Source organism: Mycobacterium venezuelense, from assembly GCF_054919535.1.
On sequence record NZ_JBONDW010000002.1, the window covers coordinates 450,287 to 496,766 of the forward strand.

Genomic DNA, 46,480 nt, shown 5'->3' on the forward strand with positions numbered 1-46,480 from the left:
GCACCGCTACCTGGCCGAGGCATGAGGAGTCGACGACCGATATGAGCGAAGTGTGTGTTCGCGACGAACTACGGACGCTGTTCCTGTTCGAGCATCTCTCCGACGAGCAACTCGACACACTGTGCGAGGCCGGCAGCATCGAGACCTTCCCGGCAGGCCCGATCGTCACCGAGGGAGATCCGGCCACCTGCTTCTACGTGATGCTCGAGGGCGAGCTCATCATGTCGAAGCGGTCGGGCGGCGTCGACCTCCAGACCAACCGCACCTCACAGCGCGGCGTCTACTTCGGTGCCTGGTCGGCCTACATCCCGGGTGAGGAGCACATCTACGAGGCGTCGGTCCGGCTGACGAAGCCATCGCGGGTGTTCGTGTTGGACGCCAACGCGTTCGCGGCGTTCATGCAGTCGCAGTTCCCGATGGCCGTGCATCTGCTCGAAGGGCACAAGGTCGGCGGCAGGCGGCAGAGCCAGATCATCGGTCAGCGCGAGAAGCTGCTGGCCCTCGGCACCATCACCGCGGGTCTGACCCATCAGCTGAACAATCCCGCCGCGGCCACCGCGCGGGCCGTGGCCGACCTCCGCGAGGGCGTCGGCAAGATGCGCCACAAGCTCGCGATGCTCGCCGACGGCAAGTTCACCCCGGAAGCGCTGCGCGTGCTTGTCACCATTCAGGACGAGGTGGCCGAGCAGGTCGCGAAGAGCAAGGGGCTCGAGCTCACCGCGCTGGAGACCTCGGACCGCGAGGACCAGATCGGCGACTGGCTCGAGGACCACGGCATCTCGAGTGCGTGGGACTACGCGCCGACGTTCGTCGAGGCGGGTCTCGACATCGACTGGCTCGAGCGCATCGAGGCGTCGGTCGACGATGTCGACGCGTCGGCGTCGCTGCAGGGCGCGATCGGGTGGCTGAAGTACACGATCGACACCGAACTGCGCATGAACGAGATCGCCGAGGCGAGCAAGCGCATCTCGGCGCTGCTGGCAGGCGCCAAGCAGTACTCGCAGATGGACCGTGGCTCCTACCAGAGCGCCGACGTCCACGAACTGCTGCGCAGCACGCTCATGATGTTCGGCGGCAAGATCGGCAAGGACCAGCCGATCACCCTCGTCAAGGACATGGACAAGTCACTGCCCGAACTACAGTGTTATCCGGGCGATCTCAACCAGGTGTGGACCAACATCATCGACAACGCCATTCAGGCGATGGACGGGCACGGCACACTGACCATCCGTACCGCGCGCGAGAACGACGAGATGATCCGCGTCGAGATCTGCGACGACGGCCCTGGCATCCCCGAGGACATCATCGGCCGGATCTTCACCCCGTTCTTCACCACGAAACCGTTCGGTGAGGGCACCGGGCTCGGCCTCGACCTGGCCTGGCGCATCGTCGTGGAGAAGCACAACGGCGATCTGCGGGTCCACTCCGAACCGGGTAACACGCGGTTCGTCGTGCTCCTGCCGCTGCAGGCGCCTGCGCCTCTTTCGGCGGCCGTCGAATCCGCCGAGTAGTCACTCCGTCAGCGCGACGACCGCGACGATCACGGGCACGGCCAGGATCGTGCTGATGAGTGTCGCGTCGCGAGCCAGGGTCTCCCCGCGCTTGTACAGCGCGGCGTAGGTGTTGATGTTCTGCGCGGAGGGCAGTGCGGCCAGCACGGTGACGATCTCGAGCTGGTGATGGTCGGCGCCGAGCGCCCAGGCCACCCCGTAGGCCACGGCGGGCATCAGCAAGATCTTGAACGCGACCGCAAGCGCGAGCTCGCCGCGGTGCGGGTGCCCATCGCCGCGCGACCGTGCGCTCAGGGATATGCCGAAGGCGAGCAGCACCGTCGGGACGGCCAGCGCGGCGAGCAGTTCCAGCGGATCGCGCAGTACCTGCGGAAGCTCGACATCGGTCTCGGCGAGGATCAATCCGACGGCGCTCGCCGCGATGATCGGGTTGGTGAACAGGCTCAGCACGCGTTGGGCGACCGGCTTGTGCCTGGCGTTCTCCGCGTCGAGCAGGCCCAGGCTGATGGGCGCGAGCACCAGGATCTGGAACAGGATGATCGCCGACACCTCGGTCGTGCTGCCCAGCACGTAGGCGCTGACCGGGATGCCGAGATTGCCCGCGTTGACGTAGGAGGCCAGCATCGAGCCGACGACGGTCTCGCCGCGCGGGCGGCGCATCAGCTTGGCGATCCCGAAATACAACGCGTACACCGCGAGCGCGGCGACGGCCGACGCCACTAGCAAGCGCGAAAACACTTGGGAGAGTTGAGCATCGGCAAGCCCGATCAGCATCAATGCCGGAACGCCGATGTGGAACGCCGCGCGGTTGAGCACCATTCTCGCGTTCTCACCGAGTACGTCGTAGCGCCCCACGATGATTCCGACGACGATGACGATCGCGATGACGGCGAAGGCTTGCAAAACAGCCAGCACCTACCGGGCCTTCCGTCTGATGGGGTCGTCTCCTCGCGCGATCCGTTTACTTCACTCGCGGAGAATTATCCCGCACCGGGTTCGCGCGTCAGAATCGGCGTGATTCGTCCGGAATAGCCACGCCGCGGTGCCGGGTTGACCGAACCATGACGCAGACCACAGCTCAGCCCGCAAAACCAGATCTCGGCAAGTACGGTTCGTTCGGCCGCGGTGTGACACCCGCGCAGGCCAAGGACATCGAGGCGCTCGGCTACGGCGCGGTCTGGGTCGGCGGCTCGCCGCCCGCCGAGCTGGAGTGGGTCGAGCCGATCCTGGAGGCCACCACGACGCTGCAGGTCGCCACCGGCATCGTCAACATCTGGACGGCGGACGCGGGTCCGGTCTCGGAGTCGTTCCATCGCATCGAGTCGGCCTATCCCGGGCGCTTCCTGCTCGGCATCGGTGTCGGGCACCGCGAAGCCATCGGCGAATACCGCAAGCCACTCGACGCGCTCACAGACTATCTGAACAAACTCGACGAGTACGGCGTGCCCAAGCACCGCCGCGTGGTCGCCGCACTCGGACCGAAGGTGCTGCAGCTGTCGGCCGACCGTTCGGCAGGCGCGCACCCCTACCTCACCACGCCCGAACACACCGCCCAGGCCCGCAAGGTGATCGGGCCCGACGCGTTCCTCGCACCCGAACACAAGGCGATCCTCACCACCGATGCGGACAAGGCGCGGGCCGTCGGCCGCAAGGCACTCGACGTCTACCTCGGCCTGACCAACTACCTCAACAACTTCAAGCGGCTCGGGTTCACCGACGAGGATCTGGCCAAGCCAGGCAGTGACCGGTTCATCGACGCCGTCGTGGCGTATGGCACCGTTGAAGCCGTCGCCGCGCGCCTCAAGGAGCATGTGGACGCCGGCGCCGACCACGTACCCGTGCAGGTGCTGACCTCACCGGAGAAACTGGTGCCGGCACTGGCCGAACTCGCCGGGCCGCTGGGCCTGGCCTGAGGAGGAGCACACCATGACTGACTCTCTTTCACTCAAGCCCGATCTCGGCCGCTACGGCGTGTGGGCGTTCGGCGCGGTCAACCCCGAGCAGGCCGCCGAGATCGAGAAGCTCGGCTACGGCGCCGTGTGGATCGGCGGCTCTCCCGCGGCCGACCTCGCATCCGTGGAGCCGATCCTTGACAACACCGAGAACCTGCAGGTGGCCACGGGCATCGTCAACATCTGGACGGCCGACGCCAACCGGGTCGCGGAGTCCTACCATCGCATCGAGGCCGCCCATCCCGGCCGGTTCCTGCTGGGTGTCGGTGTGGGCCACCCCGAGCACACCGACGAATACCGCAAGCCCTACGACGCCCTTGTCGAGTACCTCGACGTGCTCGACGCCGCCAAGGTGCCGACGAGCCGCCTGGTGCTCGCGGCGCTCGGCGACAAGGTGCTCAAGCTGTCGGCACGGCGCAGCGCCGGTGCCCATCCCTACCTCACCACGCCCGAGCACACCGAGCACGCCCGCGACGTCCTGGGCGAAACGGTGTTCCTCGCACCGGAGCATAAGGTGGTGCTGACCACCGATGCGGCCGAGGCACGCAGGATCGGCCGCGAGACCGTCGACTTCTACCTCAACCTGAGCAATTATCTCAACAACTGGCGCCGGCTCGGGTTCACCGAGAAAGACATCGCCAAGCCAGGCAGCGACAAGTTGATCGACGCCGTCGTCGCGCATGGCACGGCAGGCGATATCGCCGCACGCCTGCGCCAGCACATCGCGGCAGGCGCCGATCACGTGACGATCCAGGTGCTCGGCGGTCCGGACAAGCTGATCCCGACGCTCACCGAGCTCGCGGGCCCCCTCGGACTGAAAGAGGACTGACGCCCTGCGCCGCTAACCCTGCACCGCGAGCGTGCGCGTCTGCTGCCCGCCACGCCGCGAAATACCGGCACAATGGGCACGCTCGTGCGGCGTGAGCGTGCGGAAATTCCCGCCCGTTAGGGTTGACGCATGCGGTTGCTCGTCACCGGCGGCGCGGGGTTCATCGGCGCGAACTTCGTGCATCTCGCGCTACACGAGGCGCTGACGACATCGGTGACGGTGCTCGACGCCCTCACGTATGCCGGAAGCCGGGAATCTCTTGCGCCGGTCGCCGACCGGATCCGGCTCGTGCAGGGCGACGTGACCGACGCGGAAGTCGTCGGAGACCTGGTACGCGAGGCCGACGCCGTCGTACATTTCGCTGCAGAAACCCACGTCGACAACGCGCTGGCCGATCCCGAACCGTTCCTGCGCGCCAATGTGATCGGCACGTTCACGGTGCTCGAGGCCGTGCGCAGGCACGCCGTGCGCCTGCACCATGTCTCGACCGACGAGGTGTACGGCGACCTCGAACTCGACGACCCCGCGCGGTTCACCGAGACCACGCCCTACAACCCGTCCAGCCCGTACTCGTCGACCAAGGCCGCCGCCGATCTGCTCGTGCGGGCGTGGGTGCGTTCCTACGGGGTGCGCGCCACGATCTCGAACTGCTCCAACAACTACGGCCCCTACCAGCACGTCGAGAAGTTCATCCCACGCCAGATCACCAATGTGCTGACCGGCAGGCGGCCCAAGCTCTACGGCACCGGCGCCAATGTGCGGGATTGGATCCACGTCGACGATCACAACAGCGCGGTGTGGCGGATCTTGGCCGACGGCCGGATCGGCCAGACATACCTGATCGGCGCCGAGTGTGAGCGCGACAATCTGACCGTCATGCGCACACTGCTGCGGTTGATGGACCGCGACCCCGACGACTTCGACCACGTGACCGACCGGGCCGGCCATGACCTGCGCTACGCGATCGATCCGTCGACGCTGCACGACGAGCTCGGCTGGGCGCCCAAGCACACCGACTTCGACGAGGGGCTGCGCGCCACCATCGACTGGTATCGCGACAACGAATCCTGGTGGGGCCCTTTGAAAGACGCCGTCGAAGCGGACTACCGGGAGCGCGGGCAGTGACCGCACGCGAACTGAAGATCCCCGGCGCCTGGGAGATCACGCCGAAACTGCACGGCGATTCGCGCGGACTGTTCTTCGAATGGTTCACCGACAGCGGGTTTCACGCATTCGCCGGACACCGCCTCGACATGCGTCAGGCCAATTGTTCGGTATCGGCGGCCGGCGTGCTGCGCGGTGTGCATTTCTCCGAGCTGCCGCCGAGCCAGGCCAAGTACGTGACCTGTGTGCGTGGCGCGGTGTTCGACGTCGTGGTCGACATCCGGCTTGGCTCACCGACTTTCGGGCAGTGGGATTCCGTGCTGCTCGACGACCGCGACCGGCGTTCGATCTACCTTTCCGAGGGGTTGGGTCACGCTTTCCTTGCGCTCGAAGATGATTCGACGGTCATGTACCTGTGCTCGACGCCGTACGCGCCGCAGCGCGAGCACACGATCCGGGCCACCAGCCTTGGGATCGACTGGCCCGACACCCACGAGCTCATCCTCTCCGAACGCGACGCGGCCGCGCCCACACTCGACGAGGTGCGGGCCGCGGGCCTGTTGCCGACGTGGGCGGACACCCGCGCGTTCGTCGAGGAGTTGCGCACGGTGGACGCCGTCACTCCCCCGCCGCGCTGACCTGCTGAGCCTTACCAGGTGGGCGAATCGCTGCGCCCACAAGAAGTCCCACGAACGGAACCGCGGCAAGGACCGTGCTCAGCGTCGCACTGCCGCCGGTCACCAAGGTGAAGTTGGTGAGCACGAGCCACAGGCTGGCCAGCAAGCCGAGGCACGCGAGCACCGGGGCGATCCGGGTCTGCCAGACCCGCCCGTTTGCATGCTCGCCGTTTCGGGCGAAGTAGACCAGCACGGCCACCGAGGTGGTGAGCATCAACACGACCATGCCGACCGTCGCCACGCCCGCCATCGACCCGAAGACGCCCACGAGCGGGTCGATCCCGAGGACCGCGAGGATCCCGACGATCACCGCGGCGGTGACGGTCTGCACCACAGAGGACTGCGCGGGCGAACCGTGCTGCGGATGCACACCGGCCAGCCTGTTGGGCAGCAATCCTTTTCGGGCCAGGGCAAACTGGTAGCGGGCGATCACGTTGTGGAATGACAGGACACACGCGAACAGACTCGTCAGCAGCAGCACGTTGACCACGTCGCGGCCGATGCGGCCGAGGTTGTCGTCGGTGGTGTCGAGCAGCATGTTGGCCTCGCCGTCGAGCGTGCGCTGGGCGACCTCGGTCACCTGGTCGGGCCCGATCGCGACGACGAACGCCCAGCAGGTCAGCGCGTAGAAGCCACCGATGATGAGCACCGCGGCGTAGGTTGCCCGCGGGATCGTGCGCTCGGGGTCCCTGGCCTCGTCGCGGAAAACCGCGGTCGCTTCGAATCCGATGAAACCGGTCAGCGCGAAGAGCACCGCGATGCCAAGCACGCCGTCGGTGAAAACGCTCGGCGAAAACGACGCGAGGCTCAACCCCTGCGGGCCCGGATCGGCGACGATCACGAGATCGAGCAGCACCACGATGCCGATCTCCAGCACGAGGGCAACGCCGAGCACCTTGGCGCTCAACTCGATGTGGCGGTAGCCGAGCAGTGCGACGACCGCCAGGACCGCGAATGAGTAGACGGGCCAAGGTATCTGCGGCCCACCGTAGAACCGCACGGTGTCGTCGATGGCCCAGCCGATGTAGCCGTAGATCCCCACCTGGATCGCGGTGTAGGCGATGAGCGCGACGGCGGCGATACCGCTGCCCATGCGCTTGCCGAGACCGAGCGTCACGTAGGAGAAGAAGGCGCCCGCTTCGGGCACGTACGGCGTCATCGCGACGAACCCGATGCTGAACACCAGCAAGACGAGCGCGGCGATCAGGAACCCGACGGGTGCGCCTGCGCCGTTGCCGAGTCCCATGGCCAGCGGCATGTTGCCACCGATCACGGTCAGCGGGGCGGCCGCGGCGACCACCATGAACACGACGCCGATCGGCCCGAGCTTTCCGTGCAGGCGGCTGCCGTTGTCGGCGACGGATTGGTTTGTCATCTCAGCCCTCCCAGTGCTGCATGGCCTGGCGAAACAGGTTGTGGTCGAGTGCATGTGCGGTGCGGCCGTCACGTCCGGTGAGGGTCTCGGCTGCGACGAGCACGTTGACGATGGCTTCCTCGGTAGCCTCGATGACGAGGTCGAACAGCCGCGTCATGAGCTGTGGGGCGACCATCCGCACCGGGATCTCGGGACGTTCGGTCTCGGTGTTCTCGTCCCAGGCGTACGGCGGTATGCCATGGTTGCCGGTCGAAAACGCCAGCATCAGGTCACCGCTGTACTGTTCTCCGGTGCCGCCGAGGGCACCGACCGCCAACGCCGACCGCTGAGCCAGTCGGGTGCACTGATGCGGCAGCAACGGCGCGTCGGTGGCGACGATGACGATGATCGATCCGGACCCCGGCTCGTAGGCGCGCGGCATCTCGGGCATCGGCACATGTTCAGGGCCGACGAGCTCTCCTATCGGAACCCCGTTGACCCGCAGCCGTTCTCGGCGTCCGTGATTGGCCTGAACCAGCACCCCGACGGTATAACGGCCCGCGGCGGTGTCGGTGACGCGCGACGCCGTGCCGATGCCGCCTTTGAAGCCGTGGCAGATCATCCCGGTGCCGCCGCCGACATTACCCTCGGCGACCGGGCCATCGGATGCGGAGTCCAGCGCCGCGCGGACGTGTTCGGCGTGCACGTGGTGGCCGTTGATGTCATTGAGCAACCCGTCATAGGTTTCCCCGACGACCGGCAGCGACCAGTACAGCCCTTCCCCACGGGCCTGCACCTGGGCGTCGACGAGCGCGTCGCGTACGACACCGACACTGTGGGTGTTCGTGAGCCCGATGGCCGAAGTCAGTTCGCCGGACTCCCGAACCCACTCCAGGCCGGTCATCTCGCCACTGCCGTTGAGGCGGTGCGCCCCGGCGAAGACCGGTTCGGTCCAGATACCGGAATGCGGGACGACGACGGTCACCCCGGTGTTCACGGCAGGTGCCTGCTGGATCGTGGTGTGCCCGACGCGTACGCCGGCCACGTCGGTGATCGCGTTGTAGGGGCCGGTGGAGTGTTCACCGACGACAACGCCGAGGTCACGGGCTCGCATTAATCTCCGAACGTTCACATCGAGTTTTTTTCACGTTTGGAAAATAATGCGCGTGACGGCCGCCATGTGCAAGAGGAACCGTGAAATCGGTAACTATGGAGGCGTGGGACGGCCCAACAGACAGGCAGAACGACGCGAGGAGATCCTCGACGCCGCGATCGCGCTGATCGAACGCCACGACCTGGCGACGCTGCGGATTGCCGACGTCGCCGCCGAGCTCGGGCTGACCGCCAACGCGGTGCGCTACTACTTCAAGGAGATGGACCACCTGCTCTCGCAGCTCGCGCAGCGCTCTGACACCCGGTTCTACGACGATCGGCTTGCCGTCGTCGAGCGCACCGACGACGTGTGCGAACAGCTCGCTCTGACCATCGCCGCGGGCCTGCCGACCGGGCCGGAGGACGCCGAGTGGCGGGCGATCTGGCGCGCGGTTTTGGCGGCCGGTTTCGAACTCGACCAGCGCCGCGATGTCCAGCACATCTATCACCGGCAGGTGAAGCTCTACACGCGGATTCTCGAATCAGGTGCGCAGAGCGGCGTGTTCCGGCTGGGCTCCCCCGCTCGCGATATCGCGATGACGCTGATGGCGATGGAGGACTACCTGGGCTACCGGATCGTGGCCCGCGATCCGGAGCTGAGCCGCGAGACAGCCCTGCGCCTTCAACGGGGCTACGCCGAACTGGCAACAGGGGCAACGCTTCCGGTGACGGTGTGACCGCGCGCGCCCCGGTCGGGGCCGCACTGTTGGTCGTCGTCGCCGCGGTGAGCCAGGAGGTCGGCGCTGCGCTTGCCGTGGGCTTGTTCGCCGCGGTCGGCACCGTGGGCGCGTTGTTCGCCCGGTTCGCGGTCGCGGGCGTCGTCCTGTGCACCGCGGTTCGTCCTTCGCTGCGGGGCCTGACGCGACGCGCCTGGGGTTCGGCGGGTGCGCTGGCAACCGCGCTGGCCGTGATGAACCTCTGCTTCTATTTCGCGATCGCGCGCATCCCGCTCGGCATCGCGGTGACCATCGAAGCCCTTGGACCACTGATTCTTTCGGTCGTGACGAGCACGCGCCGGGTCGCGTGGCTGTGGGCCGTGCTCGCGCTGGCGGGCGTCGCCATGTTGGGCTGGCCACGCGAGGGCGGAGGCCATTTCGACCCGACCGGTTTCGCATTCGCCGCCGTGGCGGGTATCGCATGGGCCTGCTACATCCTGGCTTCGGCACGCACTGCTGCCGAGTTCCGCCGACTCGACGGGCTGGCGATCGCCACCGCCGCGGGAGCACTCGCCGTCGCACCGTTCGCCATCGCATCGGTAGATGTCTCCGACGTACTGCGCTGGCACGTGGTCGGAGTGGGTGTGGCAGTCGGGGTGATGTCGTCGGTGATCCCCTACTCGCTGGAGCTGATCTCATTACGACGGCTTGCGCCTGCGGTTTTCGCCGTGCTGACCTGTCTTTCACCGGTGGTCGCCGCGCTGGCCGGGCTCGTTGTGCTCGGCCAGCAGATCGGCGTCCTTGGCTATCTGGGTGTCGTACTCGTGACGGCCGCCAGCATCGGTGCGGTCCGCTCGGCACACGCCCCGGCCGAGCCGCTCGGCTGACTTTCCCGCGCGAGCAGACGCGCGGGTACCCGGAATACGCGGATTGTGGGTACCTACATGTCTGTTCGCGGAGTGACGGTCAACTCGCCGTCGCGGACGCCCGCCCGTAACACCGACTGTCCCGCGAGGACCGCACGCGCGACCGGTTCGGTGACCTCGTGACGGATCGTCCGGCGCAGCCCTCGCGCCCCGTACACCGGGTCGAATCCGCGGCCCCGCACCAGTTCGACGACGCTGTCGTCGACCTCGAGTTCCACCCCGCGGCTCTTGAGCCTCTTCACGAGGTCGCCGATCTCCTTACGGGCCACCAGTTCTGCCGTGCCGTCGTCGAACGCGTCGAAGACGACGGTCTCGTCGATGCGGTTGAAGAACTCCGGGTCGAAGAACGACTCGACCGCCTCGCGCACCATGACGCGGTGCGCCGGCCGGCGCATCGGCCACCACCGCTTGCGCCGGGACCTTTGCGCCGCAGCGACTTCCAGCGATCCCAGATTGGACGTCAGGAATATGTAGCTGTTACGGAACGAGATCTTCTGCTGACCGTTCGCCAGCCGCAGTTCGCCGGTGTCGAGCACGTGCAGCAGGGCCCGCAGCACGGTCGCATCCGCTTTCTCGACCTCGTCGAACAGCACGACGCCCGGCATGTACGGCCCGCCCTCGATCTTCGCTTTGTCGAACAGCGTGAACGATTCCTTGCTGCCCGCATAGCCCGGCGGCGCACCCGAGAAGGATGCCGCGTAGTGCTCCTGCGCCAGCGCGCTCATGTCGATGCGGCACAGGTCGTCGGGGCCGGTGCGCAACGCCGCCGCGAGCTGACGGACCAACTCGGTTTTCCCGACGCCGGTCGGCCCCACCAGCAGCACACTGGACAGGGGCCGACCGGGATCGGCCACACCGATGTGGGCGATCGAAACCGCACGGACCACGGCCTCGACCGCGGCCTGTTGTCCGAGGATCGCCGCGTTCAACCGTCGCGAAAGCGCCTCCGGGTCAAAGCCTCCTGCCGATTCCGAGTTAGCGACGGGCTGGTCCGCGACCTTCGCCGAGTTGCGGTTCTGGTCGTGGTACATATCGGTGAGAAACGGCAACGCGTCGCCTCTCAGGCTTCGATGGTCTGCTCGACCGGAAGCGATCCCACGCGGCAGTCGGCCACGCCGACGGTGCTCCTGGTGATCGACTCCACGCGTTCCTGGGCTTTCTGCGCGTCGGTCACCCACAGCTTGTAGAACTCGAACGGGCAGTCGGCGACGCCCTTGTCGCCGTCGCCTGCCGCATGCACGCCGGAGTAGCCGCGGTGCAGCAGCTTGAACAGGTGGTTCTGCGACTGGTCGTTTTCGCGCGCATCGCGGATCGCGGCGAGCGACAGCTGTGCGTACTGGATGCCGTACTCCTCCTCGCCGGTTTCGCCGAGCGTGCGCCCGTCGAATCCGATGATCGACGAATGGCCGAAGTAGGAGTAGACGCCGTCGAATCCGGCGGCATTGGCCACCGCCACGTAGCAGTTGTTCGCCCACGCCATGGCTTTCGCCATCAGCACCTGTTGATCCTTCGCCGGATACATGTAGCCCTGGCACCGCACGATGAGTTCGGCGCCCTTCATCGCGCAGTCGCGCCAGATCTCCGGGTAGTTCCCGTCGTCGCAGATGATCAGCGAGATCTTGAGTCCCTTGGGACCGTCGCTGACGTAGGTGGTGTCGCCCGGGTACCAGCCCTCGATCGGGCACCACGGCAGGATCTTGCGGTACTTCTGCACGATGTCGCCCTTGTCGTCGATCAGCACCAACGTGTTGTAAGGCGGCTTGTTCGGGTGGTCCTCATGGCGCTCGCCGGTGATCGAGAAGACGCCCCATGTGCCGGCTTCGCGGCAGGCGGCCGAGAAGATCGCGGTCTCCTCGCCGGGAATGGTCGCGGCCGTGTCGTACATCTCCTGCTCGTCGTACATGATCCCCTGCGTCGAATACTCGGGGAACACAACGAGATCCATACCGGGCAGGCCGGATTTCATGCCGATCAGCATGTCGGCGATCTTGCGGGCGTTGTCGAGAACCTCGTCCTTGGTGTGCAGCCGCGGCATCTTGTAGTTGACGACGGCCACGCCGACGGTGTCGTTGCTCGAGGAGATGTCTCCGTGCCTCATGGGTGACTCCTTTTCCTGGAAGGGGTATTACGGTGATTCAGCTGTAGACGGGTTGACTTGCGGGAGTGCGGGATCGGTGCGAGCGCGGCGAACTGAGCAACCGCGCGGCGACCAACAACGACGCGAGTCCGATGGCCCAGATCACGGCGATACCAGGCGTTGTCCGGTAGTTGCCGCTGAGCATCAGGAACGCGGGCAGTGTGCAGGTCGGCTGGCTCAGCAGCACCACCGACCAGCCGGTGAAGCGGGTCAGCTGTTCGCGCCCGAGGCCGAGCACCAGGAAGAACAGCAGCCACAGCACGGCCCAGCTCAACCAGATGACACCGAACACCGGATCGTCGACCACGGTGAAGGACAGGCCGGCGTAGACGATGGCACCGCCCGCGACGAAGAGTGAAAACCAGCCTATGCCTTCGGGTTCCAGGCCGGCGAGGTTCACGATGCCGACGTAGAGGTAAGTGAATCCGAACAGGTAGAGACCCGATGCCGCGAGCGTTGCGGCGGCATCTCCGTCAGCCATGACGAGCATGACGGTGGGCAGTACGCACTGCAGCGCACCGACGAACAGGTTGAGCACCGCCGCCGAGCGTGCCGGCACGACGTTCAACAGCATCAGCCCGTTGACGAACAGCACCGCACCGACGTAAAGGAGACCGACGTTGCCCATCGGGGCACCTCCATTACTTCCAAATGGAATAGACTCAAATGAAAGTAAGTGACTGGCGCCACACTGTCAACAGGTGGTCGGTGTCAGTCGCACAGGTCCGAAGGCAGCGTGGTGACGATCTCGAAGTCGACGCCGGATGCGACGGCGAGGTGGACCGGCTGGCGGGTTCGGCGTTGCAAGAACTCGACCGTGCCGCGCGGGCTGTCATAGGCCGCGCCGTCGGCGACGGCTTCGATGTCGCGGTAGTCACCCGAGCGATGGATCATCTCAGCCAGGAAATGCGCTCCCTCGTAACATGATTCGGCCGCATTACCCAACGCGGGAGCATTGGATCCGTTGACGGTGAGGTATCGGTCGAGCAACTCCATCGAGTTCCGGCCGATCATCGAGCGGAAGTACGAAGCCGCGACGAACAGACCCTGGGTCGCGTCGTGACCGCTCGCGATGAGCATGTTCTCGTCCATGAGCGGGCTGAACCGCAGCAGGTTGTCGTGCAGCCCTCGCCGCGCGAACGACCTGTTGAACTCGACGGCATCCTGCCCCACGAGCAGCATGAGGACGGCCTCGCAGCGCGATTGGGCGGCCTTGTCGACCAGCCGGTCGATATCGCCGTGGCCGAGCGCGACGAACGAACCGCCGACCAGGTCGAGCGACAGTTCGCGGACGTAGCGCCGCACCTCGGCAAGCGACGTGCGCGGCCAGACGTAATCGTCGCCGACCACGAACCACTTCTTGATGCCAAGGTTGTCGCGCAGCCATCGCAGCGCGGGCGCGATCTGCTGGTCGGGCGTCTCACCGCAGCAGTAGATGCCGCGGCGCCGCTCCCCGCCCTCATACAGCGCGGGATACGAGTACGGCACGCGGCCCGCCACCACCGGCGCCAACGCATTGCGAACCGACGAGATGTGCCAACCGCTAACCGCATCGATGCGATCGTCGTCGATCAGCCGCTTCACATCGGCCGCGACCGTCGCCGGGTGCGCACCGCCGTCGACCACCTCGATGTGCACTTCGCGGCCCAGTACCCCGCCTGCGGCGTTGAGATCGTGGGCGACCAGATCGCCGACGGCCTCACAGGACGGTCCGAACAGGCCGGCCGGCCCCTGCAGCGGCACCACCATCGCCAGCCGCCATTCGGCGTCGCGGGCTGCCGTGCGCACTCGCACGTTCACCCGCGCATTCCATTCCTCGTTACCGGGTCGACGAGACGGTCAGCTAGAATCATTCCACTTGGAAGTATCCTCGGGTCAGCGGCGCGAGGCAATCGTCAGTTGGGAGGTCGACCGGCTGTGACGGACGTGCTCCCTCCCGACGGCCCCCCGACGGGCACTCACCTCGTGCGTCTGGCACGCATGATCGGTGCGGTGGTCGAGCGTCACCTCGCCGACGAGGACCTCACCCTGGACGATTGGCTGGTCCTCGAGGCGCTGGGCACCTCCCCCGGCCTCACGATGGCCGAGCTGCGGGCACTGACACTGACCGCGGCGCCGACTCTCACGCGTGTGGTGGACCGATTGGTCGCCCGGGCCCTGGTGTTCCGCGAGGTCGACGCCGACGATCGCCGCAAGGTCAGGGTGAATCTCAGCAAGCGGGGTGGCGCACTGCACGCCCGCCTGCTTTCCACGATCCGCCCGGCCGAGCAGGCCTGGTTCGACCAGCACGGCGCCAGTGCATGGATGGTTCAGGACTGACGCCGGCTGATCACTGGCCCGCCGGCGTTTCCGTCTTGGCGAGGAACCGGCGGAACAGCGGCCAGGCGATGGCCAGGTTGTAGACCACACCAGCCAGCAGATACGGCCACCACGTGCCATGGTCTGTCGCGCCCCAGAAGGCCTTCGCCGCCCAGTAGGGCGGCAGTACCCCGAAGGCGAGGTTCCACGCCGAGTCGATGAACCACGGCAGGCACGGTAACCCGGCGATCAGCATGCCCAGCGCACGCACCATCGCGATGCCCTGGATCTTGTTGTTCGCGACCGCAATGATCGCCAGCAACGTCACGATGGCGGACAATCCGGCGAGCATGCCGATCGGGATCAGCACGCCGACCAGCCCGGGTGCCAGGATCCCGCTCAGCGACAGCGTGGCGACCACGTAGACGGTTGTCACCACCATGACTGTGACCGCGCGATATGCGAAGAACGTCGACATCGGGACAGGCGTCACCCGCAGTGCGGTCATGGTGCCTGCGTCGACCTCGTCCAGCACCAGGAATGCGCCGAGACCTCCGGGAATGATGATGCTGGTCAGCAGCAGGAATCCAGTGAGTATCAGCGGATAGTAGGGCACCAGGTCGAAGTCGTAGCGCTGCGCGAGCATGTCGGTGAACATCGGCGTGAGGAACGCGACGCCGCTGGTCCAGATCACCGGCGCGAGAACGAGCATCACCAGCAGCGGATCACGGTAGGTTCCGCGAATATCATTGCGGCCGAAGGCCATCAACGCGCGGCCCGCGGCAGGCACCGAGGATGTCGTCACTGCACACCTGACCTTTCGATCACGTAGTGGCCGAACAGCGCGTGGGCGGCGCGCCACAGGACCGCAAGACACAGAACGGGATAGACGACGGCGTAGACCACTTGCCAAGCCGAGAGTGCCGCTTGCCCGAAGGCCGCACCCAGCAACAACATCGGCCCCTGTGTCGGCACGACGTACAACGCGGGATTCGGCCACAGCCCGGAGTGGTGCAGTATCGGCGGGATGAGCATGACCGCGAGCGGGATGACCGAGAAGAGAAACCAGTCGGTGACCGACGTGAACGGCAGCGAGCTGATGAATCCGACCATCAGCATCAGGAGCGTACCGAGCACCACACCGAGCAACATCGGCACCGGACGGTAGGCGGTACCGCTGGAGATACTCACCACAACGATTGCCACGATCAGCGAGATCGCCAGAAGCACAGTAAGTTTCGCAGCCAGGTACTCCCAGAACCGGAGCGGGGTCGAGATTACCGCACCGAGCGTGCGTTCCTGCTTCTCGAAGAACACCGAGCCCCCGATGAAGAAGAATCCGATGATCGCGATGTCCCCGATCAACACATAGGGTTCGGCGACGGGGCGAAGGGTGTGCGGCATCGGCAGCAGCACGGCCAGCCATATGAGCCCGGAAAAGAACCCCGCGTGCAGGAACTTCTGCCGGTACTGGACCATCACCTCGAGCCGAATCGCACTCAGGAGTCTCGTCATGCCAGCCGCCGTCCGGTCACCTCGACGAACACGTCATCGAGGCTGGCTTCCCTGCTGTGAATCGTCTCGACGTGGTGATTGCGCAGAATCCTGTGGAACTCGGGATCGTCGGCGAGCCCGTCCATTGCGAATTCGGCTGCGGTGAGCCCTGTCTCGGGAACACGGTACTGCACCCGAACCTGCCGCTGACTACGCGCGATCTTCAGTTCGGCGGGGCTGTCGAGCGCGACGATGCGGCCGTCGACGACGAATGCGACCCGGTCGCACAACTCGTCGGCGGTCGACATGTCATGTGTGGTCAGGAATATCGTGCGTCCGCGGGCCTTGAGGTCCAAGACGATGTCCTTGACCTTGCGGGCATTGACCGGGTCTAGACCCGATGTCGGCTCGTCGAGGAACAGCAGCTCGGGATTGTTGATCAGCGACCGCGCGAATGTCAGACGCATCTGCATTCCCTTGGAATACTTGCCAACTCGCACATTCGCCGCATCGGCGAGTCCAACCGCATCGAGCAAGTCCATCGGCTCGGCCGTCGCACCCGCGTAGAGCGAGGCGAAGAAGCGGAGGTTCTCCAGGCCGGTGAGCTTGTGATAGTGATTGGGCAATTCGAACGACACACCGACGCGCTGGTAATAGTCCGGCCCCCACTCCAGCGGACTCCGACCCCACACCGTGGCCTGTCCACCGTGTCCGCGCAACAAGCCGATGAGCAGCTTTTGCGTCGTCGATTTGCCGGCACCACTCGGGCCGAGGAACCCGAAGATCTCACCGCGCCCGACAGTGAAATCCATACCGCGCACGGCCGGTTCAGCCGCTTTGCGATAGGTGAACGTGAGACCCTGGACATCGATGACGTCCAAGGTGGCGGCAGTGGACATCGCCGCTGGAATGGTTTGCATCGGTTACTCAGTCGCCCTTCGGTCGGCGCGGCCTGCCGTATACCGACAGGCTCCGCACAGGTTGATACCGTTTCCGACCAGACTTCCCGGAGCACCGATCTGGACTGTACTAAACTTTCAGTAATTTGTGAAGGTTATTTGGTTCGACAAGGATTGGGATGCCGACCTCACCGGATCTTCAGCTGGCAGCCGAACGGCTCGGGCTGGTTCTCACCAGCCACGGCATGCAGCGGATGACGGCCCGCGTGCTGGCCACCCTGCTGTTCACCGAGCAGACCAGCGTCACCATGAGCGAATTGGCCGAGACTCTCGAAGCCAGCGCAGGCGCGATCTCCGGGGCGCTCAAGATGCTCACCTCTGTCGGGCTTGCCGAACGGGTCCCCGCGCCTGCCAGCAGGCGCGACCACTTCCGGCTGCGCGACAACGCGTGGGCGATCTTGTTCACCAACCAGAACGAGACGATCGCGGCCATGCAGGCCGCCGCGGAAGCCGGGACCGAGGCCACCGACAGCCAGAGTCCCGCACACCAGCGCCTCACCCAGATGCGCGATTTCTATACATTTCTGATGGCCGAGATCCCAACGCTGCTCGAACGGTGGAATCAGTTGTCGAACAACGAGACTTCGGAGAGAACAGGTGAGTAATCCCGCCGCCCAGACCGCACTGGGTCCCATGATCGTCGTCGCGGCCGACCAATACGAACCAACGCCGCTGGTCAACGATCCGTGGGCACATCGTCTCCTTCCCCGTAGCGGCCGCGTGGCCGCGGCCGCGACCCGTTGGCCCGCCTTCCGGCGATATCTGATGAAGGTGACGGAGGAGAAGTTCCGAGGCGGCTGGTCCAGTTTCCTCTGCCGCAAGCGCTACCTCGACGATCAACTCCTCACGACCATTCCGCAGGGCATCGACGCTGTCGTGATCCTCGGCGCCGGCTACGACACCCGCGCATACCGCTTGCCCCAGCTTGCCGACATTCCCGTATGCGAAGTCGATCTGCCTGCCAATGTCGCTCGCAAGTCCGCGGCGCTCCAACGCAGTTTCGGCCGCACCCCGCGCAACGTCACCCTCCTGCCGACGGATTTCGAGACGAGCGATCTGACGACCCGGTTGTCCGACGCGGGATTCAGCCACACGCAGCGAATTTTCTATATCTGGGAGGCCGTGACCCAATACCTCACCGAAGCTGCCGTCCGGAGCACGATGGAGCACCTGGCCGGTGCAGCACCAGGAAGCGCACTCGGATTCACCTACGTACGCCAAGACTTCCTCGATGGGCAGGAAATGTATGGCGCGCAGCAGGCCTACCAGGACTTCGTCGTCAAGCACAGGTTGTGGAAGTTCGGCATGCACCCGCAAGAGGTTTCGGCGTTCCTCGCCGACTACGGCTGGCACGAACGCGAGCAGGTCGGCGCCGACGAATACACGGCCCGCTACCTGGCGCCGAACGGGCGGACCATGACCGCATCGGCAATCGAACGCGCGGTGTACGCCCAGCGCTGAGTGCCGTTAAGAATGCGTATGGATCGGTGCGCTCGAAGTGGCCGGCGAGTAGAGATAGTGGATGTGAAGCAAAACCACGCCATACGCGAATACTCCTCGTGCCGAGGTACTTCCGAACGAGGTAACCGATGAGCGAACTGCTGCAGGTGCTCGCGCTCATGGCCGTGCCCGCCGCCGTTCTGCTGTCGCTGCGATATGTCGTCAAGCGGCAGGAGCGCGATGTGCGTGGTCGGCGGAACGGCTAGCGCTCACGACACCCGTTCGGCGAACGCCGCGCGTTCGATCTCGGACACCGGTTGGTCGCGGCCCGCCGGCCTCAGATAGCGCTCGCGATACTCTGCCGGGCCGAGCTGTTCGATTTGACGCCAACCGTATTCGGCCAGCAGTTCACCGAGCTCAGCCGGATTCACACCGAACTTCCACAACCCGTGCTTGGTCACGAACTTCTCGTGGGCTTGATCGGCGCCGTAAAGGTTGACCCCGTCGACGAAGTCTTTCCGGAAATAGGTGAAGGCCAGGCAATTCCCGACAGCCGAGCCGCCCAAGCTGTCGAGGGTGCGGCGGACGACGGCCTCCGGCAGGTACATCGTCACCGATTCCCACACGAAGAAGGCTCGCATGTTGCGGTCAAAACCGTTGCGACACAATTGGTCGAACACGTCGTCCGTTTCCAGGTCGACCGGCAACAGTGTGACGTTCTCCGGGATGCGCCCAAAACACCGCCGCAACGCCTCGGTCTTGGCGGCGATGTTCGCCGGCAGGTCCAACTCCCATATCCGCAGTCCGGCGAGCTCGGCGACACGGTATGCGCGGGTGTCATAGCCCGCTCCGAGGATCACCACGGCATCGAGTCCCTGGCGTGCGACCTCGCGCAGCAGATCGTCGATATAGCGCTTACGGCACAACAGGCTGGCCCAACCGCCCGGTACCGACTTCTCGGTCGCTGCCACCATGGCGCGCCGTACCGGACCGAACCTACTGAGACTCAACGGAATACGCCACGGGCGCGGGAGGATCCGCTGCGCCCAGGGATCCGCAACCAGCGGCGGATCGTCATACTGATCGATAGCAACGATCAATGTCGGACCGATCGCGGTCCGCTCGACTCCAACGCTCATGTGTGCACCTCGCCGTCGCAGTTTCACCAACCGCCGACCAGGCTTCCCGGCACACCACGGTCGACGGTAGCAGGACAGACGTCAGGGCAACAGCCCAATTTGGCGGTAGACCGCACGTAGGTAGCGCCGCATTTCGTCGATGTCGGGCGGGTTGGGTTGAAGCACGCGATAGGTGATCGCACCGACCATCATGTCGATGGCCACGTCGAAATCGGCATCGGCGTCGATCGATCCCGCCTCACGAGCGCGCTCAAGTAGGCGCGCGGCGAGCTGCCGTCGCGGCAGGATGTAGCGCTCCCAATAAACCGCCATGAGGGCCGGATGGCTGACGGCCGATCCGAACACCCTGGCCACGAGGGCTCGATATTGTGGCGTGGTCACAGCGGCGGCCGCACCGTCGATGGCCGCTTCCACCAACGCATACGGGGACTCCGCCTCGATCGCGGCAGGCGAGGCCCAGCCCGCCTCGTCGACGATCAAGGTTTCCATGGCGGCCGCGATGACGTCTTCCTTGGTCGCCCAGCGCCGGTAGATCGTCGGCTTGCCGACACCGGCGTTTTTCGCGATCTGCTCGATGCTTGTGCCCTCGACGCCCCGCTCGATGAACATCTCCAGAGCGGCCTGCAGAATCGCGCGGTCGGCTGCCGCATCGCGCGGCCTGCCCCGGGGGGCCGGGGTGGTCATCGGGTGCTGCCGAATTCCAGCGCTGCGCCGAGCCAGCGGTCGAGATCGTCGACATCGCCCGGGCTCCCGCGCCACGCCAGATGGGCGTCCGGCCGGATCAACATCGTTTCCTCACCGTCGTGGCTCAGCGTTCCGACGAAATCACCGAGTCGGCGGTGCACCGCTTCGGGATCAGCCGATGCGGTTGCGGGCACGAGCAGCGCCCAGCGTCCGCCGAGCTCGTTGTGCAGTCGGGTCGAGGTGCCGTCCGCACGGGTACAGGCCAAGTCGGGGATCCGGTCACCGGGGCGCGGCTTTCGTCCCCGTCCACCAAGCGGACCCTTGCGATAACTGACCCACAACTGCGAGGCCGTGTATGTCGTCCACCGCTGAACGGCGGCGAGACCGAATATGCGCGTGGCGACGTGGTCACGCACGAAGCGTCCGGCGGGGTTGCTCGCGACGTTGACCCGCGTCACGGCGCTCGTGCCGCGCAGCACTTCGGTGGCCAGCGGCCGGCGTTCGGCTTCGTAGGTGTCGATGAGGGTATCGGCTGCTCGATCGCGGGCCACGAGAGCAAGTTTGAACGCCAGGTTCTCGGCGTCGCCGATGCCGGTCAGCATGCCCTGGCCGCCGAACGGCGCGTGCACATGTGCGGCGTCCCCGGCGATGAGTATTCGCCCGCGCCGATATGTGTCGGCCAGTCGGCGGTGCACGGTGAACACCGACAGCCACTCGGCGTCGCCGATTCGCACGTTGCGGCCGGTGCGCTGCGGCAGGACTTGCTTGACTCGCTCCAGAATCTCTGGCTCGCTTGGCTTTTCCCGCAAGGACGGATCGTAGACGAACAATCGCCAGAGGTTGTCCGTACCGCTGGAAGGCATGGGCATGGCGCCGATCACGCCGTCGGGGTGGATCCAGCCCGACGTGCCGCCTCGATCGAGGTCCCAGTCGAGATGGATGTCGGCCAACAGGAATCGTTCGGTCAGCTTGACGCCGGGAAAGTCGATACCGGCGAATTCGCGTGTCGCACTCGACGACCCATCGCAGCCGACCAACCACCGGGCGCGGATGGTCTCGCCGTCTCCCACATCGGCCACCACGACGTCGCGGTCTTGACGCGCGTGTTCGATCGCCTTGCCCCATTCCGGGGTCACGCGGAGTTCGGCAAGCCGGGCCCGGAGCGCTGCCTCGACCTTGGCCTGCGACACGACCATCGGCGGCGCAGCGGTGCGCATGCCCGGATCTCCGAATTCGAGTGTCATCACCGGCCGATCGCCGAGGTAGTTGGTGATGCGCATGGCCCGCAGTGACTCGTCCGGCAGAGTGCCCAACGCACCGATGCGGTTGAGGACCTCGGACCCGCGGGCGTGCAGGAAGTTGGCACGAGAGGTGGTCGCCGGACCCGGCGCGCGGTCGACGACCCGTACCGAAAGGCCGTGTAGCCGCAGGGAACAGGCCAAGGTCAGCCCCGTCGGGCCGGCACCGACGACCAGTACATCGGGATTCGAGTCGATGAAAGCCACTCGAATATCGTAACGATACCGACTCGTAATTGAAAGAGCGACTTCGGACGGAGGCAGACAGGGCTATGTTCGGAATATGAGCGCCGAGGCAGTCGATCAGTTGCGAGTTGGGAGTCTGTACCGCTATCCGGTCAAGTCAATGCTTGGCGAGAGCATGGACGCGCTGTTCGTCGACGCTCGCGGAGTCGACGGTGACCGCCGTTTGGCGCTGATCGACGAATCGAGTGGCCGCGTGGCGAGCGCGAAGCAAGCCCGCCTGTGGCGAGGGCTCTTGTCGTGCGGCGCCGTCACCGAAAACGGCGGCGTGCGTATCCAACTCCCGGACGGCCGCACGACGACGACCGATGACGACGACGCCGAGGTTCTGCTGTCACAGTTCCTTGGACGTTCGGTCCGCCTGAGCCACAGCAGGGCCGACGGCGCCTCGATCGAGCGTGCCGAGCCCGACCAGGTGCTCGACAAGGGCGTAGAAGCCGAAGTCGATGCGCCGATTCTTGAATTGGCCCAGGCAACTCCGGGGGATTCATTCGTCGACCTCGCTCCCGTCCATGCCATCACCACGGCGACGCTGGAGCGCATCGGCGTGGAGGCTGCGCGCTATCGACCCAACCTCGTGATCGCCACGCCACCCGGCTATCCCGCGTACGCCGAGAACGAGTGGACGGATCAAGTCATCAGCGTGGGCGCAACGAGGTTACGCGCCATGGGGCCCACGCCCCGTTGCGTCATTCCAACCCTCGAGCACGGCCAACTCCCCAGAGCACCGCACGCACTGCGCACTCCCGCGGCCGAGAACCGTGTCGACACCTTCGGGCTCGGCCCACTGCCCTGCGCCGGCACGTACCTCGAGGTCCTCTCCGAAGGCACGATGCAGATCGGCGATCCGGTCGCGCTCGGTTGATCGACCTCCACTTTTAGATCTTCAGAACTCTTGCCAAACACTTCGCCCAATTACTAGGATATCCAAGTATCTCGGGTGTGACCCGAGTCGTACTGCCGCACCAATGCGCATAACCCTTGGACGGATGTCATGACCACACAGATCCAGCACTTCATCAACGGCCAGCGCACGAGCGCCGGCTCGACTCGCACCGCCGACGTCATGAACCCCAGCACCGGTGAGGTTCAGGCGCAGGTGCTGATGGCGTCGGCTGCCGACGTCGACACCGCGGTCTCGGGCGCGGCCGAGGCGCAGAAAGAATGGGCCGCGTTCAACCCGCAGCGTCGCGCGCGGGTACTCATGCGGTTCATCGACCTGGTCAACCAGAACGCCAACGAGCTCGCCGAGTTGCTGTCACTTGAGCACGGCAAGACCGTCGCCGACTCGCTGGGCGATATTCAGCGCGGCATCGAGGTCATCGAGTTCGCCGTCGGCATCCCCCACCTGCTCAAGGGCGAGTTCACCGAGGGCGCCGGCACCGGCATCGACGTGTACTCGATCCGCCAGCCGCTCGGCGTTGTCGCGGGCATCACGCCCTTCAACTTCCCGGCGATGATCCCGCTGTGGAAGGCCGGCCCAGCGTTGGCATGCGGAAACGCGTTCGTGCTCAAGCCTTCTGAGCGTGACCCCTCGGTTCCGGTGCGGCTGGCCGAGCTCTTCATCGAGGCCGGTCTGCCCCCAGGCGTCTTCCAGGTCGTGCACGGCGACAAGGAGGCCGTCGACGCCATCCTTGAGCACCCGACCATCCAGGCCGTCGGCTTCGTCGGCAGCTCCGACATCGCCCAGTACATCTACTCCGGTGCGGCCGCGCACGGCAAGCGCGCTCAGTGCTTCGGCGGCGCCAAGAACCACATGATCGTGATGCCCGACGCCGATCTCGACCAGGCCGTCGACGCGCTGATCGGTGCCGGCTACGGCAGCGCCGGCGAGCGCTGCATGGCCATCAGCGTCGCCGTCCCGGTCGGGGAAGAAACGGCAAACCGCCTGCGCAACCGACTCGTTGAGCGGGTCAAGCAGCTGCGGGTGGGCCACAGCCTCGACCCGAAGGCCGACTACGGGCCACTGGTCACCGAGGCCGCGCTCAAGCGCGTCAAGGACTACATCGGCCAGGGCGTCGAAGCCGGGGCCGAGCTCGTGGTCGACGGGCGCGAGCGGGCCACCGACGAGCTGACGTTCGATGAAGCCGATCTCTCCAAGGGCTATTTCATCGGCCCGAGCCTGTTCGACCACGTCACCACCGACATGTCGATCTATACCGACGAGATCTTCGGCCCGGTGCTGTGTATCGTGCGCGCACACGACTACGACGAGGCATTGCGCCTGCCCACCGAACACGAATACGGCAATGGCGTCGCGATTTTCACCCGTGACGGCGACGCGGCCCGCGACTTCGTGTCCCGGGTCCAGGTCGGCATGGTCGGTGTCAACGTGCCGATCCCGGTGCCGGTGGCCTACCACACGTTCGGCGGCTGGAAGCGGTCCGGCTTCGGTGATCTCAACCAGCACGGCCCGGCCTCGATCCAGTTCTACACCAAGGTCAAGACGGTGACCGAGCGCTGGCCGTCGGGCATCAAGGATGGCGCCGAGTTCGTCATCCCGACCATGAAGTAGCCGAGCCGGTGAACCTGCACGATCTGGACGAAGACGACCGCGTGATCGCCGAAACGGCGGCCGCGTTCGCCGAAAAACGCATCGCGCCATACGCGTTGGAGTGGGACGAGAAACACCACTTCCCCACCGACGTACTGCGCGAGGCGGCCGAACTGGGCATGGCGGCGATCTACTGCCGCGAGGACGCCGGTGGCAGCGGGCTGCGCCGTATCGATGCGGTGCGCATATTCGAGCAGCTCGCGGCCGCCGACCCGACCATCGCCGCATTCCTGTCCATCCACAACATGTGCGCGTGGATGGTCGACAGCTTCGGCACTCATGAACAGCGCAAGACGTGGGTGCCGCGGCTGGCCTCGATGGAGTCGATCGCCAGCTACTGCCTGACCGAGCCGGGCGCCGGATCGGACGCTTCGGCGTTGCGTACCAGGGCCGTTCGCGATGGGGACGATTATGTCCTCGACGGCGTCAAGCAGTTCATCTCCGGGGCGGGCACATCCGACGTCTATGTCGTGATGGCCCGCACCGGCGGCGAAGGCCCACGCGGCATATCGGCGTTCGTGGTCGAAAAGGACACGCCCGGGCTGAGTTTCGGTGCCGACGAGCAAAAGATGGGTTGGAACGCGCAGCCCACCGCGCAGGTGATCTTCGAAGGTGTGCGGGTCCCGGCCGATGCCATGCTCGGCGGCGCCGAGGGCGAAGGCACCGGATTCGGCATCGCGATGAAGGGTCTCAACGGCGGCCGGATCAACATCGCGGCGTGTTCGCTGGGCGGCGCCCGGGCCGCATACGACAAGACCGTGGGCTACCTCGCCGACCGTCACGCGTTCGGCGGCGCACTGCTCGACGAGCCGACCATCCGGTTCAGCCTGGCCGACATGGCCACCGGACTGGAAACCTCGCGAAATCTGTTGTGGCGCGCGGCCTGCGCACTCGACGCCGATCACCCCGACAAGGTGACGCTGTGCGCGATGGCCAAACGCTACGTCACCGACACGTGCTTCGACGTGGCTGATCAGGCCTTGCAGCTGCACGGCGGCTACGGCTATCTGCGCGAGTACGGCCTGGAGAAAATCGTCCGCGATCTGCGGGTGCACCGCATCCTTGAAGGAACCAACGAAATCATGCGTGTGGTCATCGGTCGCGCGGAAGCCGCCCGAGCCCGCGCCTCGGCATAGGGAGACACGTGACGACCATCGCATTCCTCGGTTTGGGCCACATGGGCGGCCCGATGGCGGCCAACCTCGTCGCCGCGGACCATCCGGTGCGTGGCTTCGATCCGGTGCCGGACCTGAAGGTAGCCGCAGAAGCCATGGGCGCCAAGGTCTTCGACAGCGGTGCCGAAGCGGTGGCCGAGGCGGAAGTGGTGATCACGTCGCTGCCCAACGGCGCCATCGTCAAGGCGTGTTACGACGAGGTGCTGCCCGCGGCAGCCAAGGGGACGTTGTTCATCGATACGTCGACGATCTCGGTCGACGATGCCCGCGCAATGCACGCTCTGGCCGTCGAGCACGGGCACGCCCATCTCGACGCCCCGGTGTCGGGCGGCGTGAAGGGCGCGACGGCGGGCACGCTGGCGTTCATGGTCGGCGGCGACGACGACGCAGTCGAGCGGGCCAAGCCTGTGCTGGAGCCCATGGCGGGCAAGATCATTCACTGCGGCGCGTCGGGCACCGGGCAGGCAGCCAAGTTGTGCAACAACATGGTGCTTGCCGTGCAGCAGATCGCGATCGGCGAGGCATTCGTGCTCGCCGAGAAGCTCGGCTTGTCCGCGCAGTCACTGTTCGACGTGATCACCGGCGCCACCGGCAACTGCTGGTCGGTCCACACCAACTGCCCGGTACCCGGTCCGGTCCCGACGTCCCCGGCGAACAACGATTTCAAGCCCGGCTTCGCAACCGCGCTGATGAACAAGGACCTCGGCCTGGCGATGGCGGCGGTGTCGTCGACCGGGTCGTCGGCCCCGCTCGGGACCCACGCCGCCGAGATCTACGCCCAGTTTGCGGTGGACAACGCCGACAAGGACTTCAGCGCCGTGATCGAGACGCTGCGCGGCTGAGGCTGAGGCTGGGGCAGGCAGGCGCCTCCGTCGACGCGAGCCTCCAGTCGCGTGTGAAGCGCTACGGCGAATAATCGGCCCCGAAACCGCCGCCACGCTACAAACGCGAAACGTGCAGCTCGAGCGGTTGGTGTTTGGCTAGGTCTAAGAGCCGAGCCAACGGGACAGCCAACCCGGCACGCAGCGCTAAGCCGCCGACGGGCTGTGCTGGGCCCACCACTGGGCGTGCACACGCCGGCACGTCGCCAGCCGCAGCGGCTCGGTTCCGGCGTAGTCGGGCCGGACAGCGGCCGCGGTCCGCGCCGCCGCACCGACGTCCTCGGGAGTGATCAGCACTGTGGCGAGCCCGGCAGCGTTGGCAGCGCGTAGACCGTCGGCCGAGCCGGTCACGGCTAGCGCGTCATGCGGCAACACGCCGAATTCGCCCAGTGCGTGGCGGTAGACATCAGCGGGCCTGCTCACGTCATCGCCGGTGACGACGGTTTCCACCAAACCTTCGCCGACCAATTGGCGAACCAGCGGCTCGACCCAGCGCCGACGGCCGCTGGACACCACGCCCACCGGTATGCCTTCGGCGTACGCATCCATCACGAGGTCCACCAGACCTGTCCGAGGCGCCAGACCCAGGTCGAGAATCATCTCGTCGAACATCATGTCCTTGGCCGCACAGATCTCGTCGGCGAGCAGTTCGGTGAGCACGTCGCACTCCGGCCCGACGCAGCGCTTGCGGAGTTCGGCCGCGACGCGTTGGCGCTCATCGTGCAGGGCCAGCAGCTGCCGGTAGCGCGGGATGCTCCAGGCGATGGGCAGACCTTGCGCGGCGAACGCGGCGTTGAAGACGACGCGATGCCCGTCGACGTCAAGGTCGGACAGAGCATCGAGGTCGAAGATCACCGTCCGCAATGGACAGGCACTCGTGTCGGACGGCTGCGGACAGTCCCACCAGAATCGGCCGGCACGCCACGTTTTCTCCTGTGTTGAGGGCACCTGAAGAGAGTGGCCCACATCACACACGCTCCGCGTCCCCCGTAAGGGGGATTGGGCAGGCCAAGTTGAGCTACCGAACCGATCTGCCCATTTAGGGTGATGGCATGGCGCCCTCCTGCCCGGTGCGCCTTGTGCTGGTCGATGACCACGAAATGGTCATCGAGGGTCTCAAGGCCATGCTTGCCGCGTTCACCGATCGGGTGCAGGTGGTCGGGCAGGCCGTGGGTGCTGAGCGGGCGCTCAGCGTGGTCGAGGACTTGAACCCCGACATCGTGTTGTGCGACGTGCGCATGCAGGGCTCCAGCGGACTGGACCTCTGCCGGACGCTGCGTGAACGGGACCCGGAACGCAAGGTCGTCATGCTGTCGGTCTACGACGACGAGCAATATCTGTTCCAGGCGCTGCGGGTCGGCGCAGCGGGCTACCTGCTCAAGAGCATCAGCAGCGACGAATTGGTACGTCAGCTCGAGTTCGCCCACGGCGGCGAGACCGCGATCGATCCCGGCATGGCCGCCAGAGCCGCCGGTACCGCAGCGCGGTTGCAACGCGACGAGTTCTGGCCGGGCGTACGCCAGGGGTTGACCCAGCGCGAGAGCGAGATCCTGTCGTACGTCGTCGCCGGCCTGTCCAACCGCGGCATAGCCAACAAGTTGGTGATCGGCGACGAAACCGTCAAAACGCATCTGCGGTCCATCTACCGCAAGCTCGGGGTGAGCGACCGCGCCGGCGCGGTCGCCACCGCATTGCGTGAAGGCATCTACCAATGACCACGAAACGTGACCTCGCTTCGATCGACCTGACAGCCGATCGCGAGCTGGCGCTCCTGCGCGAGCTCATCCAGGCCGCCTCGAGCGGTCCCGGCGTCGAGCCGCTCGCCGCCGCGGCAGCGCGGATGATCACCGCGGCCACCGCGACCGATGTGTGCTTCGTGCACGTGCTCGACGATTCCGACCGCTCGCTCACCCTGACCGGGGCCACCCCGCCGTTCGACAGCGAGGTGGGCAAGATCCGGCTGCCGCTCGGGCAGGGCATCTCCGGCTGGGTGGCCAGCCACCGCGAACCCGTGGTCATCAGCGACGACAAGGAGGCCGACCCGCGGTACCTGCCGTTCGAGTCGCTGCGCGGACGCGACTTCACGTCGATGGTCTCGGTGCCGATGGAAACCGGCCCCGGCGGTCTTGTCGGCGTGCTCAACGTCCACACCGTGCACCGCCGCGAGTTCACCGCGCGCGACGTCGAACTGCTCGTGGTGATCGGCAGGCTCATCGCGGGCGCGCTGCATCAGGCGCGGCTGCACCGTCAGCTTGTGGCCCGCGAACGGGCCCACGAGAATTTCGTCGAACAGGTCATCGAAGCGCAGGAACTCGAACGGCGCAGGCTCGCCGCCGACATTCACGACGGCATCTCGCAGCGGCTCGTGACGTTGTCCTATCGCCTGGACGCCGCTGCACGCGCGGCGAGCGAACCCCACGCGGTGGCCGAACAACTCGACAAGGCGCGCGAACTCGTCGACCTCACGTTGCAGGAAGCCAGGGCCGCGATCAGTGGCTTGCGGCCGCCCGTACTCGACGACCTCGGCCTGTCCGGTGGGCTGGCCAGCCTGGCCCGTTCGATCCCCCGGGTGCAACTGGAGGTCGACCTCGCCGAGACCCGGGTGCCCGACCACATCGAGTTGGCGTTGTACCGCATCGCCCAGGAGTGCCTGCAGAACGTGGTCAAACACGCCGATGCCACCATGGCGCGGCTCACCTTCACCGTCGAGGACGGTGTCGCCCGCCTCGAAATCGTCGACGACGGAAAGGGTTTCGACACCTTTGAGCATCCCCTCGGCAGTGACGAGATGAGTGGGTACGGGTTGCTCTCGATGGCCGAGCGCGCAGAGATCGTCGGCGGCAGGCTCAACATCCGCTCGCGCCCGGGCGCGGGCACCACGGTGACCGCGACCATCCCGCTGCCGAGCGTGATCGATTAGCCGAGCGCGAATTCAACGACCGTTGACTTCTGAGCCCGGCTCCACGCCGCGCCGAGGCTGACGCGATGGTCGAAATCCGATCAGCGGAGCCACCATTTCGTCGGTCTCGGAGTCAAGCCTGGGTCGACGGCCTAACCGCCGAGTTTCCCGGCGTACTCGGGGCATTCGTACTTCACGGCCACGTCGACGATCACCAGCAGTGCTTCGGGCGGCAGCTCGCTGCCCATCTGGATGAGTACGTCGACGACATCCTGCTTGGAGTCGTTGAAGCTGCCCGCGGCCATGATGCACGCCAGTGACACCTGGTCGCTGATCGCCGAATCCGACCCCTCGATGCCCGCGGCCCGCACCTCGGCGTACGCCTCCGGAGGTAGCCCGGTTCCCGGCGCCGCAGTCGCCGTCGGCGTGCGGGTGCGGGTTGGGCTTTTCGTCGGCTTCTTCGACGTCGTGAACGGGGTTACATCGTCCGGCGCGGTAGCAACTCCCGACGTCGTGGTGGTGCAGGCCGCGACCGCTATTGCGGCGGCCGCGAGCACCAACCCCAAACGCTTGGCGTACATAGTGCTCCCCTCGATTGAGTTCGAGCCTACTGCCGCGAAATTCAGAAGTCCCCGGAGTTGCGGCGCAGCGTCTCGATCGAGGAGGCCAACGCGCGCGATTCCTCGTCAGACATCCCGACATCAGCGAACACCTGCTCATTGAGCGTGACGGTGGCGTCCTCGACCGTCGATCGCCCCAGATCGGTGATCCGCACCAGCGTGGTGCGGCCGTCCGTCGGATGCGGGATCCGTTCCACCAGGCCGTTGGCCTCCAGTCGCCGGATGGCATGCGTGACGCTGGTGACGTGCACCTGAAGCCGGTCCGAAGCCTTGGTGATCGGCAGGGCACCCGTGCGGCTGAACGCGAGCAGGCGCAGCAGTTCGAAGCGGGAGAAGCTCAGATCGTAGGGACGCAGTGCGGTCTCCACGCGCGCCAGCAAGATCTGGTGTGCCCGCATGACGGAGGTGACCGCGACCATGCCGCCGGCGACCTCACCCCAGCCGGCGGCCTCCCAGTTCGCGCGTGCGAGCGCGATGGGGTCGCGTTTGTCCGGTGGGGAGGCCACGGTTCTTCATACCGCATTCCCGCACCGACACGGCGGAACTCGGCTCCAATGCCGTCAGCGAACTGCCCGCACCGCCCGCAACACGGCTCGGGTCGACTGCCGTGACCCGATGGTGATCCGCACGCCACCGTCGGCGTAATGGCGCACCTGCAATCCGGTGCCGTCGAAGACGTCGCGCCACGGCACGTGGTCGGCAGGCAGGTAGATGAAGTTGGCCTGGCCGTCGGTGGTGTAGATGCCGAGCGCCCGCAGTCGCATCTGCAGGTACCGGCGCTCGGCGGCTATCATCCGGATACGTTGGCGTAGTTGGCTTTCCGCATCATAGGAAGCGGCAACAGCCACCGAAGCCGTGAGGCTGATGCCGAACGGCAACTGCATCGTCCACAATTGGCGGCCGAGTTCGGGGGCACAGAAGCCGTAACCGATCCGCAGGCCGGCCAGACCGTAGGCCTTCGAAAAGGTGCGCACCACCACGACATTGCCGAACCGGCCGACGAGGCTCGGCCCGTCGAGACGATATTCGGCGGCGAGGAACTCCACATACGCCTCGTCGAGCAGCACCACTGTGTCGGCGGGCACTCGCGTCAGGAACCGTTCGATGTCGGCCGCCGGTTCGACAGTGCCCGTCGGGTTGTGAGGCCGGCAGACCACGACCACCCTCGCCTGTGCCGCAGCGTCAGCCATGGCGTCGAGGTCATGATGGCCGTGGATGTCGAGCGGAACGGTGACCGATCGCAACCGTGCCATCTGAGCGAATATGGGATATCCGTCGAATGTCGGTGACGACATCACCATGGTGTCGCCGGGACTTGTCACCGCATGCAGCACCTGCATGATGACGCCCGTCGCGCCGACTCCGATCACCACCTGGTCCTCGCCGATCCCGTCGTGTCCGGCGATCAGGGATCGCAACCGCTCGGGCAGGAACTCCGGATAACGGTTGGCGGCTTCGTTCGATGTGCTCAGCGCGGACCGGACCGCGGGCAGCGGCGGGAACGGGCATTCGTTGAGCGACAACGCCAGCGGATTGACCGCCTGCGGAAGCGCACTGACCGCGTCGAGCAGTGCGCCGCGTGGCGCGGCCATCAGGCTCGCCCGCCCCATCGGACCGCCGCGGCCCCGGCGAAATCACCGGCGTGCGCGAAGGCCGACATCAACACGGTGTCCCCGGCCTTGACGCGGCCGTCGGTGATCGCCCGGTCCAAGTTGACGGGAATACCCGCTGCGAACAGGTTTCCGCATTCGTCGAAGGTGTCGACGTGACGTTCGGCGGGCAGTTCGAGCGCCTCACGCCAGTTGCGCAGGAACACCCGGTTCGGCTGGTTCGTCACCAGGAGGTCAACGTCCTTCGGCTGCATACCGATCCGGTCACACACGGCATAGGAGACCTCGGGCACCTGCCGGTTGCCTCGGGCGAGCACCTTGGTGATCTTGCTTTCGGTGAACCCGATGCACCCTTCCCCCGGGCCTGCCGCCCACCACTTTCGCGGCGGGTCGACCGAGATGGTCATGTCGCCCGCGTATTCGCCGTAGGTACGGCATTCCACGTCGAGGATCGGCGAGGTGTCCGACAGGGTCACCAACCCCACGGCGGCACCGTCGCCCGGCACCGAGGCCTGGGCCTTGCGGCGGATGGTCTCCTGCTCGAAGATCGAGCCCGCCGCGTTCTGCGCGACCGCGATCACGGCGGTGTTGCCCTCCCCGGAGGCCAGCAGATTACGGGCGAGCTTGAGGCCGAGCACGAACGCCGCGCAGCCGCCGTTGTGCAAATCGATGACCCAGTTCGGTTTCATACCAAGACGATGCGCCATTCCTCCCCCGCCGCCGTAGAACGGCATATCGGGCAATTGCGTGTGGGTGATCAGCACGTCGGCGCCCGTGATGACGTCGGCGCCGTGGCGTTCGATGAGCCCGGCGGCCGCCCGTTCGACCATGTCGATCGCCGTCTCGTCGGGCGCCACGTGATGGCGGAATCGCGGTGCCCGGAACATCAGGTTGTCACGCAGGTCATCGGTGTCGGCGAACTGCGCGTAGTAGTCGGCGCCGATCGCGTCACCGGGCAGGTACGTCGACACGTCGACGAGGCTCACGGGGGTGTTGTTGTTCATTGGCACGCTCATTTCATCCAGGCCGGGGTGAGCGGCAGGCCGTTGCGGTGGCGGTATTCGGCGATCGCCTTGAGGTTCTTCAGTTCGAGCAGGTGGCCGGGGCCGAACATGTCCCAGAAGTCACCGACCCACACCGGACGGCCGGGCGGAGCGGTTTCGGGGTACGGATTGTTGTCGTAGAACGGATGGTGGCAATTGGTCCACAGGACGACCGATCCCGGCTTGTCGAACACCACCTTGGCATCGACGATGCGCATCAGGTAGATCATCCACAGATGCTTCCCCTGATCCCATGCACAGTGGTAATCGACGGTCATCGCATCGGGATTGGCCACGGTGCGGGTGTAGATCTCGCTGCCGGGGCCGCCGTGGCCTGCGCCGAGCCGGTCGTAAGCCAGCCACAGTCCCGGCTCTTCCGTCGGGCTGAAACCGCGCAGGCTGTACGTCCACTCCTCCAGGCAGCGGGTGTCGGACAGGTAGTCGTACAACTCGTCCGGTGGGCAGTCGATGTAGTCGTTGACAGTGCAGTATTCGCCGAACACCTGGTCGTGCGGGTAGACCGACCGCATCATCTCCATGATGATCGGCGTGGCCTTCTCCTTGGGCGAGGTCTCGATGCGAATGAGCCCATCGATGGGGTCGGCGGTGCCCCGGTGGGTGGTGATGTCTTCAAGCGCGGGCAGCGACATGGGATGTGTTCTCCTTTGTGGTCGACGGTGTACTGGTGGTCTTTCCGAGAAATGCTGCGAACGGGGGGATTTCGTCGGGCGAGCACTCCACGCTGACGACGGACGGTCCGTCGGCTTCGAGCGCGAGGTGCACCGCGGCGGGCAGATGCTCGATGTCGTCGACGTCGAGCGCGGTGAGGCCGGGGAACATTGCGGCCAGGCCCGCACCCAGCCGGCTCGGGCCGAACCGGTTGTAGCTGTACCGGTCTTCGTAGAACATCTGCTCACGGGTCACGCACATGGCGTGCGCGTGGTTGTCGAACAGCAGGAACGTGATCGGCAACCGGTACTGCAGCGCGGTGTGAATCTCCATGCCGTGCATGAAGAACGAGCCGTCGCCCGCGATGATCACGGTCCGGCGGTGCGCGCCTGCCGCGGCCCGGTGAAACGTCATCCCGATGCCCGCGCCGAAGCTGTAACCCATGCCGCCCATCCCGAGCGCGACCATGAAGCGGCCGTCCCGGCGGACCGGCAGGTAGTGGATGGCCGAGGCGCCGATGTTGCCCGCATCGACGACGATGTCGGTCCTGTCCGGCAGTGCCCTGTCGAGCACCTCCATCGCGTCGCGGTAGCGGATGCCGGGCCCGTCATGGGCGGGTGGCCGTAATTCGCTGTGCGGCATGACTTCCGGCACGCGTACCTGCGTCGGGCGGCCGGTCCCCGACAACGCCTGACTGAGCAGGTTCAGGGTGCCGCGAAGATCGTCGGTGTGCACGTGCGGGCACGGAAGATACGGCGGCGCTGACCCGACCGAGAATGTCGGAACAGAGCCGAGCACATCGTCGAGGCCGGCGCGCGCGGTGACCGTCATGCGGGTGCCGACGAGAAGGCACACCGCGCTCTGCGCGGCCGCGGTCACGACGCCCGGATGGCCCATCACACCGGACACGCCGAGCGACGAGGAGGAGCCCAAACCCGGTGTGCCCGCGGTGTCCTTGGCGTCGGGCACCGTCGCAACGCGCGCCCGCAGAGTTGCCCGCAGCCGTTCCAACTCCAGCCGCGCGTCGTCCCTGGCGACCTGTTCGCCGGCGAATATGGTGATCGGCCCGCCCGCGCCGCGCAGCGCCTCGGCGAGTGCTCGCGGGTCGGCGAGCTGTGTTCCCACGTGGGATCCGTTGGTCCGGCCGTTGGTATGGCCCGGTTCACCGATGACGGCCTGCTGAATGTCCTTGGGCAGCAGCAGCACCGCGGGACCCCCGGCACGTGCCGCGGCAACCGCTTCCGGAAGCACCGTCAGGATGTCGGCGGGTGTCACGACCCTGCGGCAGTACACCGAGACCGCCGAGAACAGCGCCAAGCCGTCGAGTGCGCCGTTCTCGCCACTGGTGTCCTGGAAGGCGCCCCGCCCGTCGAGAGCCGTCGGCGCCTGCCCGATCAACGCCAGCACGCCGACCCGGCTGGCCAGCGATTCGCCGAGACCGGGCACGGTGTTCAGGCAGCCACCACCCGAGGTCGCGGCCACCACACCCAGCCCGGCGCCACTGCGGCTGTATCCATCTGCCATTGCCGCAGCGGAGAATTCGTGTTTGGCAAGTACCGCGGTGATGTCCTCGCGAAAGAACGCCGCGTCGTACAGATCCTCGATGTTGGCGCCGTCGACGCCGAAAATGTGTGTGACCCCGCTCGCCGCGAGAAAACCGACGATGTGGTCGACCACCCTGTGCCCTTTGGCCATATGTCACCTGCTCCCGTTCTCTGCCTAGTGACACGACCGGTGAGTAGGGTCGGTTCACCGCAGGGGCGGGTTTGAGCAGATTCCAATCGATGGCGCAGCAAGCTGTCAGATGAACCACAGGCGGCGCCGACGGAGTGGACGCGTCAACGGCGCGTGACGCTCCGCCGCGGTTACAGCTTCTTTTCGAGCAGCACCTTGCCGTCGGGCGACGAAACCATCTGCACCGCAGCGATTTCCTCCATGGGCTTCTGGGTGTTGCCGCTCGGCAGCGCGGTCGCGCCGGACAGGCCCAGCCACGTCGCGATCTCCTCGCGGCTGCCGTCCCGGCCGACCACCACCATGCCCAGGTTCTGCGGCGGTGCGTCGCGACGTCCCCAGTCCCCGTACGTGCAAGCCATGTCGATCCTGGTGCCCCAGCCGTAGCTGGTCATCGCGATGCTGGCGTTGATCGGCGTCTGCGAAACCTTGGTCATCTCCAGCATCTGCGCGGTCTGCTGCTCGGTGCCGCGCTGCATGCCGATGATCTCGGGCCGGATCGCGATCACCATGCCGACCGCCAACAGCGCCGCCGCGAGCCCGACCGCGGCCGAGGTGACCCACCGCGATCGGCGACGGCGCGCGCTGACCTTGGTCAGCACCGACTGCAGCACTTCTGGGCGCAGGGGCGGTTCGGGCTCTTCGTCGTCGAGGGCCCGCACGTCGTCGAGGTTGAGCATCGCCAGCAGCGCCGGCATTCCGCTCAGCTCGGCGACCGCGGCGCGGCACTGCGCGCACCCCGCGAGGTGCATCTCGTACTCGCGGCGCTCATTGCTGTCCAGCGAGCCGAGCACGTAGGCGGCATCCCAGGTCGCGTAGCGATCGGGATCGACTGGGTCGGCGCCATGGGGTACACCGAATCGGGTCATCGTGTCACCCCCATTTCTTGCAGGTTGAGCTTCAACGCGCGGACCGCGTAGTGCAGCCGTGATTTCACTGTGCCTTCGGGTATCTGCAGATCGTTCGCGATCTGCCCGGTGGTCCAGCCCTGGTAGTAGGCCCGGCGGATCACCGCTCGGTGTTCTTCGGAGAGTTGGCTGAGCGCGGTGCTCAGCAGTAGCCGGTCCAACGCGGTATCCACCTGGTCTGGGGCGGCGTGATGTTGGTCAGCCACCTGTTCGGGGTCCGGGACACCGGTTTCGTTGCGAAACCGAGCGCTCCGGCGTTCGTCGATGATCATGTTGCGCGCCACGGTGAACAGCCAGGCCCGGGCCGAGCGGTCCGTGTCGGCGGTGACATCGGGATGGCGCCACGCCCGGAGCAGAGTCTCCTGCACCACGTCCTCGGCGCGGGCCCGGTCCCCCGTAAGCCGCAGGGCGTATCGCCACAATGCCCCGGCATGCTCGTCATAGAGCGCACGCATCATCGCGGCCTCCGGATCGTCCATTCCCAACCTCCGTCTTTGATACGACGTTGGCGGTGATCCAGTTCATTACTACCTTTGCGCGAGCCCACCACACCAGGGTTGAGGCAATAAACAGGTAGTGATTGCTGGCGGCCCTACTGGGTGAGTATGCGAGGTCCGTCTTCGGTGACCGCGACGGTGTGCTCCCAATGCGCCGCGCGCGTTCCGTCAGCGGTGACGACGGTCCACTCGTCTTCGAGCACCACGGTCTTGGTGGTGCCAAGGGTCAGCATCGGTTCGATGGCCAGCACCGAACCGGGAGCCAGATATGGGCCGCGCCCTGGCGAACCCTCGTTCGGCAGGAACGGGTCCATGTGCATCTGCCTGCCGATGCCATGGCCGCCGTAACCGGCGACAATGCCGTACTTGCGGTCGTGCCTGGCCTCGGCGGCATGCGTCTCGACCTCGATGGCATGCGAGACGTCGGTGAGCCGGTTGCCGGGGACCATCGCGGCGATTCCGGCCTCCATGGCGGCTTTGGTCGCCGCCGAGAGCGCCTCGTCGGCGTCGATCAAGGGGCCGACGCCGAAGGTGACCGCGGAGTCGCCGTGCCAGCCGTCGACGATCGCGCCGCAGTCGATGGATACCAGATCGCCGGCGGCCAGCACCTCGCTCGCCGATGGAATCCCATGCACCACACGGTCGTTCACCGACGCGCAGATGCTGGCCGGGAAGCCGTGATAGCCCAGGAACGACGGCGTGCCGCCACCGTCGCGGATAACGGACTCGGCGACGCGGTCGAGCTCGAGCGTCGAGACGCCCGGCGCGGCGGCGGCCCGGACCGCACGCAGTGCGGCGGCGACGAGCGCGCCTGCGACGGCCATCGCGTCCAGTTCTGCGGGGGTGCGCTGCGCGACGACCTTGCGGTTACGCAACCCCGGCAGGTTGATCACACTGTGCCCAATTGTCGGTTCACCGACGTGCCCAATTGTCGGTTCACCGACCGAGTGCGCGCAGAGCCCGGGCGAACACCTCGTCGAGACCACCCACCGCGTCCACGGTCTTCAGATCGTCGCGGTAGTACTCGAGCAGCGGCTCGGTCTCATCGCGATAGACCTTCATCCGGTTGCGGATCACCTCGTCGGTGTCGTCGGCGCGTCCGCGGCCCTTGAGGCGGGTCAACAGCTCGTCCTCGGAAACCTGGAACTCCAGCACCGCATCCAGCTTGGTGTTGCGGGCGGCCAGCATGTCCTTGAGCGCACCGGCCTGCTCGACCGATCGCGGGTAGCCGTCCAGGATGAACCCGTCGGCGGCGTCGGCCTGGTCGATGCGGTCCTCGACGAGCCGGTTCGTCAGTTCGGCGGGCACCAGGTCGCCGGCGTCCAGATAACGCTTGGCTTCCAGACCCAGGGGCGTGCCGTCGCCGATGTTCTTGCGGAAAAGGTCCCCGGTGGAGATTTGCGGGATGCCGAGCTTCTCGGACAGCTTTTCTGCCTGCGTGCCTTTGCCCGCACCGGGCGGTCCGAGTAGAACGACTCTCACTTCAGGAACCCTTCGTAGTTGCGTTGCATGAGCTGGCTCTCGATTTGTTTGACGGTATCCAAGCCGACACCGATCATGATGAGAACCGCGGTACCGCCGAACGGCAGATTCTGTACCGACCCGGTGTTGCCGATCTCGAGGAACAAGTTCGGCAGCACGGCGATCACGCCGAGGTAGATCGAGCCGGGCAGGGTGATCCGGCTCAGCACGTACCGCAGGTAGTCAGCAGTCGGCTTACCGGGCCGGATGCCCGGGATGAACCCGCCGAACTTCTTCATCTCGTCGGCACGCTCGTCAGGGTTGAAGGTGATCGACACGTAGAAGTACGTGAAGAACACGATCAGGCCGAAGTAGATCGCGATGTAGACCGGATCGGCCGGATTGGTCAGATAGTCGGCGACGAACTTGTCCCACCACCCGGTGCCCGGGTTGGAGCTGCCGCTCTGGATCAACTGCGTGATCAGGTGCGGAATGTAGATCAGCGACGACGCGAAGATGACCGGGATGACGCCGGCCTGGTTGACCTTGAGTGGCAGGTAGGTCGAGGTGCCGCCGTACATCTTGCGGCCCACCATGCGCTTGGCGTACTGGACCGGGATACGGCGCTGGCCCTGCTCGACGAACACCACGCCGATGATGATGATCAGCGCGGCCACACAGACCGCGGTGAACACCACGCCGCCGCGGCTCTCCAGGATGGTCTGGCCCTCCGACGGGATGCGCGCGGCGATACCGGCGAAGATCAGCAGCGACATGCCGTTGCCGATGCCGCGCTCGGTGACGAGCTCGCCCATCCACATCACGAGGGCCGCGCCTGCGGTCATGACCAGCACGATGACGATGAGCCCGAAGATCGAGCTGTCCTGGATGATGTCGAGGGAGCAGCCCTGCAGCAGGCCGCCGTTGGCTGCCAGCGCCACGATGCTCGTGGCCTGCAGGACCGCCAGCGCGATCGACAGATAACGCGTGTACTGCGTCATCTTGGCCTGGCCGGCCTGGCCTTCTTTACGCAGCTGCTCGAACCGCGGGATCACGACCGTGAGCAGCTGCACGATGATGCTCGCGGTGATGTACGGCATGACGCCGACCGCGAACACCGTGAGCTGCAGCAGTGCGCCACCCGAGAACAGGTTGATCAGCGAGTAGATCTGCGCCGAGTCACCGCCGCTCACCTGCTCGATGCACTTCTGCACGTTCGGGTAGTTCACCCCGGGAGAGGGGATCGACGCACCGACTCGATACAGGATCACCACGCCCAGCGTGAACAGGATCTTGCGTCTGAGGTCGGCCGTCCGCAGCGACGAGATGAAAGCCGAAAGCACTCTTCCTCCTGCGCAGCCGACCTCTTCAGCGCGGCGTGCCAAATGGGGCTGGTGGGTCCAGCGGTTTGGTCAAGTCATGTGCAGCAGTCCGGCAGGCGCGCAGCCTGCGAACTCAGCTGTCAAACAGTCTACGAGAGTAACAGTTGCACCCTCGTTGGCCCGCATCGCTGCGCGCTGCCGCGGGCTAAGGCTGTCTTCAGATTCAGAGCGTACAGTCGGCGCCAGCTCGTTACACCGACTAACTAACACGGGAAAAAGGGGACGTTATGGCGCGGACGGACAACGACACGTGGGATCTCGCGTCGAGTGTGGGAGCAACCGCGACGATGGTTGCCGCAGCGCGGGCGATGGCGACGAATGCCGACGATCCGGTGATCGATGATCCGTACGCCGGACCGCTCGTGCGCGCCGTCGGCGTCGACTTCTTCACCAAGCTCGTGGACGGTGACTTCAAGGTCGAGGATCTCGACGAGGAGGCGGCCACCGGCCTCAGCCGGTTCGCCAACGGCATGGCAGCACGCACCCGCTTCTTCGACGACTTCTTCCTGAACGCGTCGCGCGCCGGGATCCGGCAGGCCGTCATCCTGGCCGCCGGACTGGATTCGCGGGCCTACCGGTTGCCGTGGCCGGACGGCACCGTCGTCTTCGAGATCGACCAGCCACAGGTGATCGAGTTCAAGACGCGCACGCTTGCCGAGCTCGGCGCAGGCCCGACCACCGACCGGCGCGCGGTGGCCGAGGACCTCCGCTTCGACTGGCCCGCGGCGCTGCGGGCGGCCGGCTTCGACCCGGCGAAACCGACCGCCTGGATCGCCGAAGGACTTCTCGGCTATCTGCCGCCGGAGGCCCAGGACCGGTTGCTCGACCTGATCACCGAGTTGAGTGCCCCAGGCAGCCGGCTCGGTGTCGAAGGCGTCCCGAGCACCAAGGCAGAGGACCAGGAAGCCATCCGGGCGCGCATGCAGGATTTCTCCGATCGATGGAAGGCCCACGGATTCGACCTCGATTTCAGCGAGCTGGTTTTCCTCGGCGACCGGGCCGACGTGACGACATACCTGGACGGACACGGTTGGCGCACGACGAGCATCGGCACCAACGACCTCCTGATCCGTACCGGTCTGCCGCCGATCGAGGACGATGCCCAGTTCGCGTCGGTCGTCTACATCAGCGCCGAGAAGTAACGACGATGGCGCGCTCGGACACCGACAACTGGGACCTCGCCTCGAGCGTGGGTGCGACGGCGACGATGGTCGCCGCGGCACGCGCCCTCGCCAGCGCCGAACCGCAGCCCCTCATCGACGATCCCTATGCCGCCGCCCTGGTGCGCGCGGTGGGTGTGGACTTCTTCACCAAGCTGGTCGACGGAGACATCACGTTGGAGGGCGAGGACGCCGCGGCCGCCGAGATGATGGTCTCGGTGATGGCCGTCCGCACCCGGTTCTTCGACGACTTCTTCCGTGACGCGGCCGGCGCGGGCATCCGGCAGGCCGTGATCCTCGCGTCCGGTCTCGACGCGCGCGCCTATCGGCTGGACTGGCCCGCAGGCACCGTCGTCTACGAGATCGACCAGCCCCAGGTGATCGAGGCCAAGTCGGCGACCATGGCCGAGATCGGGGCGAGCCAGAGCGCCGAACGCCGGGCGGTTGCGGTGGACCTTCGTGACGATTGGCCCGCGGCCCTTCGCGCGGCGGGATTCGACCCGTCCTCCCCCACGGCCTGGATCGCCGAAGGGCTGTTGATCTATCTGCCGCCCGAGGCCCAGGACCGGCTCTTCGACAACATCACCGCATTGAGCGCGCCTGGCAGCCGACTCGCCACCGAGTTCCACCTCGACGTCGGGTCGACCTTCCGGGACCGCGGCCAGGCCATGAGCCAACGGTGGCGCGAGCATGGTTTGGACATCGACTTGTCCGATCTCTGGTACGACGGCGATCGCAGCCCGGTGGACGGGTACCTGACCGAGCACGGCTGGCAGGTGACGGCACGTCCCCGCACCGAGGTCTTCGCCGATTACGGCCGCACCTTCCCCGACACCGACGAGAACGCGCCGATGCGCAGCTCGTTGGCGGTAACCGCGATACGAAAGTAGGAATCCGATGGCACGCACCGATGGCGACACGTGGGACCTGGCAAGCAGCGTCGGCTCGACCGCTACCGGCGTCGCCGCGTCCCGCGCGCTGGCGACCAAACAGCCGGACGCCCTCATCGACGACCCGTACGCCGACGCGCTCGTCAAGGCAGTCGGTCTGGAACATTTCATCAAGCTCGCCGACGGTGAGCTGTGCGTCGAAGGCGATCAGATGCTCGACCGCCAGCGCATGTGTGAGCAGATCGCCGTGCGCACCCGGTTTTTCGACGACTTCTTTTCAGCAGCAGGCGAAGCAGGCATCCGGCAGGCGGTCATCCTGGCCTCGGGGCTCGACACCCGCGCCTACCGGCTGAACTGGCCGGCGGGCACCGTGGTGTTCGAGGTGGATCAGCCCGAAGTCATCGAGTTCAAGAGCCAGACCCTGGCCGAGCTCGGTGCCGAACCGGCTGCCGAGCGCCGCGTGGTGGCCATCGACCTGCGGGAGGACTGGCCTGCCGCGCTGCGCGCCGCGGGTTTCGACCCGTCGGCCCCGACCGCCTGGATCGCCGAAGGGCTCCTGATCTATCTGCCGCCCGAGGCCCAGGACCGGCTCTTCGACAACATCACCGCGCTGTCGGCTCCGGGCAGCCGGCTGGCCACCGAGCACATGGACATGAACATGCTGTCCGAGGAATGGACCAAGAAGGTCAGTGATTGGTCGAAGCGCGTCGGGTCCGAGGTCGACCTGATGGACCTGTTCTATTCGGGCGAGCGCCACACGGCCCGCGACTATCTGAGCTCGCAGGGCTGGCAGGCGACCGTGGCGTCCACGCGCGACGCCTACGCTGGGTACGGCTTCGAACTGCCCGAGGATCTGGCCGAACTCGCCGGTGATTCGGGTTACCTGTCGGCTCAGCTCAAGTGAGGAATTGATGGCACGCAGCGACAACGACACCTGGGATCTGGCATCCAGCGTCGGCGCGACCGCAACGATGGTCGCCGCCGGTCGCGCCATCGCGAGCCAGGATCCCCGCGGCCTGATCGATGACCCGTTCGCGGCACCGCTGGTGCGCGCCGTTGGCATCGATGCGTTCACCGCGATGGCCGACGGCACACTCGACATCGAGGCCGTCGTGCCCGACGCCGCTGCCCGGGTCCGCGCGAACATCGACGAGATGGCCGTGCGGACAAAGTTTTTTGACGATTACTTCGTGACGTCGACCGAAGGCGGTGCCCGCCAGGCGGTGATCCTGGCTTCGGGCCTGGACTCGCGGGCCTACCGGTTGCCCTGGCCGGCCGGCACCGTGGTCTATGAAATCGACCAGCCCGAGGTCATCGAGTTCAAGACCAGGACGCTTGCCGGACTGGGCGCCGAACCCGCGGCCGAACGTCGCACCGTGCCGATCGACCTGCGGGAGGACTGGCCCGCTGCCCTGCGCGGTGCCGGGTTCGACCCGTCCGTTCCGACGGCGTGGTGTGCCGAAGGTCTGCTGATCTATCTGCCGCCGGATGCGCAGGACCGACTGTTCGACAACATCGCCGACCTCAGCGCACCCGGCAGCTCGGTCGCCACCGAGTTCGTGCCCGCGCTGAAGGATTTCGACGAAGAGAAGGCACGTGAGGCGACCGCGACCTTCAGTCAGTTCGGGCTGAACCTGGACATGCCGTCACTCATCTACCACGGTGAACGGCATTCCGCGGCTGACTATCTCGCCGCGAAGGGCTGGCACATGAGTTCGGTACCGCGGTCGGATCTCTTCGCCCGGTACGGGCTGCCGGTTCCCGACCTCGGTGAGGCCGATCCACTCGGCGAAATCGTCTATGTGAGCGGCACATTCGGCTGAGCTGGCTCGGCACGTAGTCGTTGTGCCCGGCTATGAGCGACAAAGTCGCTGAAATCGCCTCATGGGCAACGCTAATTACATCAGCACCAAGATCCGAGTCACGCAAGGTTACTCCGGCCTCGGCCGTCACGCCGGCAACGCGATTTAGGCTGCCCGCATTACAGCGACAGTGTCGCTCGCCAAGGCGGGCAATGGATCTCGCGACTTCCGAGTTCGACTTCCGAGTTCGGGGCGACGCATCCGCGCGGCGTCGTGAAAACCGGCCCGCGTATGAAGCCACACGGACTCATGCGACTCAGAGCGTGAAACGTCTGAGACCAATGTTGCGGCAGAGCCGGTTCCGCGACTTTGTCGCTTATAGCCGGGCGCATCGACAACCGCGATCGCGTCTCCGAGCAGGGACGCGGCCAATGTTGACCTCGCCGCCAACGGCCGGCTGACGGCCCCACTCGGCAACACGCCGGTGTCGCTTAGGTGCGACGTCAGAACCGGTAATCCCCGACCCACAACGCACTGACCCCGGTGACCGACCGCTCGGCATGATCGAGCACACCCGCCACCGACTGTCCCAGCAACGCACCAAAAGCCTGTGACACCGATGCCGCCGCCGGCTGCGACGAAGGCTTGGGCCGCAACATGTCCAGCCACGACGTTCCGGGGTAGCTCACCACGCGTACCTCGGTGTCCGGCTCGAACCCGGCCAGGACTTTGGCACGGGTGACCGCGGCGCGAAGCCCGCCGAGTTCGTCGACCAACCCGTGTTCCTTGGCGTCCGCTCCGGTCCACACCCGGCCGCGGGCAACCGCGTCGACCGCTTCGATCGAGAGGTTGCGGCCGGAAGCGACCCGCTCGACGAAGTCGGTGTAGAACAGGTCGGCTTCGGCTTCGACCTGCGCGTGCTGCTCATCGGTGAACGGCGCGTTGGTCGACCAGGCATCGGCATTTGCGTTGGTACGCACGCCATCTGAGCCGACGCCGAGCTTGTCCTTGAGCTCACGCGAGATCAGCTTTCCGGTGACGACGCCGATCGAGCCCGTGATGGTTCCCGCGTTGGCGACGATCTCGTTTGCGCCCATCGACACGTAGTAGCCACCCGACGCGGCCACCGCACCCATCGACGCCACCACCGGCGTACCGGATTCACGCGTCCGAACAACTTCGCGCCAAATGGTTTCCGAGCCCGTTACCGAACCACCGGGGCTGTCGACGCGCAACACGATCGCCGACACGTCCTCGTCGGCGGCAGCCTCGCGCAGCGCCGCCGCGATGGTGTCACCACCGGCACTGGAGTTTCCGAACGGCAGCACCTGCGGACCACCTCGACCGCTGACGATCGGACCGTGCAGGGTCACCACGGCGATCGTCGGTTTGGTCTTGCGCCCTGGCAATTGAGGAAGGGGCGGTGCGGGTTTCGGCGCTGTCGCCCGCGCATAGCGCGACAGATACAAACGAGGCGCGGCACCATCTTGGACGGCGTCGGCATCGACGTTCTGCGGCCCGCCGGAAAGCTCGCCGATACGGGCGTACGCCTCGTCGCGGAAGCCGATGCGGTCGACCAGGCCGCCGGTCACCGCGGCGTCACGCAGCAGCGGTGCCTGGTCGGCGAGTGCGTTGATCGCGTCGGGTTCGAGGTGGCGCGACTGGGCGACCGCCTGCCACACCTGGCCCTGGAGGCTCTCGATCAGCCGGCTGTCGGCTTCGCGGTGCGCATCGGTGTAGCGATCTTGCGTGAAAAGGTTTGCCGCAGACTTGTATTCGCCGCGGGCGACGAACTGCGCTTCGATCCCGGCCTTGTCCAGCGCGTCGCGCAGGAACATGGCGCTGGTCGCGAAGCCCACCAGCCCAACGGTTCCCGACGGCTGCATCCACACCTCACGGAATGCCGATGCCAGGTAGTAGGACAGCGTGCCCGGATAGGTCTCGGCCCAGGCCAGCGTCGGCTTGACATCGCCGAACGCGGCGATCGCATCCCGCAATTCCTGCACCGGACCGGCTGCGGCAGCCGGAATCTGCACTCGCGCGATCAGCCCGGCCACGCGGTCGTCGTCGGCGGCGCGGTGGATGGCCGCGATGGCCTGGCGCAGCACCAGCGGCCGCCCGCCGCTGGCGATCATCGCGAATGGATCGAATCCCGCGGTCTCCTGCGGCACCGAGAGGAGGTCGAGCTCCAGCACGCATCCATTGGGCACCCCGTTGTGACGTGCGGTGTCGACACGGCGGACGAGCGCCCGCAACTCGTCCGGGCCGGGCAGTCCAGGAAGAAAGTCCAACATGGCACGAGCCTACCGATCGGCAGTTCTACGCGGCTCGACGCGAACCCCGGCGCTGCCAGGCGGCGGACGTACTGTGGGCCGGGTGAAGTTCTCGATCGCCCTACCGCAGCTCGACAGCGACGGATTCGACTCCGCCGGCTTCAAGGATTACCTGACCCGCGCCGAGGAACTCGGATTTGACGGCGGCTGGACCCTCGAGCAGACCGTCGGCCCCGCGCCGCTGATCGCCCCGCTCGAGCTGCTGTCCTACGCCGCAGCGCTCACCACCCGGCTCCGGCTGGGCGTGGCCGTCCTGGTCACCTCGCTGCACGATCCGCTACAGCTCGCCTCGGCGATCACCGCGGTCGATCGGCTCAGCCACGGCCGCATCGACGTCGGCGTCGCGCCGGGCGGAGGCTCACGCCAGTTCGCGGCGTTCGGGGTGGACCCGGCGACTTTCATCTCCAGCTTCACCGAAGGCCTGGAGTTGATGAAGGCCGCATGGGCCGACGACACCCAGGTGTCGTTCCACGGCCGGTTCCGCGATGTCGACGATCTCCCCATCACGCCGAAGCCCGTGCAGCGCCCGCACCCGCCGATCTGGTTCGGCGCCAACGCACCAAAGGCGCTTGCGCGAGCGGTTCGGCACGGCGACGCATTCCTTGGTGCCGGATCCTCGACCACCACGGCATTCGCCGACGCGGTTCGTACCGTCCGCCACGAGCTCGATGTGCAGGGCAAGGACCCTGCGCGATTTGCCATCGGCAAGCGCGTATACCTGACCGTCGACGACGACGGCGACCGCGCCCGTGAGCGGGTCCGCGCGGGCCTGCACCGGATCTACGGGCCCAAACCCGGCCTCGAATCGGTCGCGGTGGCAGGCACGCCGGGCGACGTGGTGCGCGGCCTGACCGAGGTGATCGAGGCCGGTGCGCAGACCATTCTGCTGAACCCGACCGGCGCCACCGTTGCCGAGAACCGCGAACAGATGGATCGCCTTGCCGCCGAGGTCATTCCGCGGCTGACTTGACTCGGAGACCTTGCGACGCAACGCAAAAGGCCCCCGCGGATT

At 66.3% G+C, this 46,480-nt stretch carries 48 protein-coding genes (1 of these 48 only partly in view); 22 read left to right on the plus strand and 26 right to left on the minus strand.

Annotated elements, in window-relative coordinates; genetic code table 11:
• On the plus strand, window positions 1–25 hold the end of the coding sequence (locus tag ACRCUN_RS04890; RefSeq protein WP_462140515.1) for an NAD(P)/FAD-dependent oxidoreductase. Its footprint begins 1,667 nt before the window's first position; only the last 25 of its 1,692 coding nucleotides appear in the window; the start codon falls outside the window, past its left edge; its stop codon occupies window positions 23–25.
• 16 nt (window positions 26–41) lie between these two features.
• Entirely contained in the window at window positions 42–1,511 is a 1,470-nt protein-coding gene (locus tag ACRCUN_RS04895) for an ATP-binding protein (RefSeq protein WP_462140516.1), read from the plus strand.
• On the opposite strand, the gene ACRCUN_RS04900 is transcribed toward ACRCUN_RS04895, so the two are convergent.
• Window positions 1,512–2,426 (minus strand): AEC family transporter, encoded by a 915-nt coding sequence (locus ACRCUN_RS04900; RefSeq protein WP_462140517.1) that lies wholly within the window; start codon window positions 2,424–2,426, stop codon window positions 1,512–1,514.
• Between the two features lie 146 nt (window positions 2,427–2,572).
• Between ACRCUN_RS04900 and ACRCUN_RS04905 the strand changes: the two genes are divergently transcribed.
• The 4 genes from ACRCUN_RS04905 (at window position 2,573) to ACRCUN_RS04920 (ending at window position 6,034) form a co-directional block, all read left to right on the plus strand.
• Window positions 2,573–3,424, plus strand: coding sequence for an LLM class F420-dependent oxidoreductase (locus ACRCUN_RS04905; protein ID WP_462140518.1), 852 nt, complete (start codon window positions 2,573–2,575; stop codon window positions 3,422–3,424).
• A 13-nt stretch (window positions 3,425–3,437) separates the two neighbouring features.
• On the plus strand, window positions 3,438–4,292 hold the full coding sequence (locus ACRCUN_RS04910) for an LLM class F420-dependent oxidoreductase (RefSeq protein WP_462140519.1): 855 nt from the start codon (window positions 3,438–3,440) through the stop codon (window positions 4,290–4,292).
• Window positions 4,293–4,421: 129 nt separating this feature from the next.
• Entirely contained in the window at window positions 4,422–5,417 is a 996-nt protein-coding gene (rfbB, locus tag ACRCUN_RS04915; RefSeq protein WP_462140520.1) for a dTDP-glucose 4,6-dehydratase, read from the plus strand.
• Window positions 5,414–6,034 carry a dTDP-4-dehydrorhamnose 3,5-epimerase family protein gene (locus ACRCUN_RS04920; protein ID WP_462140521.1) on the plus strand — a complete coding sequence of 207 codons (621 nt, stop codon included), beginning with the start codon at window positions 5,414–5,416 and terminating at the stop codon, window positions 6,032–6,034. The genes rfbB and ACRCUN_RS04920 overlap by 4 nt, the downstream gene beginning before the upstream one ends.
• Here the strand turns inward: ACRCUN_RS04920 and ACRCUN_RS04925 are convergent.
• Entirely contained in the window at window positions 6,015–7,448 is a 1,434-nt protein-coding gene (locus tag ACRCUN_RS04925) for an APC family permease (protein ID WP_462140522.1), read from the minus strand. The two genes, ACRCUN_RS04920 and ACRCUN_RS04925, sit on opposite strands and share 20 nt — an antisense overlap.
• A 1-nt stretch (window position 7,449) precedes the next feature.
• On the minus strand, window positions 7,450–8,541 hold the full coding sequence (locus tag ACRCUN_RS04930) for a DmpA family aminopeptidase (RefSeq protein ID WP_462140523.1): 1,092 nt from the start codon (window positions 8,539–8,541) through the stop codon (window positions 7,450–7,452).
• A 103-nt stretch (window positions 8,542–8,644) separates the two neighbouring features.
• Between ACRCUN_RS04930 and ACRCUN_RS04935 the strand changes: the two genes are divergently transcribed.
• Window positions 8,645–9,256 carry a TetR/AcrR family transcriptional regulator gene (locus ACRCUN_RS04935; RefSeq protein WP_462140524.1) on the plus strand — a complete coding sequence of 204 codons (612 nt, stop codon included), beginning with the start codon at window positions 8,645–8,647 and terminating at the stop codon, window positions 9,254–9,256.
• The gene (locus ACRCUN_RS04940) at window positions 9,253–10,122 is read left to right on the plus strand and encodes an EamA family transporter (protein WP_462140525.1); all 870 of its coding nucleotides are present in this window, start codon (window positions 9,253–9,255) and stop codon (window positions 10,120–10,122) included. Before ACRCUN_RS04935 ends, ACRCUN_RS04940 begins: the two co-directional genes overlap by 4 nt.
• A 53-nt stretch (window positions 10,123–10,175) precedes the next feature.
• Here ACRCUN_RS04940 and ACRCUN_RS04945 read toward each other — a convergent pair whose 3' ends face one another.
• The 4 genes from ACRCUN_RS04945 to ACRCUN_RS04960 form a co-directional block, all read right to left on the minus strand.
• Window positions 10,176–11,210, minus strand: a complete 1,035-nt coding sequence (locus ACRCUN_RS04945) for an AAA family ATPase (protein WP_462140526.1) — start codon at window positions 11,208–11,210, stop codon at window positions 10,176–10,178.
• An 11-nt stretch (window positions 11,211–11,221) separates the two neighbouring features.
• Window positions 11,222–12,259, minus strand: a complete 1,038-nt coding sequence (locus ACRCUN_RS04950; RefSeq protein WP_462140527.1) for an aliphatic amidase — start codon at window positions 12,257–12,259, stop codon at window positions 11,222–11,224.
• A 37-nt stretch (window positions 12,260–12,296) separates the two neighbouring features.
• Window positions 12,297–12,926 carry an AmiS/UreI family transporter gene (locus tag ACRCUN_RS04955; protein WP_462140528.1) on the minus strand — a complete coding sequence of 210 codons (630 nt, stop codon included), beginning with the start codon at window positions 12,924–12,926 and terminating at the stop codon, window positions 12,297–12,299.
• A gap of 83 nt (window positions 12,927–13,009) precedes the next feature.
• Window positions 13,010–14,047, minus strand: coding sequence for a substrate-binding domain-containing protein (locus ACRCUN_RS04960; protein ID WP_462140593.1), 1,038 nt, complete (start codon window positions 14,045–14,047; stop codon window positions 13,010–13,012).
• A gap of 168 nt (window positions 14,048–14,215) precedes the next feature.
• Between ACRCUN_RS04960 and ACRCUN_RS04965 the strand changes: the two genes are divergently transcribed.
• A complete protein-coding gene (locus tag ACRCUN_RS04965; RefSeq protein ID WP_462140529.1) occupies window positions 14,216–14,617 on the plus strand; it encodes a MarR family winged helix-turn-helix transcriptional regulator in 402 nt (133 codons plus the stop codon).
• A gap of 10 nt (window positions 14,618–14,627) precedes the next feature.
• On the opposite strand, the gene ACRCUN_RS04970 is transcribed toward ACRCUN_RS04965, so the two are convergent.
• Genes ACRCUN_RS04970 through ACRCUN_RS04980 form a run of 3 tightly spaced genes read right to left on the minus strand, consistent with a single transcriptional unit; the run spans window position 14,628 to window position 17,010 of the window.
• Window positions 14,628–15,362, minus strand: coding sequence for an Rv2686c family ABC transporter permease subunit (locus tag ACRCUN_RS04970; protein WP_462140594.1), 735 nt, complete (start codon window positions 15,360–15,362; stop codon window positions 14,628–14,630).
• 35 nt (window positions 15,363–15,397) lie between these two features.
• A complete protein-coding gene (locus ACRCUN_RS04975; protein ID WP_462140530.1) occupies window positions 15,398–16,111 on the minus strand; it encodes a fluoroquinolone export ABC transporter permease subunit in 714 nt (237 codons plus the stop codon).
• Window positions 16,108–17,010 (minus strand): ABC transporter ATP-binding protein, encoded by a 903-nt coding sequence (locus ACRCUN_RS04980; protein ID WP_462140531.1) that lies wholly within the window; start codon window positions 17,008–17,010, stop codon window positions 16,108–16,110. Before ACRCUN_RS04980 ends, ACRCUN_RS04975 begins: the two co-directional genes overlap by 4 nt.
• Before the next feature lie 158 nt (window positions 17,011–17,168).
• On the opposite strand from ACRCUN_RS04980, the gene ACRCUN_RS04985 reads away from it, so the two are divergent.
• Window positions 17,169–17,654, plus strand: a complete 486-nt coding sequence (locus ACRCUN_RS04985) for a GbsR/MarR family transcriptional regulator (RefSeq protein WP_462140532.1) — start codon at window positions 17,169–17,171, stop codon at window positions 17,652–17,654.
• Window positions 17,647–18,510 (plus strand): SAM-dependent methyltransferase, encoded by an 864-nt coding sequence (locus tag ACRCUN_RS04990; protein WP_462140533.1) that lies wholly within the window; start codon window positions 17,647–17,649, stop codon window positions 18,508–18,510. The genes ACRCUN_RS04985 and ACRCUN_RS04990 overlap by 8 nt, the downstream gene beginning before the upstream one ends.
• A 248-nt stretch (window positions 18,511–18,758) precedes the next feature.
• Here ACRCUN_RS04990 and ACRCUN_RS04995 read toward each other — a convergent pair whose 3' ends face one another.
• The 3 genes from ACRCUN_RS04995 to ACRCUN_RS05005 form a co-directional block, all read right to left on the minus strand.
• Entirely contained in the window at window positions 18,759–19,628 is an 870-nt protein-coding gene (locus ACRCUN_RS04995) for an SAM-dependent methyltransferase (protein ID WP_462140534.1), read from the minus strand.
• Between the two features lie 81 nt (window positions 19,629–19,709).
• Entirely contained in the window at window positions 19,710–20,312 is a 603-nt protein-coding gene (locus ACRCUN_RS05000; protein WP_462140535.1) for a TetR/AcrR family transcriptional regulator, read from the minus strand.
• A complete protein-coding gene (locus tag ACRCUN_RS05005; RefSeq protein ID WP_462140536.1) occupies window positions 20,309–21,817 on the minus strand; it encodes an FAD-dependent oxidoreductase in 1,509 nt (502 codons plus the stop codon). Before ACRCUN_RS05005 ends, ACRCUN_RS05000 begins: the two co-directional genes overlap by 4 nt.
• A 76-nt stretch (window positions 21,818–21,893) precedes the next feature.
• Here ACRCUN_RS05005 and ACRCUN_RS05010 point away from each other — a divergent pair, with 76 nt between their 5' ends.
• The 4 genes from ACRCUN_RS05010 (at window position 21,894) to mmsB (ending at window position 26,424) form a co-directional block, all read left to right on the plus strand.
• Complete coding sequence (locus ACRCUN_RS05010) at window positions 21,894–22,718, plus strand: MOSC domain-containing protein (protein ID WP_462140537.1); 825 nt, start codon at window positions 21,894–21,896, stop codon at window positions 22,716–22,718.
• A gap of 129 nt (window positions 22,719–22,847) precedes the next feature.
• Window positions 22,848–24,368 carry a CoA-acylating methylmalonate-semialdehyde dehydrogenase gene (locus ACRCUN_RS05015; protein WP_462140538.1) on the plus strand — a complete coding sequence of 507 codons (1,521 nt, stop codon included), beginning with the start codon at window positions 22,848–22,850 and terminating at the stop codon, window positions 24,366–24,368.
• Between the two features lie 14 nt (window positions 24,369–24,382).
• Window positions 24,383–25,543, plus strand: a complete 1,161-nt coding sequence (locus ACRCUN_RS05020) for an isobutyryl-CoA dehydrogenase (protein WP_462140595.1) — start codon at window positions 24,383–24,385, stop codon at window positions 25,541–25,543.
• Between the two features lie 8 nt (window positions 25,544–25,551).
• Window positions 25,552–26,424, plus strand: a complete 873-nt coding sequence (gene mmsB / locus ACRCUN_RS05025) for a 3-hydroxyisobutyrate dehydrogenase (protein WP_462140539.1) — start codon at window positions 25,552–25,554, stop codon at window positions 26,422–26,424.
• Window positions 26,425–26,610: 186 nt separating this feature from the next.
• Here mmsB and ACRCUN_RS05030 read toward each other — a convergent pair whose 3' ends face one another.
• A complete protein-coding gene (locus tag ACRCUN_RS05030; RefSeq protein ID WP_462140540.1) occupies window positions 26,611–27,411 on the minus strand; it encodes an HAD hydrolase-like protein in 801 nt (266 codons plus the stop codon).
• A gap of 104 nt (window positions 27,412–27,515) precedes the next feature.
• On the opposite strand from ACRCUN_RS05030, the gene ACRCUN_RS05035 reads away from it, so the two are divergent.
• Both ACRCUN_RS05035 and ACRCUN_RS05040 read left to right on the plus strand, forming a co-directional pair.
• Window positions 27,516–28,178, plus strand: a complete 663-nt coding sequence (locus tag ACRCUN_RS05035) for a response regulator (RefSeq protein WP_462140541.1) — start codon at window positions 27,516–27,518, stop codon at window positions 28,176–28,178.
• On the plus strand, window positions 28,175–29,383 hold the full coding sequence (locus tag ACRCUN_RS05040; RefSeq protein WP_462140542.1) for a GAF domain-containing sensor histidine kinase: 1,209 nt from the start codon (window positions 28,175–28,177) through the stop codon (window positions 29,381–29,383). Before ACRCUN_RS05035 ends, ACRCUN_RS05040 begins: the two co-directional genes overlap by 4 nt.
• Before the next feature lie 131 nt (window positions 29,384–29,514).
• Here the strand turns inward: ACRCUN_RS05040 and ACRCUN_RS05045 are convergent, their stop codons facing one another.
• The 11 genes from ACRCUN_RS05045 to secY form a co-directional block, all read right to left on the minus strand.
• A complete protein-coding gene (locus ACRCUN_RS05045) occupies window positions 29,515–29,943 on the minus strand; it encodes a hypothetical protein (RefSeq protein WP_462140543.1) in 429 nt (142 codons plus the stop codon).
• Window positions 29,944–29,984: 41 nt separating this feature from the next.
• Window positions 29,985–30,488: a MarR family winged helix-turn-helix transcriptional regulator gene (locus tag ACRCUN_RS05050; RefSeq protein ID WP_462140544.1), complete on the minus strand. Its 504-nt coding sequence runs from the start codon at window positions 30,486–30,488 to the stop codon at window positions 29,985–29,987.
• A 54-nt stretch (window positions 30,489–30,542) separates the two neighbouring features.
• Window positions 30,543–31,574, minus strand: coding sequence for a pyridoxal phosphate-dependent aminotransferase (locus tag ACRCUN_RS05055; protein ID WP_462140596.1), 1,032 nt, complete (start codon window positions 31,572–31,574; stop codon window positions 30,543–30,545).
• Window positions 31,574–32,596, minus strand: a complete 1,023-nt coding sequence (locus tag ACRCUN_RS05060) for a 3-oxoacyl-ACP synthase III family protein (protein ID WP_462140545.1) — start codon at window positions 32,594–32,596, stop codon at window positions 31,574–31,576. Before ACRCUN_RS05060 ends, ACRCUN_RS05055 begins: the two co-directional genes overlap by 1 nt.
• 8 nt (window positions 32,597–32,604) lie before the next feature.
• The gene (locus tag ACRCUN_RS05065) at window positions 32,605–33,285 is read right to left on the minus strand and encodes an SRPBCC family protein (RefSeq protein ID WP_462140546.1); all 681 of its coding nucleotides are present in this window, start codon (window positions 33,283–33,285) and stop codon (window positions 32,605–32,607) included.
• Window positions 33,266–34,999: a thiamine pyrophosphate-binding protein gene (locus ACRCUN_RS05070; RefSeq protein WP_462140547.1), complete on the minus strand. Its 1,734-nt coding sequence runs from the start codon at window positions 34,997–34,999 to the stop codon at window positions 33,266–33,268. The genes ACRCUN_RS05065 and ACRCUN_RS05070 overlap by 20 nt, the downstream gene beginning before the upstream one ends.
• 170 nt (window positions 35,000–35,169) lie before the next feature.
• Window positions 35,170–35,904 (minus strand): anti-sigma factor family protein, encoded by a 735-nt coding sequence (locus ACRCUN_RS05075; RefSeq protein WP_462140548.1) that lies wholly within the window; start codon window positions 35,902–35,904, stop codon window positions 35,170–35,172.
• A complete protein-coding gene (locus ACRCUN_RS05080; RefSeq protein WP_462140549.1) occupies window positions 35,901–36,422 on the minus strand; it encodes a sigma-70 family RNA polymerase sigma factor in 522 nt (173 codons plus the stop codon). Before ACRCUN_RS05080 ends, ACRCUN_RS05075 begins: the two co-directional genes overlap by 4 nt.
• A gap of 113 nt (window positions 36,423–36,535) precedes the next feature.
• Window positions 36,536–37,333 carry a type I methionyl aminopeptidase gene (gene map / locus ACRCUN_RS05085; protein WP_462140550.1) on the minus strand — a complete coding sequence of 266 codons (798 nt, stop codon included), beginning with the start codon at window positions 37,331–37,333 and terminating at the stop codon, window positions 36,536–36,538.
• Window positions 37,334–37,376: 43 nt separating this feature from the next.
• Window positions 37,377–37,922, minus strand: a complete 546-nt coding sequence (locus ACRCUN_RS05090; RefSeq protein ID WP_462140551.1) for an adenylate kinase — start codon at window positions 37,920–37,922, stop codon at window positions 37,377–37,379.
• Window positions 37,919–39,244 (minus strand): preprotein translocase subunit SecY, encoded by a 1,326-nt coding sequence (gene secY / locus ACRCUN_RS05095; RefSeq protein WP_462140552.1) that lies wholly within the window; start codon window positions 39,242–39,244, stop codon window positions 37,919–37,921. Before secY ends, ACRCUN_RS05090 begins: the two co-directional genes overlap by 4 nt.
• A gap of 266 nt (window positions 39,245–39,510) precedes the next feature.
• Here secY and ACRCUN_RS05100 point away from each other — a divergent pair, with 266 nt between their 5' ends.
• Genes ACRCUN_RS05100 through ACRCUN_RS05115 form a run of 4 tightly spaced genes read left to right on the plus strand, consistent with a single transcriptional unit; the run spans window position 39,511 to window position 43,156 of the window.
• Window positions 39,511–40,425 carry a class I SAM-dependent methyltransferase gene (locus ACRCUN_RS05100; RefSeq protein ID WP_462140553.1) on the plus strand — a complete coding sequence of 305 codons (915 nt, stop codon included), beginning with the start codon at window positions 39,511–39,513 and terminating at the stop codon, window positions 40,423–40,425.
• Between the two features lie 5 nt (window positions 40,426–40,430).
• Window positions 40,431–41,333, plus strand: a complete 903-nt coding sequence (locus ACRCUN_RS05105; protein ID WP_462140554.1) for a class I SAM-dependent methyltransferase — start codon at window positions 40,431–40,433, stop codon at window positions 41,331–41,333.
• Between the two features lie 7 nt (window positions 41,334–41,340).
• Window positions 41,341–42,237 (plus strand): class I SAM-dependent methyltransferase, encoded by an 897-nt coding sequence (locus ACRCUN_RS05110; RefSeq protein ID WP_462140555.1) that lies wholly within the window; start codon window positions 41,341–41,343, stop codon window positions 42,235–42,237.
• Window positions 42,238–42,244: 7 nt separating this feature from the next.
• The gene (locus ACRCUN_RS05115) at window positions 42,245–43,156 is read left to right on the plus strand and encodes a class I SAM-dependent methyltransferase (RefSeq protein ID WP_462140556.1); all 912 of its coding nucleotides are present in this window, start codon (window positions 42,245–42,247) and stop codon (window positions 43,154–43,156) included.
• A 482-nt stretch (window positions 43,157–43,638) separates the two neighbouring features.
• Here the strand turns inward: ACRCUN_RS05115 and sppA are convergent, their stop codons facing one another.
• The gene (sppA, locus tag ACRCUN_RS05120; protein WP_462140557.1) at window positions 43,639–45,429 is read right to left on the minus strand and encodes a signal peptide peptidase SppA; all 1,791 of its coding nucleotides are present in this window, start codon (window positions 45,427–45,429) and stop codon (window positions 43,639–43,641) included.
• Window positions 45,430–45,511: 82 nt separating this feature from the next.
• On the opposite strand from sppA, the gene ACRCUN_RS05125 reads away from it, so the two are divergent.
• Window positions 45,512–46,438: an LLM class flavin-dependent oxidoreductase gene (locus tag ACRCUN_RS05125; RefSeq protein WP_462140558.1), complete on the plus strand. Its 927-nt coding sequence runs from the start codon at window positions 45,512–45,514 to the stop codon at window positions 46,436–46,438.
• Window positions 46,439–46,480: the final 42 nt, after the last annotated feature.

Excerpts from the sequence above, each read along its gene's own strand:
- ACRCUN_RS04895 (WP_462140516.1), top strand. The coding sequence starts at position 42 with ATGAGCGAAGTGTGTGTTCGCGACGAACTACGGACGCTGTTCCTGTTC.
- ACRCUN_RS04905 (WP_462140518.1), top strand. The coding sequence starts at position 2,573 with ATGACGCAGACCACAGCTCAGCCCGCAAAACCAGATCTCGGCAAGTAC.
- ACRCUN_RS04910 (WP_462140519.1), top strand. The coding sequence starts at position 3,438 with ATGACTGACTCTCTTTCACTCAAGCCCGATCTCGGCCGCTACGGCGTG.
- rfbB (WP_462140520.1), top strand. The coding sequence starts at position 4,422 with ATGCGGTTGCTCGTCACCGGCGGCGCGGGGTTCATCGGCGCGAACTTC.
- ACRCUN_RS04925 (WP_462140522.1), bottom strand. The coding sequence starts at position 7,448 with ATGACAAACCAATCCGTCGCCGACAACGGCAGCCGCCTGCACGGAAAG.
- ACRCUN_RS04930 (WP_462140523.1), bottom strand. The coding sequence starts at position 8,541 with ATGCGAGCCCGTGACCTCGGCGTTGTCGTCGGTGAACACTCCACCGGC.
- ACRCUN_RS04950 (WP_462140527.1), bottom strand. The coding sequence starts at position 12,259 with ATGAGGCACGGAGACATCTCCTCGAGCAACGACACCGTCGGCGTGGCC.
- ACRCUN_RS04955 (WP_462140528.1), bottom strand. The coding sequence starts at position 12,926 with ATGGGCAACGTCGGTCTCCTTTACGTCGGTGCGGTGCTGTTCGTCAAC.
- ACRCUN_RS04960 (WP_462140593.1), bottom strand. The coding sequence starts at position 14,047 with ATGGTGGTGCCGCTGCAGGGGCCGGCCGGCCTGTTCGGACCGTCCTGT.
- ACRCUN_RS04970 (WP_462140594.1), bottom strand. The coding sequence starts at position 15,362 with ATGGCCTTCGGCCGCAATGATATTCGCGGAACCTACCGTGATCCGCTG.
- ACRCUN_RS04975 (WP_462140530.1), bottom strand. The coding sequence starts at position 16,111 with ATGACGAGACTCCTGAGTGCGATTCGGCTCGAGGTGATGGTCCAGTAC.
- ACRCUN_RS04980 (WP_462140531.1), bottom strand. The coding sequence starts at position 17,010 with ATGCAAACCATTCCAGCGGCGATGTCCACTGCCGCCACCTTGGACGTC.
- ACRCUN_RS04985 (WP_462140532.1), top strand. The coding sequence starts at position 17,169 with ATGCCGACCTCACCGGATCTTCAGCTGGCAGCCGAACGGCTCGGGCTG.
- ACRCUN_RS04995 (WP_462140534.1), bottom strand. The coding sequence starts at position 19,628 with ATGAGCGTTGGAGTCGAGCGGACCGCGATCGGTCCGACATTGATCGTT.
- ACRCUN_RS05000 (WP_462140535.1), bottom strand. The coding sequence starts at position 20,312 with ATGACCACCCCGGCCCCCCGGGGCAGGCCGCGCGATGCGGCAGCCGAC.
- ACRCUN_RS05010 (WP_462140537.1), top strand. The coding sequence starts at position 21,894 with ATGAGCGCCGAGGCAGTCGATCAGTTGCGAGTTGGGAGTCTGTACCGC.
- ACRCUN_RS05015 (WP_462140538.1), top strand. The coding sequence starts at position 22,848 with ATGACCACACAGATCCAGCACTTCATCAACGGCCAGCGCACGAGCGCC.
- ACRCUN_RS05035 (WP_462140541.1), top strand. The coding sequence starts at position 27,516 with ATGGCGCCCTCCTGCCCGGTGCGCCTTGTGCTGGTCGATGACCACGAA.
- ACRCUN_RS05040 (WP_462140542.1), top strand. The coding sequence starts at position 28,175 with ATGACCACGAAACGTGACCTCGCTTCGATCGACCTGACAGCCGATCGC.
- ACRCUN_RS05045 (WP_462140543.1), bottom strand. The coding sequence starts at position 29,943 with ATGTACGCCAAGCGTTTGGGGTTGGTGCTCGCGGCCGCCGCAATAGCG.
- ACRCUN_RS05055 (WP_462140596.1), bottom strand. The coding sequence starts at position 31,574 with ATGGCCGCGCCACGCGGCGCACTGCTCGACGCGGTCAGTGCGCTTCCG.
- ACRCUN_RS05060 (WP_462140545.1), bottom strand. The coding sequence starts at position 32,596 with ATGAACAACAACACCCCCGTGAGCCTCGTCGACGTGTCGACGTACCTG.
- ACRCUN_RS05065 (WP_462140546.1), bottom strand. The coding sequence starts at position 33,285 with ATGTCGCTGCCCGCGCTTGAAGACATCACCACCCACCGGGGCACCGCC.
- ACRCUN_RS05070 (WP_462140547.1), bottom strand. The coding sequence starts at position 34,999 with ATGGCCAAAGGGCACAGGGTGGTCGACCACATCGTCGGTTTTCTCGCG.
- ACRCUN_RS05075 (WP_462140548.1), bottom strand. The coding sequence starts at position 35,904 with ATGACCCGATTCGGTGTACCCCATGGCGCCGACCCAGTCGATCCCGAT.
- ACRCUN_RS05080 (WP_462140549.1), bottom strand. The coding sequence starts at position 36,422 with ATGGACGATCCGGAGGCCGCGATGATGCGTGCGCTCTATGACGAGCAT.
- ACRCUN_RS05100 (WP_462140553.1), top strand. The coding sequence starts at position 39,511 with ATGGCGCGGACGGACAACGACACGTGGGATCTCGCGTCGAGTGTGGGA.
- ACRCUN_RS05105 (WP_462140554.1), top strand. The coding sequence starts at position 40,431 with ATGGCGCGCTCGGACACCGACAACTGGGACCTCGCCTCGAGCGTGGGT.
- ACRCUN_RS05110 (WP_462140555.1), top strand. The coding sequence starts at position 41,341 with ATGGCACGCACCGATGGCGACACGTGGGACCTGGCAAGCAGCGTCGGC.
- ACRCUN_RS05115 (WP_462140556.1), top strand. The coding sequence starts at position 42,245 with ATGGCACGCAGCGACAACGACACCTGGGATCTGGCATCCAGCGTCGGC.
- sppA (WP_462140557.1), bottom strand. The coding sequence starts at position 45,429 with ATGTTGGACTTTCTTCCTGGACTGCCCGGCCCGGACGAGTTGCGGGCG.